At 63.3% G+C, this 57671-nt stretch carries 45 protein-coding genes (2 of these 45 only partly in view); 10 read left to right on the top strand and 35 right to left on the bottom strand.

Annotated elements, in window-relative coordinates; translation table 11 throughout:
* The 3 genes in view from GKKCFE_RS09830 to GKKCFE_RS09820 are tightly spaced (at most 35 nt apart) and all read right to left on the bottom strand, a layout consistent with a single transcriptional unit that may run on beyond the window.
* Positions 1-400, bottom strand: partial view of an alpha-ketoacid dehydrogenase subunit beta gene (locus GKKCFE_RS09830; protein ID WP_047228964.1) — the start only. It extends 617 nt beyond the left edge of the window; 400 of the gene's 1017 nt are visible here — the first part of the coding sequence; its start codon is at positions 398-400; the stop codon falls past the left edge of the window.
* Between the two features lie 35 nt (positions 401-435).
* Positions 436-1413 carry a thiamine pyrophosphate-dependent dehydrogenase E1 component subunit alpha gene (locus tag GKKCFE_RS09825; RefSeq protein ID WP_047228963.1) on the bottom strand — a complete coding sequence of 326 codons (978 nt, stop codon included), beginning with the start codon at positions 1411-1413 and terminating at the stop codon, positions 436-438.
* Between the two features lie 2 nt (positions 1414-1415).
* On the bottom strand, positions 1416-2489 hold the full coding sequence (locus tag GKKCFE_RS09820; RefSeq protein WP_139050474.1) for an ATP-NAD kinase family protein: 1074 nt from the start codon (positions 2487-2489) through the stop codon (positions 1416-1418).
* A 361-nt stretch (positions 2490-2850) separates the two neighbouring features.
* Here GKKCFE_RS09820 and GKKCFE_RS09815 point away from each other — a divergent pair, with 361 nt between their 5' ends.
* On the top strand, positions 2851-4731 hold the full coding sequence (locus GKKCFE_RS09815) for a sigma-54-dependent Fis family transcriptional regulator (RefSeq protein WP_445577791.1): 1881 nt from the start codon (positions 2851-2853) through the stop codon (positions 4729-4731).
* Positions 4732-4739: 8 nt separating this feature from the next.
* Here GKKCFE_RS09815 and GKKCFE_RS09810 read toward each other — a convergent pair whose 3' ends face one another.
* The 3 genes from GKKCFE_RS09810 to GKKCFE_RS09800 form a co-directional block, all read right to left on the bottom strand.
* A complete protein-coding gene (locus GKKCFE_RS09810; protein WP_047229012.1) occupies positions 4740-5069 on the bottom strand; it encodes a hypothetical protein in 330 nt (109 codons plus the stop codon).
* 227 nt (positions 5070-5296) lie between these two features.
* Positions 5297-6508, bottom strand: coding sequence for a cytochrome c biogenesis protein DipZ (locus GKKCFE_RS09805; protein ID WP_047228960.1), 1212 nt, complete (start codon positions 6506-6508; stop codon positions 5297-5299).
* Positions 6509-6685: 177 nt separating this feature from the next.
* Positions 6686-6949, bottom strand: coding sequence for a DUF2790 domain-containing protein (locus GKKCFE_RS09800; RefSeq protein ID WP_047228959.1), 264 nt, complete (start codon positions 6947-6949; stop codon positions 6686-6688).
* Between the two features lie 232 nt (positions 6950-7181).
* On the opposite strand from GKKCFE_RS09800, the gene GKKCFE_RS09795 reads away from it, so the two are divergent.
* The 4 genes from GKKCFE_RS09795 to GKKCFE_RS09780 all read left to right on the top strand — a co-directional run bounded on the left by GKKCFE_RS09795 (position 7182) and on the right by GKKCFE_RS09780 (position 10693).
* Positions 7182-7922, top strand: coding sequence for a response regulator (locus GKKCFE_RS09795; protein ID WP_003202589.1), 741 nt, complete (start codon positions 7182-7184; stop codon positions 7920-7922).
* The gene (locus tag GKKCFE_RS09790) at positions 7919-9229 is read left to right on the top strand and encodes an ATP-binding protein (RefSeq protein ID WP_417696882.1); all 1311 of its coding nucleotides are present in this window, start codon (positions 7919-7921) and stop codon (positions 9227-9229) included. Before GKKCFE_RS09795 ends, GKKCFE_RS09790 begins: the two co-directional genes overlap by 4 nt.
* A gap of 285 nt (positions 9230-9514) precedes the next feature.
* Positions 9515-10180, top strand: a complete 666-nt coding sequence (locus tag GKKCFE_RS09785; protein ID WP_274091099.1) for a ferric reductase-like transmembrane domain-containing protein — start codon at positions 9515-9517, stop codon at positions 10178-10180.
* Positions 10181-10198: 18 nt separating this feature from the next.
* Positions 10199-10693, top strand: coding sequence for an HvfX family Cu-binding RiPP maturation protein (locus GKKCFE_RS09780; protein WP_047228956.1), 495 nt, complete (start codon positions 10199-10201; stop codon positions 10691-10693).
* A 119-nt stretch (positions 10694-10812) separates the two neighbouring features.
* Here the strand turns inward: GKKCFE_RS09780 and GKKCFE_RS09775 are convergent, their stop codons facing one another.
* The 3 genes from GKKCFE_RS09775 to GKKCFE_RS09765 all read right to left on the bottom strand — a co-directional run bounded on the left by GKKCFE_RS09775 (position 10813) and on the right by GKKCFE_RS09765 (position 13003).
* Positions 10813-11574: an HvfC family RiPP maturation protein gene (locus GKKCFE_RS09775; RefSeq protein ID WP_445577790.1), complete on the bottom strand. Its 762-nt coding sequence runs from the start codon at positions 11572-11574 to the stop codon at positions 10813-10815.
* Positions 11567-12454, bottom strand: a complete 888-nt coding sequence (locus GKKCFE_RS09770; protein ID WP_288913393.1) for an HvfB family MNIO-type RiPP peptide maturase — start codon at positions 12452-12454, stop codon at positions 11567-11569. Before GKKCFE_RS09770 ends, GKKCFE_RS09775 begins: the two co-directional genes overlap by 8 nt.
* Positions 12455-12616: 162 nt before the next feature.
* A complete protein-coding gene (locus tag GKKCFE_RS09765) occupies positions 12617-13003 on the bottom strand; it encodes an EF-hand domain-containing protein (protein ID WP_047228954.1) in 387 nt (128 codons plus the stop codon).
* A gap of 402 nt (positions 13004-13405) precedes the next feature.
* On the opposite strand from GKKCFE_RS09765, the gene GKKCFE_RS09760 reads away from it, so the two are divergent.
* Positions 13406-15979, top strand: coding sequence for a bifunctional diguanylate cyclase/phosphodiesterase (locus GKKCFE_RS09760; RefSeq protein WP_445577789.1), 2574 nt, complete (start codon positions 13406-13408; stop codon positions 15977-15979).
* On the opposite strand, the gene GKKCFE_RS09755 is transcribed toward GKKCFE_RS09760, so the two are convergent.
* From GKKCFE_RS09755 to gspG, 19 genes are all read right to left on the bottom strand, one after another.
* Positions 15974-16972 (bottom strand): LysR family transcriptional regulator, encoded by a 999-nt coding sequence (locus GKKCFE_RS09755; protein WP_139050482.1) that lies wholly within the window; start codon positions 16970-16972, stop codon positions 15974-15976. The genes GKKCFE_RS09760 and GKKCFE_RS09755 overlap by 6 nt on opposite strands.
* Before the next feature lie 216 nt (positions 16973-17188).
* Entirely contained in the window at positions 17189-18133 is a 945-nt protein-coding gene (locus GKKCFE_RS09750) for a peptidylprolyl isomerase (RefSeq protein ID WP_076385214.1), read from the bottom strand.
* On the bottom strand, positions 18130-18609 hold the full coding sequence (locus tag GKKCFE_RS09745) for a YbjN domain-containing protein (RefSeq protein ID WP_076385216.1): 480 nt from the start codon (positions 18607-18609) through the stop codon (positions 18130-18132). The genes GKKCFE_RS09750 and GKKCFE_RS09745 overlap by 4 nt, the downstream gene beginning before the upstream one ends.
* Positions 18610-18630: 21 nt before the next feature.
* A complete protein-coding gene (locus GKKCFE_RS09740; protein ID WP_107321678.1) occupies positions 18631-19278 on the bottom strand; it encodes a DNA repair protein in 648 nt (215 codons plus the stop codon).
* Between the two features lie 15 nt (positions 19279-19293).
* Positions 19294-20985, bottom strand: a complete 1692-nt coding sequence (locus GKKCFE_RS09735; RefSeq protein ID WP_445577788.1) for a putative porin — start codon at positions 20983-20985, stop codon at positions 19294-19296.
* A 39-nt stretch (positions 20986-21024) separates the two neighbouring features.
* Positions 21025-21729: an energy transducer TonB family protein gene (locus GKKCFE_RS09730; RefSeq protein WP_047228947.1), complete on the bottom strand. Its 705-nt coding sequence runs from the start codon at positions 21727-21729 to the stop codon at positions 21025-21027.
* Positions 21730-21731: 2 nt separating this feature from the next.
* Positions 21732-22157 carry an ExbD/TolR family protein gene (locus tag GKKCFE_RS09725; RefSeq protein WP_092455456.1) on the bottom strand — a complete coding sequence of 142 codons (426 nt, stop codon included), beginning with the start codon at positions 22155-22157 and terminating at the stop codon, positions 21732-21734.
* Between the two features lie 11 nt (positions 22158-22168).
* A complete protein-coding gene (locus GKKCFE_RS09720) occupies positions 22169-24004 on the bottom strand; it encodes a DUF2341 domain-containing protein (RefSeq protein ID WP_445577787.1) in 1836 nt (611 codons plus the stop codon).
* Between the two features lie 17 nt (positions 24005-24021).
* Positions 24022-25581 carry a ShlB/FhaC/HecB family hemolysin secretion/activation protein gene (locus GKKCFE_RS09715; protein ID WP_373685085.1) on the bottom strand — a complete coding sequence of 520 codons (1560 nt, stop codon included), beginning with the start codon at positions 25579-25581 and terminating at the stop codon, positions 24022-24024.
* Positions 25582-25652: 71 nt separating this feature from the next.
* Positions 25653-26255 carry a transposase gene (locus GKKCFE_RS09710; RefSeq protein ID WP_047228943.1) on the bottom strand — a complete coding sequence of 201 codons (603 nt, stop codon included), beginning with the start codon at positions 26253-26255 and terminating at the stop codon, positions 25653-25655.
* Positions 26256-26622: 367 nt separating this feature from the next.
* Positions 26623-39258 carry a filamentous haemagglutinin family protein gene (locus GKKCFE_RS09705; protein WP_445577786.1) on the bottom strand — a complete coding sequence of 4212 codons (12636 nt, stop codon included), beginning with the start codon at positions 39256-39258 and terminating at the stop codon, positions 26623-26625.
* A 210-nt stretch (positions 39259-39468) separates the two neighbouring features.
* Entirely contained in the window at positions 39469-40650 is a 1182-nt protein-coding gene (locus GKKCFE_RS09700) for a substrate-binding domain-containing protein (protein ID WP_139050488.1), read from the bottom strand.
* A 550-nt stretch (positions 40651-41200) separates the two neighbouring features.
* Positions 41201-42412 carry a type II secretion system inner membrane protein GspF gene (gene gspF, locus GKKCFE_RS09695; protein ID WP_107321673.1) on the bottom strand — a complete coding sequence of 404 codons (1212 nt, stop codon included), beginning with the start codon at positions 42410-42412 and terminating at the stop codon, positions 41201-41203.
* Complete coding sequence (gene gspE, locus GKKCFE_RS09690; RefSeq protein ID WP_139050490.1) at positions 42412-43830, bottom strand: type II secretion system ATPase GspE; 1419 nt, start codon at positions 43828-43830, stop codon at positions 42412-42414. Before gspE ends, gspF begins: the two co-directional genes overlap by 1 nt.
* A gap of 184 nt (positions 43831-44014) precedes the next feature.
* Entirely contained in the window at positions 44015-46369 is a 2355-nt protein-coding gene (gspD, locus tag GKKCFE_RS09685) for a type II secretion system secretin GspD (RefSeq protein WP_445577785.1), read from the bottom strand.
* A complete protein-coding gene (gene gspM / locus GKKCFE_RS09680; RefSeq protein ID WP_076385236.1) occupies positions 46366-46938 on the bottom strand; it encodes a type II secretion system protein GspM in 573 nt (190 codons plus the stop codon). Before gspM ends, gspD begins: the two co-directional genes overlap by 4 nt.
* A complete protein-coding gene (gspL, locus tag GKKCFE_RS09675) occupies positions 46931-48112 on the bottom strand; it encodes a type II secretion system protein GspL (protein WP_445577784.1) in 1182 nt (393 codons plus the stop codon). Before gspL ends, gspM begins: the two co-directional genes overlap by 8 nt.
* A complete protein-coding gene (gene gspK / locus GKKCFE_RS09670) occupies positions 48109-49095 on the bottom strand; it encodes a type II secretion system minor pseudopilin GspK (protein WP_445577783.1) in 987 nt (328 codons plus the stop codon). Before gspK ends, gspL begins: the two co-directional genes overlap by 4 nt.
* An 8-nt stretch (positions 49096-49103) precedes the next feature.
* Complete coding sequence (gene gspG, locus GKKCFE_RS09665; RefSeq protein WP_076385242.1) at positions 49104-49553, bottom strand: type II secretion system major pseudopilin GspG; 450 nt, start codon at positions 49551-49553, stop codon at positions 49104-49106.
* Between the two features lie 149 nt (positions 49554-49702).
* On the opposite strand from gspG, the gene gspI reads away from it, so the two are divergent.
* The gene (gene gspI / locus GKKCFE_RS09660; protein WP_047228932.1) at positions 49703-50077 is read left to right on the top strand and encodes a type II secretion system minor pseudopilin GspI; all 375 of its coding nucleotides are present in this window, start codon (positions 49703-49705) and stop codon (positions 50075-50077) included.
* Between the two features lie 64 nt (positions 50078-50141).
* Here the strand turns inward: gspI and GKKCFE_RS09655 are convergent, their stop codons facing one another.
* Positions 50142-50573: a type II secretion system protein N gene (locus GKKCFE_RS09655; RefSeq protein WP_445577782.1), complete on the bottom strand. Its 432-nt coding sequence runs from the start codon at positions 50571-50573 to the stop codon at positions 50142-50144.
* Between the two features lie 115 nt (positions 50574-50688).
* On the opposite strand from GKKCFE_RS09655, the gene gspH reads away from it, so the two are divergent.
* Together gspH and GKKCFE_RS09645 are read left to right on the top strand one after the other, a co-directional pair.
* On the top strand, positions 50689-51141 hold the full coding sequence (gspH, locus tag GKKCFE_RS09650) for a type II secretion system minor pseudopilin GspH (RefSeq protein ID WP_139050495.1): 453 nt from the start codon (positions 50689-50691) through the stop codon (positions 51139-51141).
* Complete coding sequence (locus GKKCFE_RS09645) at positions 51138-51749, top strand: type II secretion system protein GspJ (protein ID WP_139050496.1); 612 nt, start codon at positions 51138-51140, stop codon at positions 51747-51749. The genes gspH and GKKCFE_RS09645 overlap by 4 nt, the downstream gene beginning before the upstream one ends.
* A 60-nt stretch (positions 51750-51809) precedes the next feature.
* Here the strand turns inward: GKKCFE_RS09645 and GKKCFE_RS09640 are convergent, their stop codons facing one another.
* The 3 genes from GKKCFE_RS09640 to GKKCFE_RS09630 are packed head-to-tail and all read right to left on the bottom strand — an operon-like array spanning position 51810 to position 53963.
* On the bottom strand, positions 51810-52751 hold the full coding sequence (locus GKKCFE_RS09640) for a FecR family protein (RefSeq protein WP_445578034.1): 942 nt from the start codon (positions 52749-52751) through the stop codon (positions 51810-51812).
* 37 nt (positions 52752-52788) lie between these two features.
* Positions 52789-53334: a sigma-70 family RNA polymerase sigma factor gene (locus GKKCFE_RS09635; protein ID WP_047228928.1), complete on the bottom strand. Its 546-nt coding sequence runs from the start codon at positions 53332-53334 to the stop codon at positions 52789-52791.
* On the bottom strand, positions 53331-53963 hold the full coding sequence (locus GKKCFE_RS09630; protein WP_139050497.1) for a TonB C-terminal domain-containing protein: 633 nt from the start codon (positions 53961-53963) through the stop codon (positions 53331-53333). Before GKKCFE_RS09630 ends, GKKCFE_RS09635 begins: the two co-directional genes overlap by 4 nt.
* Before the next feature lie 204 nt (positions 53964-54167).
* Between GKKCFE_RS09630 and GKKCFE_RS09625 the strand changes: the two genes are divergently transcribed.
* Complete coding sequence (locus tag GKKCFE_RS09625) at positions 54168-54509, top strand: hypothetical protein (protein ID WP_047228926.1); 342 nt, start codon at positions 54168-54170, stop codon at positions 54507-54509.
* Positions 54510-54587: 78 nt separating this feature from the next.
* Here the strand turns inward: GKKCFE_RS09625 and GKKCFE_RS09620 are convergent, their stop codons facing one another.
* The 3 genes in view from GKKCFE_RS09620 to GKKCFE_RS09610 are tightly spaced (at most 2 nt apart) and all read right to left on the bottom strand, a layout consistent with a single transcriptional unit that may run on beyond the window.
* On the bottom strand, positions 54588-55937 hold the full coding sequence (locus GKKCFE_RS09620) for a TolC family outer membrane protein (RefSeq protein ID WP_139050498.1): 1350 nt from the start codon (positions 55935-55937) through the stop codon (positions 54588-54590).
* A gap of 2 nt (positions 55938-55939) precedes the next feature.
* Positions 55940-57310: an HlyD family type I secretion periplasmic adaptor subunit gene (locus tag GKKCFE_RS09615; RefSeq protein WP_047228924.1), complete on the bottom strand. Its 1371-nt coding sequence runs from the start codon at positions 57308-57310 to the stop codon at positions 55940-55942.
* On the bottom strand, positions 57303-57671 hold the 3' end of the coding sequence (locus GKKCFE_RS09610) for a type I secretion system permease/ATPase (protein WP_076385254.1). 1353 nt of this gene lie beyond the right edge of the window; the window shows 369 of its 1722 coding nt (coding positions 1354-1722); the start codon falls outside the window, past its right edge; the stop codon is at positions 57303-57305. Before GKKCFE_RS09610 ends, GKKCFE_RS09615 begins: the two co-directional genes overlap by 8 nt.

Genomic DNA, 57671 nt, shown 5'->3' with positions numbered 1-57671 from the left:
GCAAGCCGGCGCCGACCATGGTGCGGATCACCAGCGGCGTGGAGGCCTTGCCGCCGAACATGTAGCGAAACTTCGCCGCCTGGTTGAGGATCTGGTCCAGGCAGCACCCGGCGAAGTCGACGAACATCAGTTCGCACACCGGGCGCACACCACAGGTCGCCGCCCCGACCGCCGCGCCGACGTAACCGATTTCCGACAGCGGCGTATCCAGCACACGCCCGGGAAACTGGTCGTAAAGCCCCTTGGTGACACCGAGCACACCGCCCCAGGCGTCGTTTTCACCGGGCGCGCCGGCACCACCGGCGACGTCCTCGCCCATGATGAAGACGCTGGAATCGCGGCGCATTTCCTGGGCCAGGGCTTCGTTGATTGCCTGCTGATAGCTGATTTTTCTCGCCATGATGGGATTCTCTGTTCTTGTTTTATGAAGAGCGTTCAGGGATAGGAGACGTAGACGTCGGTCAGCAGGTCCGCCGCGGTGGGCTTGGGATCGGACTTGGCTTTGTACACGGCGTTTTCGATCAGCAACTCGATCTCCTTGTCGATCTGGTCCAACTGCTCGACGGTGAGCAATCCGGCCCGCGTGGTGCGCTCGCGAAACTGCATCAGGCAATCCTGGTTCTCGCGAAAATGCTTGACCTCGTCGGGTGCCCGATAAGTCTGGGCATCGCCCTCGAAGTGGCCGTAGTAACGGGTCAGCTTGACCTCGATCAGCGAAGGCCCCTCCCCGGCACGGGCGCGTTCGACGGCGGCCCCGGCGGCTTCATGCACGGCAAAGAAGTCAAAGCCATCTACAGTCACCCCGGGCATGCCGAAACCGGCGGCGCGGTCGGCAATGTGATCGCAGGCCACCGACCAATTGGACGCGGTGGCTTCGGCGTAGCCATTGTTTTCAGCGATGAACAGGCACGGCAGGTTCCACACCGAGGCCATGTTCATGGCTTCGAATACCGCGCCTTCGTTGGAGCCACCATCACCGAAAAACACCACGGCGACGCTGTCGGTGCCCTTGAGCCGGGCGGCCAGCGCGGCGCCCACCACCAGGGGCGCGCCCGCCCCGACAATGCCATTGGCGCCGAGCATGCCTTTCTCGAAATCGGCAATGTGCATGGAGCCGCCCTTGCCTTGGCAGACGCCGGTCTTCTTGCCGTAGATCTCGGCCATCATCCCGTACACGTCCACGCCCTTGGCGATGCAATGACCGTGGCCTCGGTGGTTGGAGGCGATGCAATCGTCATCGCCCAAATGGGCCATGACGCCGGCGGCCGACGCCTCTTCGCCGGCATACAGGTGGACGAAACCGGGAATCTCGCCAGTGGCGAACTCCACGTGCAGGCGCTCTTCGAAAGCGCGGATGGTGCGCATCACCTGATAGGCGTGCAGCAGTTGATCGTGGGTGAGCGGTGTCGACATTTTTATTCTCCTGGGGTGTCTTCTTGAAGATTCAGAGGGTGTTGCGGGTGTTCGCGGCCGATGGCCAGCAAACGCTGTTGCGCGGCGTAGGCCAGCACCGCGTTGACATCGATGCTCAGCGGGCCGCCGGCATCGAGGGTGACCGTGGGCCGGTCCTGCGCGTTGAATTCGATTTCCCGTTCGCCGTCCAGGGCCAGGGTGCCTCTGGAGAGCGACAGGCCATGGGCGATGCCAGGCTCCAGGGGCCCGGCGGCGAGCACGCCACAGCCTTGCAACAGACCAGGGGCCAGCGGCACCAGCAACGCTTCGGGCGATTGCGGGTCCAGGCGCATCCAGGCACCACCCGCTGCCTGGCGTGACACCGGGAACCACAAGCCGCACAGCGCGGACAGGCCGATGGATTGCGGCTCGGCGAAGGTCACGAACACCTCGGCCAGGTCCTGCGCCCGACTGATGGCCCGGGCGCCGACAAAGCGCAGCGGCGACACGGCGACGTCCACCAGGGCGACTTCGCGCAAACCGCGTCCGGCATCGCAGACCAACAGGCGTTTGTTGCGACGCAGGCCGATCTGCGCAGGTATCCGGCCGCTGGCGTACAACCCACCAGCCAATCCGGCACTGGTGGCTTCGCGCAGTTCGGGGAAGGCGTTATTGGTGCCCGTGGAGAGGGTCAGCAGAGGGATATCACCGACTTCGGCGGCCACGGCCTTGTGGGTGCCGTCGCCGCCCAGCACGGCGATCAGGCTCACCTCGCGTTCTGCCATCAGGCGCGCAGCCTGACGCGTATCTTCGACGGTCTGGCGCAGCGTCAGGTCGAGAAATTCCAGGGCCGGCCAATGGCTGCTGCGCGCCTGGCGGCTGTGGCTGTTCTTCAGCACGGCGGCGGCAATGCCGGTCATGTCGGTCGGCATCAGGACCTGCTCGATACCGGTGGCACCAAAGGCGGCCAGCAGCCGCTGGATCACCGAAACCTTGTCGGTGCTGGAAAACAACCCGGCGTTGGCGGTCAGGCGTCGCACATCGCGCCCCGACGCCGGGTTGGCAATGATGCCCACGGTCAGTGGACGGCGACTCATGGCGCCACCGGCAGTTGAGTAGATGGACGACCTGGGCAGCAAAACCCTCGGTGCAGAGACATGGGACACCTCATTTTTTATTATTGGCAGTCCGAACGGGTCGGCTGCAGACGCTAGAGCAAGGGCGGTGCCAGATACCGATAGAACCGGCGAAAGGCCCGGAACAGAGCCCTCGCAGCGCCTCCTCCGAGGGAATCCACCCACGCGCTGTGAGACGCGACATGTCAGCCTGCACGAGGTTCTGGCGAGACCGTGAGACGTGGCGTCTCACACTTGCCGGTGCGGCTCGCCGAGCTTGTCTGCGCACAACGAACGGCGCTTAATGAGCGCACAACGATAAGAAGCTGAAACGGAGGCCCGTATGCTTTCCGCTCACTCCCGGGCGCATGTGGATTGCGTCAGCCGCGTACTGAAAAACGCGGCGCAACTGCCACAGCTGCCCGTCCCGGACCTGATCCTCGACTCCTGGCGTCGCTCCATGGAGCAACATCATCTGGACCCCGGTTCACTGCAGGGCCCGCGCATCCTGTCCCAGGACGTGCTCAAGCAATGCCGCGAGCGCTCGGAACTGTTCCTTAATATCGCCAGCGAAGAAGTCGCCCGGCTGCATGGTCGGGTGCGGGATGCCGACTACTGCGTGCTGCTGACCGATGCCCAGGGCCAGACCATCGATTACCGGGTGGAAACCACCATTCGCAATGACTGCCGCAAGGCCGGGCTGTACTTGGGCACCTGCTGGTCGGAGGGGGAAGAAGGCACCTGCGGCGTGGCGGCGGTGCTCACGGCCAAAGCCCCGGTGACGGTGCACAAGCGCGATCATTTCCGGGCGGCGTTCATCGGCCTGACCTGCTCCGCCGCGCCGGTTTTCGACCCGCAAGGGCAGTTGCTCGGGGTTCTGGATGTCTCGGCGGTGCGTTCACCGGATGATCGACGCTCACAGCACCTGATCCGGCAGATGGTGGTCCAGAGCGCTCGGGAAATCGAACAGGCGTTTTTCATGAGCAGCGCCCAGGGCTACTGGGTACTGCGGGCCCATCGCAACGCCGGCTACGTCGACAGCCAGCCGGACTTGCTGTTCGCCTGGGACGACGACGGTTGCCTGCAAGCCCTGAACCCCGCAGCTCGCCAGTACCTGCTGCAACACTACGGCCAACTGCCGCAGCACATCAGCCAGGTGTTCGACCAGCAACTGCTGCACCGAGCCCGCGACGAGCGTCTGTATCCGCTGTCCAGCCCCGGCATCGAGTCGCCTTTGCATGGTCGCTTGAGCGCGCCGCGACAGCGGGCCAATCCACGCCCCCGGGTTGCCATGACCCCGGTGGAACTGGATCCTCGACTGGCCGACAGCCTGCGTCTGGCGGTACGGGTCAAGGATCGCAACTTGCCGGTGCTGATCCAAGGCGAAACCGGCTCTGGCAAGGAGGTATTTGCCCGCCAACTGCATCAGGCCAGCCAGCGCCGTGACCGGCCGTTCGTGGCATTGAACTGCGCGGCGATTCCCGAAAGCCTGATCGAAAGCGAGTTGTTCGGCTACGTTGCCGGGGCCTTCACCGGGGCCTCGGCGAAAGGTATGCAGGGCCTGCTGCAACAAGCCGATGGCGGCACACTGTTTCTGGATGAAATCGGTGACATGCCGCTGGCTTTGCAGACGCGCCTGCTACGGGTATTGGCCGAAGGTGAAGTGGCGCCACTGGGGGCGTCACGGCGCAGGGCCGTGGACATTCAGGTGATCTGCGCCACCCACCGCGACCTGGAGACATTGGTCGCCGCCGGCGGGTTTCGCGAGGATCTGTACTTTCGCCTCGGCGGCGCCCGCTTCCAACTGCCGCCGCTGCGTGAGCGCAGTGACCGGCTGGCGTTGATCAACCGCATCCTTGAGGAGGAATCGGCGCAGTGCGGGGGGATGGCGCAATTGAGCGGCGCAGCCCTGGAATGCCTGCTTGGTTATCACTGGCCGGGCAATATCCGTCAGTTGCGTCATGTGCTGCGCTACGCCTGCGCGGTGAGCGAGGCGAGTGTGATCCAGCTCAGTCACCTGCCCGAGTCATTGCACTGCACACAAGCGCCTGTGGACGCACCACAACCCAGCGCCAGCCCGGAGCGTCAGATGCTGCTCGATGCGCTGGTGCGGCATCGCTGGAAGCCCACCGCCGCTGCACGGGCGCTGGGCATTTCCCGAGCGACCCTGTATCGAAGGGTTCACCTGCATGGCATCGAAATGCCCGGCAGAAGCCCGGCGTGAACCAACGCTTATCTTCGCGCCAGCGCATGCCGCACGCACTGTTCATAGTAGGTCTGCTTGATAGCCGCGGGCTTGAGACGTGAAGCGCTGTTATAGGTCTGTTCGGTGATGCCCAGGGCGGTCATGCGCATCCACGGCCGGGGAAACTTGCGCACCTGCAACCTTTTGCGCGCGCCGTACAAGGTGATCCCGGAAAGCTTCGACGCCTGGGCGCCGGCGGCAATGTCCGAACCCCAGCGGCACACCGACTGCTGGTTTTTCGTCAGGGCCTTTGCCTGAGCCTCAAGCGAAACGGCGACCAGGAGACACGTCACCACGACCCACATAGAAATCCGCATAGGTTTGTCGCCCAACTTTCTGAAATAAAAGAAGTTTGACAACCTTGGAAAGAGCAAGGGGCCAGCACGGCTACGCAATTTTTTGTAGAGAGGGATTTATCTGTAGGAGCAAGGCTTGCCCGCGATAGCCGCACCGCGGTCGAACAACTGAACCGCGTTATCGTTCATCGCGGGCAAGCCTTGCTCCCACAGATCCCTTCGCCACAAGCAAGCTCCCTTGCCACGGGTTACTGGCTGGCCTTGGCTTCCTCCAACAATTGCTCAATCACCCGTTCCTGCTCGGCATACCGCCCTTCGCCAAAGTGGCTGTAGCGCACCTGACCCTTGGCATCGATGAAGTAGTGGGCTGGCCAGTACTGATTGTTGAAGGCGCGCCAGATTGCATATTGGTTATCGATGGCCACCGGGTAGTTGATCCCCAACTTGCGTACCTGCTCGCGCACGTTGTCGATGATTTTCTCGTAGCCGTACTCAGGTGTGTGCACGCCGATCACCACCAGCCCCTCCTTCTCGTACTTGCGCGCCCAATCGTTCACATAGGGCAGCGTGCGCTGGCAGTTGATGCAGTCATAAGTCCAGAAATCCACCAGCACCACCTTGCCCCGCAGTGACTCGCTGCTCAAGGGTGGCGAGTTCAACCATTGCACGGCGCCCTCCAGGGACGGCATCTCGCCCTGAGGCTGAAGCGATTCCAGCGGGGCCGCGCTCGCCTTTTCGACCAGGTAATCGATGGCCTTGGGCACATTCTTCAGTACCCCCTGCTCCAGGGTCGCAGCCCCTTGGGAGGAGGTACTGGCCAACAGGCGATCATCGGCACCCGTGCCAATCGCCACGGCTGCCAGCAATACCACGACACCGGTACCCCGGCGCAGCCAGGTGGTGATCGGCAACGACAGCTTGAGGCGGTCGGCCAATCCGCGCCCGGCCAGGATCAGCACACCCAGCGACAAGGCACTGCCCAGCCCGTAAGCGAGCAGCAGCAGACTGGTTTCAGCGCTCGCGCCTTGCAACATGGCCCCGGTCAGAATCACCCCGAGTATCGGCCCGGCACACGGCGCCCAGAGCAGCCCGGTGGCGACCCCGATCAGCACCGAGCCCACAGGCCCGGCCATCCGTCCGGCGCCGTTATCGATACGGTTGCCCAGGCTCACCAGCGGCCGTGCCAGCCATATACCGACGCGGCTGAACATCAGCGACAAGGCGAACAGCACCATCACCCACAGAGCGATTTGCCGGCCAACGCTGCTGGCTCGCACCACCCACTCGCTGCTGACCACCGCCAGACTCGAAACCAGGGCAAACGTCAGCACCATGCCGGCCAGCGTCAGCAGTACCGAGCCCCGCGAGCGATTGGCCCGGGCAAACAGAAACGGCACCACCGGAAGGATGCAGGGACTGAGGATCGTCAGGATCCCGCCCAGAAAAGCGATCAAAAGCATGGCAACACCTCAACGGTAGGTAGATAAACTGAACACACCAAATCGGGCGGCGCCTCTGTGGAGCGAAGCTTGCTCGCGATAAACGATGACGCGGTATTGCCAGGAATCGAGGCGCCTGCATCGCGAGCAAGCTTTGCTCCCACAGATTTACTGCCACAGGTTGGCTGCCACGGCGAGTCAGTTCTGGTTGCTGCAGTTGTCAGCCAGCTTGCGATAGTCCAGCGCCTGCTTGTGGCCCGCTGAGTCGAGGTAGGTCATGCGGGCATTCACCACGCCGCAGGCCGGGGTCGGATCTTCGCTGAGGGACAGGACCTTCTGGATATCCAGGTGGGTGCCATAGGCGTAGGTCTGAGCCTGGACGTGACTCTCGGCCCGGGCCGACAAGGTGCAGATGTTCAGCGCGGCGAAAAGGCAGGCAGCGTAGACGGCTTTGGTGTTCATGGCGGTATCCTCGATGCATTCAATGGGTGTGTTTTTCGGCCGGGGCGTGTTGTGCCGCCTCGATGGATGCCATTGAATGCCCGTGAGGTATCGCGTCTGTATCGGGCAACGCGGCTTTTTGAATCCCTGTGTATCCGCCGCGCGCCAGATACACTGCAATACAAACCGCCGCGAGCCGGGCTGGCCGGCGCCTGTAGACTGATCACAACGAAACGCCAAGGGGCAGAACACCATGGATCACGTCGATCATGTGTTGATCGTGGATGACGATCGCGAAATCAGAGAACTGGTGGGCAACTACCTGAAAAAGAACGGCCTGCGTACCACCGTGGTTGCCGATGGCCGGCAGATGCGTGCCTTTCTGGAAACGACCCCGGTGGACCTGATCGTGCTGGACATCATGATGCCGGGCGATGATGGCCTGGTGCTGTGCCGGGAGCTGCGCGCCGGCAAACACAAGGCCACACCGGTGCTGATGCTCACCGCCCGCAACGATGAAACCGACCGCATCATCGGCCTGGAAATGGGCGCCGACGATTACCTGGTCAAACCCTTCGCCGCCCGGGAGTTGCTGGCGCGGATCAATGCCGTGCTACGGCGTACCCGCATGCTGCCGCCCAACCTGGTGGTCACCGAAAGCGGTCGCCTGCTGGCGTTCGGCCGCTGGCGCCTGGACACCACTGCACGGCACCTGCTGGACACTGACGGCACCATGGTCGCCTTGAGCGGCGCCGAATATCGCCTGTTGCGGGTGTTCCTCGACCACCCGCAGCGGGTGCTCAATCGCGATCAGTTGCTGAACCTGACTCAGGGCCGGGACGCCGATCTGTTCGATCGCTCCATCGATCTGCTGGTCAGCCGCCTGCGTCAACGGTTGCTGGATGATGCCCGGGAGCCGGCCTACATCAAGACCGTGCGCAGCGAAGGCTATGTGTTCTCGTTGCCGGTGGAGATCCTTGAGGCGTCGGTATGACCCTGCCGCTGCGCTGGCCGCGCACCCTCGCCTCGCGCTTGTCGCTGATCTTCCTGATCGGCCTGATCCTGGCCCAGGGCCTGTCGTTCGGCGCCCAGTATTACGAACGCTACCAGAGTGCCAAGACCACCATGCTCGGCAACCTGGAAACCGACGTCTCGACCTCGGTCGCCATTCTCGACCGCCTGCCGGCTGCCGAGCGCCAGGCCTGGCTGCCGAAACTCGCCCGACGCAACTATGGCTACCTGCTCGATGAAGGTCAGCCAGGCCAGCGAATGCTTCCTGACAACGCCCCGGTGTCGGTGACTTCAATCCAGGAGGCGATCGGTCAGGCCTACGCCCTGACGTTCACCGACATTCCCGGACCCAAGCAGCACTACCAGGCGCACCTGCGCCTGGCCGACGGCAGCCCGCTGACCATCGACGTGCGCCCGGCGATGATGCCCCTCTCCCCCTGGCTCCCGGTGGTGTTGCTGGGGCAACTGGCGCTGTTGATCGGCTGCACCTGGCTGGCCGTGCGCATCGCCGTCGGCCCGCTGACCCGACTGGCCCAGGCGGTGGAAACCCTGGACCCGAATGCCCACAGCGTCCGCCTCGACGAAAAAGGCCCGACCGAAGTGGTGCATGCCGCCAAGGCGTTCAATGCCATGCAGGACCGTATCGCCGCCTACCTCAAGGAGCGCATGCAGTTGCTGGCGGCGATTTCCCATGACTTGCAAACCCCCATCACGCGCATGAAGCTGCGCGCCGAGTTCATGGACGACGGCATCGAAAAGGACAAGCTGTGGAGCGACCTGAGCGAAATGGAGCACTTGGTGCGCGAAGGTGTGGCCTATGCCCGCAGCATCCATGGCGCCACCGAAGCCAGCTGTCGCATCAACCTGGATGCGTTTCTCGACAGCCTGGTGTTCGACTATCAGGACATCGGCCAGGACGTGCAGCTATCCGGGAAAAACGCCGCGGTCATCGACACCCGGCCCCATGCCCTGCGCCGGGTGCTGGTCAATCTGGTGGACAACGCCTTGAAGTTCGGCGGTGCGGCGCAGATCCAGGTGCAGCGCACTGACAACGGACAACTGGCGATTCAAGTGCTGGACCGTGGCCCCGGCATCAATGAGCAGGAGCTGGCCGAGGTGCTCAAACCGTTCTACCGGGTGGAAAGCTCGCGCAACCGGGAAACCGGTGGTACCGGGTTAGGGCTGGCCATCGCCCAGCAACTGGCGATCGCCATGGGCGGTTCGCTGACCTTGAGCAATCGTGACGGCGGCGGGTTGTGTGCCGAGTTGCGGCTCAGCCGGGAAATTTAACCCCGATCCACCTGTGGGAGCGAGCCTGCTCGCGATGGCGTCGGTATAGCCGACATCTGTGCAAGCTGCACCACTGCTATCGCGAGCAGGCTCGCTCCCACAAAGGTTCAGCCCCAGGCTTTAATGTACTCGGGCTTTGTATGCCAATGTGTCCGCCACAGGCACGGTTACACAGGCTTGCAAACGCCCGAATTCCAGACACACCCCACTTACACCCGTTTGAAAAACTCCCTCGTGTTCCCGGTCGCTATTCACGACCGGGCCCCACACCCAAGGAGCCTTCTCATGCCTGCTTCCACGTTTCGTTTCCAGGGCTGGTCGCTGTTCAGCCTGCTTGCCGCCCTGGTGCTGTTGATGACCGCACTGACCCTGGCGCTCAACCCGGACCTGACCGAGGGCGTGCGCAGCGCCATCCGCGCCACAGCCCGCTCATCCTTCGCCTTGTTTCTGCTGGCCTTTACCGCCTCGGCGTTCGCCGTGCTGGTGCCGTCGCCCCTGAGCCGGTCCCTGGTCCGCGAGCGACGTTTCATCGGTTTGGCCTTCGCGTTTTCCCATCTGGTGCACGCCGTGCTGATCTACAGCTATGGGCAGCTCAACCCCGAGTTCTGGCCGGGTCGCACCACCGTTGGCAATATCCCCGGCTCCGTCGGATACGTATTCATCCTGCTGCTGGCCCTGACCTCCTTCAAAAGCACCGCGCGCCTGATTGGCGGCAAAGCCTGGAAACGCCTGCACGTCAGCGGCATGTGGGTGTTGGTGGCGATCTTTGCCTACTCCAACTTCAAGCGCATTCCCATGAGTGCCTGGTACGTGCTGCCCTTCGGCCTGACCTGCGCCGCCATCGCGATTCGTCTGGTGGGCAAGCTCGCCCAAGCCAACGCGCGCCGAAGGAGTTCATCGCCGTTGGGCCGCGCAGCCGCCCCTCTGGTTGCCACTGACAGCTCGAATTGAGCCCCTGGGAGATCGATCATGTCTGCAGATGTTTTGAAAGGCCTGCGCACAACACTCGATCAGACCGGAACGTGGCTCGGGCCATTGGGCCTGCGCCTGTTCCTGGCCTGGGAGTTTTTCGAATCCGGTTGGGAGAAATGGCAGGGCGACAACTGGTTTGCCCAAATCCAGGCCGCGTTCCCCTTCCCCTTCAACCACTTGCCGGCCAGTTGGAACTGGGAACTGTCGATGTGGGCCGAACTGCTCTGCGCCCTCGCCCTGCTGATGGGCCTGGGCACTCGCCTTTCGGCGCTGGTGTTGATGGTCGTCACGGTCGTCGCCACCGCCGCCGTGCATTGGCCGGCGGATTGGTCAACCTTGAGTGAACTGGCCCAGGGGTACGCCATCACCAACAAAGGCCACGGCAACTTCAAACTGCCGTTGATCTATCTGGTGGCGTTGTTGCCGCTGCTGTTGCAGGGGGCCGGGAAGTTGAGTGTCGATGCGCTGCTCACTCGGGGATACCGCCGATAACATCGCCTGATACATATCCCTGTGGGAGCGAGCTTGCTCGCGATAGCGGTATTCCAGCCAACCTCGATGTGACTGGTCCACCGCTATCGCGAGCAAGCTCGCTCCCACAGGATTTGCATTTAACCGCCGGATTGCGCCTGCACCCCGACCACCCCTTCCCGGTGCATCTGGCGCAACAACATCACCGCGTTGTCCATGAATTCATTTGAATCCACCCCCGCCTCCCGCGCCAGCGCAAACAACTGGTCGCGCCCAGCCAACCCGGGAAACTGCTCGATACGCTGCAACAGCCGCAAGGCCAACGGACTGAGCTCGGAAAAGCGCACCGCAAACCCAGGCGTTCGCCGCACCAGCAGCAGTGTCGGTTGCGGCGGTGGCGTCGTGGGTTGGTAGCCCGGCGCCAAGCGATGCACCGGCCAAAGGTACGCCAGCGGCCAGGCCAAAGGTGAAACACGCAAAGGCTGATCGAGCAATGCTGCCTCGTCACTGGCCGGCAGCGACTCGGCTTGCGCTTGCAGCAGCGCCATTTCGACCCACTCGTAGTGAGCCAGCTCGGCCATGAACGCCGGTTCCTCAGGCGACTGCCGGGCCGCGAGATAGCCCACGAACTCCCCGGCAATGTCTGCGAACCGGGGGGCGAGGCAACGATGCTCACGCAAGAAACGGCGTACGCAGGCCCGCCACGCCCCCTGCCCCAGCACGCTCACCAGTACCGGGAATGTGCCGCTGAGCAACGCACGCATGTTTTCGAAAATCAGGTCCCGATACACCTGCGCCCGAGCCACGTCCATGCCCGGCGGAATCGGGCAGTGATCAGGATCGCGCAGGTAGCGGGTCAACGCCTGTTGCTGTTGCTGCAGTGTCTGCATGATTTCAGCCATGGGCCACCGCCTGCCCCGGCTCGGCCTGATCCTGCAATCGGCGAATAGTCTGCAGTTCGGCGGCCAGCACGGCGTAGGGCGGGAAATTGAAGTCCCGCTCGAGCAAGGTCGGCTGGACGCCGAAACGCGCGTAGGCCTGGGCCAGCAAGGCCCAGACCAGCGGTTTGACCGGCGCGCCATGACTGTCGATTTTCAAGGTATCGGACTCGTCGTAGTGCCCGGCCACGTGCATGCCCACCACCCGCTCAGGCGCAAGGCCAGCCAGGAATGCCTGGGGATCGAAGCCATGATTGACCGAGTTGACGTAGACATTGTTGACGTCCAGCAGCAGGTCGCAATCGGCTTCGTGCAATACCGCGCGGGTGAATTCCAGCTCCGTCATGTCTTGCTGCGGGGCGGCGTAATAGGAAACGTTCTCCACGGCCAGGCGGCGCCCCAGTACGTCCTGGGCCTGCCGAATCCGTGCCGCTACGTGATGCACCGCTTCCTCGGTAAAGGGCAACGGCAGCAAGTCATACAAGTGCCCTTCATCGCCGCAGTAACTCAGGTGCTCGCTGTACATCGGTACATTGAAGCGCTCCAGGAAGTCGCGCACCTGCGCCAGAAACGCCAGGTCCAGCGGCGCCGGTCCGCCCAAAGACAGCGACAGGCCATGACACGACAACGGATAGCGTTCGGCCAGCCCATGCAAAGCGGCGCCGTGAGCGCCGCCAATGCCGATCCAGTTCTCCGGGGCCACTTCGAGAAAGTCGAAATCCCCAGCGGGCGCCTCGCGCAGTTCATCGAGCAAGGCGCGGCGCAGACCCAGGCCTACTGAGGGTTTGGTAATTGAGGGGGTGACCTGTACGGCGGGGCCTTTCAGGCCGGAATGTTGAGGCATGGCACATCTCCTTGGGGTAAGAGATGGGAAGCCATGAAGGGCGATTGCCAATCAGTCTGTAAAAACCAAACCCTGTGGCCAGGGAGCGGCTCCCTGGCCACAGTTGTTCGCTCGACAGGGCATCACTGGCGCCTGCCCCGTCAGGCTTCCCACCGGTGAAAGTCAGGACTCGATAGCCGCCCCGCACTTGCCCTCGCCGCATTTGCCTTCGGCGCTCTTGGCCTGGCCCGCCAGGTATTTCTCGGCCTCAGGCAACGAGATGCCGCCATCATGGTTGGCGTCGATCTTGTCGTATTCAGCCGCGCGCTCCGGCGCCGCCGCAATGAACTCCTCGCGTGAAACCTTGCCGTCGTGGTTGGTATCGGTCTTGGCGAATTTATCTTCGCCGCACTTGCCCTCAGCGGGTTTCTTCACCGTATCGGCCGCCGCCAGGGTGTAGCCCTGGGCCAGATCGTTCATGGTCAGGGCCGAGGCTGCGGTGGAAAGGCCAAGGCCGCCGACCAGGGCCAGACCGAGTGCAAGAGACGAACTGCTGGAGAAGTTGAGCATGGGGTGTTCCTCGAAAGATCAAATACGCCAGTCACCAGCACCGGGGATCGGTGTCGGCTGGCAGGCGTAGTTAACCGTCGATGTGTATCCGGGCTGTGTCGCCAGCCGAGGTGAAAACAAGCAAATGTATCCAGGCCGCCCTGCTACACACTGGGATACACGCCCATGCACGCGCGGCCGGCCGATCCGAACGAGCGCGGCATCGTTGTGCAGACCGCCAAACAGCTGCCGGGGAATCGCCAGGACAAGGAATGAGCCAGGCCTCTGCGACGACCGTTTTGCCTGAAGGCCAATAGCCAAGCGCCTCTGCGCCGTGTCAACTGTCGGAACGGTTAAGTTAATTGAGCCGACAGCCGATACAGGGACGTGCGGGATATTTCGCGTTTAGCTGATGGCTTGTTTATGACTGAAGATGCTGGCAACGACTCCACCGTTTCGCCCCCAGGCCTGCCCAGCCAGAGCTTCACCCGTCGCACCTTCCCGGCCATCATGCTTTTGCTGTTCGTCATGTCAGCACTGGCTATCGCACTGTTGCTCAGCATTACCGGGGCCCAGGATAGGCGCGCCCGTGAGCAGAGCCTGTTTTTCGCCCAGCGCGCCATCGACGGTATCCGCGCCGGCATCGGGCGGGACCTGAGTGACTATTCCAAGTGGAGCGACGCCTACCGGCATCTGCATGTCGAAATGGACAAAGACTGGGCCTATGACCAGGAAAACGTCGGCAGCAGCGTTTTCGGGCTCTACGGCTACCAGGCGGTGTTTGTCATTTCCCCGACCGGCAAAACCGTCTATTCGGTGATCAATGGCGATATGAGTGAGGTCGACGCCGACACGTGGCTGGCCGGTGACCTGCAAGGGCTGGCGAAGAAAGCCAGCGACCCGCAGAACCGCGATGAAGTCATCGTCGAGCTGCTGCATCACGACGGCGCACCTGCGTTCGTCGCCGCCTCGGCCATCACCGTCGGCACCGACGACAGCGTGCCCGAAATCCCGGGGCCGCCCAGTTTGCTGCTGTTCGTGAAAGTCCTTGATGCCGCCTCTTTGCAAAACCTGGCGCGAGACTTTGCCCTGCCAGATGCCCACATCACCCATGCGCCGGAGCAGATGGGTACGGCCCGGATATCCCTTGACGGCCAGACCGGCGAGGCTTTGGCGTGGCGTCCGGAGACCCCCGGCAACGACCTGCGCAAGGCCCTGCTGCCCTTGCTGGTCCTGGCGCTGCTGGTGTTGGCCATCCTCGCGCTGGCGGTGCTGCGCCATGCCCTGGTCATGCTTCGCGCCCAGGAACGTCAATACGCCAGCCTGTTGGCCCACCGCAAGGCACTGGAACGTAGCGAAGAACGTTTTCGGGATATTGCCGAAGTGTCCTCCGACTGGTTATGGGAAGTGGATTCGACCGGGACGCTGACCTACCTGTCGGAACGTTTTGAACAAGTGACCGGCTTCAACCCCACACAATGGCTGGGCAAGCCCCTGCATCGGTTGCTCCATCCCCACGGTGGCTCGATTTCGATTGCCCAATGGCTGCTCGGCGGGGCCAACAGCGATTCGTCGGCCCCGTTGTTATGCGAGTACACCGCGCGCAATCAGCGTATCCGCACGTGCAAACTTTCGGTCCGCGCCATCGAAGCCGGCACCTTGGGCTTTCGGGGCACCGCCACCGACATTACCGAGGAGCTGCGGGCGCTGGCCCAGATCAAGCACCTCTCGCTGCACGACCCGCTGACCGGGCTGGCCAATCGAAACCGCTTGTTCGATTGCCTCAGCGAACACCTGGACCCGGCCGACGGGGCACCGCTGGCGGTGCTGAACCTGGACATGGACCGGTTCAAGCCGGTCAACGATTCCCTGGGGCATGCCGTGGGCGACAAGGTGCTGCGGGAAGTGGCCCATATCCTTCAGCAGAACGTGCGCAGTTCTGACCTGGTGGCCCGTCTGGGTGGTGATGAGTTTGTCATCGTCATGCCCGATCCCGGCAGTCCCCGGGACCTGGAACAACTCTGTGAGCGCCTGATCGACTGCATGCAGCGCCCCATGCACCTGGACGGCAACACCTTGTACCTGGGCGTGAGCATCGGTGTGGCCTGGTCGCAACCCGGTGACAAGCGCGCCACTGAATTGTTGCGTCACGCGGACATCGCTTTGTATGCGGCCAAGGCGGCGGGCCGCAATACCTGGCGGGTCTATGAGGAGGCCATGGGCAACATGGCCCGCGACCGTCGGCGCTATGAGCAGCAACTGCGCGACGCCATGCAACGCGAACAACTGGAGCTGCGTTACTTGCCTCGCTTCGATGTGTGCGCCGAACAACTGCACGGCTTCGAGGCCCAGACTTTCTGGCACCATCCCGAGAAAGGTGAACTGGGTGGAGCGGACTTCATCCCGATCGCCGAAGCGTCTGGCCAACTGGAAGAGCTGGGGACCTGGATGTTGATCAACGTCTGCGAAGAAGCAGTGACCTGGCCCACCGCTGTCAACGTTTCGGTCGCGGTTTCGCCCAAGTGGTTCAGCAGCAGCTTCTTGCTCAATCAGGTGCGAACGGCCCTTGAGACAAGTGGCCTGGTCCCCCAGCGCCTGACCCTGGAAGTGGCCGAAGGGGTTCTGCTGATCGACCACAAAGCGGTCGCCAGTACCCTTCATGCGCTCAAGGACCTGGGCGTGCGCATCAATATCGACAAGTTCGGCACCAGCATCGCCTCCCTTCGCGAAGTACTGAACCAACCGTTCGATGGCATACGCTTTGATCGCAACATCCTGTCGCAGCTGGGCCTGGAACATGATCGCGAAGGCGTGCTGGCGATGATCCGACTCAGCCGCAGCGTAGGTCTCATGGTCACCGCCGAAGGCATCGAAAACGCCCGGCAATTCAGCCAATTGCGCAGCGTGGCCTGCGACCACGTACAAGGCCCCTACTTCGGCTCGGCCCTGGCCCGCTCGGAAATGGCCTCGTTCTTTACAACACCCCGGTGGTTATAGGGCATCGTTCTGGATGACTTGAAACCACTCTTTGCGCTCATCCAGCGTGTGCCGAATCAATTCGACAAGCATCTGCACTTGCGGCATGTCCAGGGCGTGACTGCCCACGGCCATCCATAACTGACGCTGCATCGGGTGTTCGAATACCCTCGGCAACGCGATCAGGCCACGGTCCAAGCGACTCATGTACTGAGGCAACAGACCGATGCAGGCGCTGCAACGAATCATTTCCAGCATCAACGCGTAGGATTGCACCTGCACCACGCCCGCGCGGCGTTGCTCCATCAGAGCGTTCCACGGCGCGAAGCTGTCCACCTGACCGTCTGGCTGCCATTGCACAAGCATGTAGTCGCTCAGGTCGTCCAGGCACTCGGGGCGGGTAGCCGGGCGTGAGTAGCGCTTGGCGATGTGTGGCACATAGTCCAGCCGTGCCAGTCGTTCGGGTGATTGCGTGGGAAAACTCGGCCCCGATCCCAACGCGTGCGAATCACTCAACCACAGCACCAGGTCGGCACTGATGGCTTGCAGCGCCAGCTCACTGTCCAGGGTGATAATCTGCAACCGCACACTGGCGTTGCGCCGCAGCAAAGAGATCAGGTCACGGCCCAGGATGTCGTGCAGAATCGACTCGGCCACGGCCAGGCGGACCCGTGGTTGATCATTGTGCGGCACTGAGCTTTCGTGGACCTGTGCAATCAATCGCGCCTGCAGCTGCCGGCCCTCGCGACTGAGGGTCAAGGCGCTGCCCTGGAAACTGAACAACGAGCGTTGCAGCGTCGCCTCCAGCTGCGCCAACTGCTTGCGCAGCCAGGTCGCTTTGACGTTCAGGCTGCGAGCCGCCTGCATGAAACAGCCGCAACGGGCACTGACCAGAAAACACTGCGCCACCTGAGGCGAAATGCCGGATGCCTGGACCAGCCAGGGCTCAGCGATGCGCGACGGTGAGCGATACTCGGTGACAGCCTGGCGTCCTGCGGGCTCGATGAATGACATAGGTGACTCCCTGTCGGTTGTACGGGATAAGCGTTGATGCACATTCCAGCCAAGCACACCTCCCGTGGCGAGGGAGCTTGCTCCCGCTGGGCTGCGCAGCAGCCCCAATGAGGTTGCCGCGGTCCTCCAGCGGGAATCTGGATATAGCTTTTTGGGGCCGCTTCGCAGCCCAGCGGGAGCAAGCTCCCTCGCCACAAAAGCTCGGTGCGGGCTTGGTTAACGCGCCTCCTCCAGCACCTTGCTCAACTGCGCGCCATCAATGCTCAGGGTCGCGGTGTCAAGCATGCCGTCCAGGTAAGCCTTGGCAATCTGTTCCTGGCGCTGGGCACGCAAGGCCTGGGTCAGGCGCTCGCGTACTTCCTCCAGGGTTGCTTCCCGGGGCGGCTGTTGTTCAGTGAGTTTGATCACATGGAAGCCCGCCGCGCTCTGCACCGGGTCCGATACGGCGCCGAGCTTCAAACGCGCCACAGCCTCACGCACTGGCGGCACCAATTGCTGCAACGGTTGCAGGCCACTGTCGCCACCGCGCTCGGCACTGGTGCGATCCTGGGAAAACCGGGTCGCCAGGGCGGCGAACTCTGCGGGCGACGCCTGGGCTTTCTGGCTCAACTCGACGGCTCTGCGGCGCGTCGCCTCCATTGTTTGCGGCTCGGTCGCGGCCAGGAATATCTGGCTGACCCGGTACAGCGCCGGCACTGCCCAGTTGGCTTTCCCTGCCTCGTAAGCCTGCTGCAATTCCTCCTCACTGGGATACTCGGCCGGCACCTGACTAACCGACTGCAAGTAATCACGAAACACGATCTGCTCGGCCGCCGCCCGGGTCTGGCGTTCCACCTCCGGGCGCTGACGCCAGCCCTGGGCATCGGCCTGTTCCAGCACGGCTTTTTCCGCCAGCCGCGTACGGATCCAACCCTCCAGGACCGCTCGGTTACCGAGCATCTGCTGACGAACTTCCGGCGCCAGCGCTGACAGCAACACTTTGAGCTCTTGCGGGCTGACTTGCTGGTTGCCCAAGCGGGCCAGACTCGGCGAATCGGCCGAGGCAACGCTGACGGTCTGCACCGCCGCTACCGGATCGCTGCCCGGCCTCAGGCCAAGCACAACAGCCACGGCGACCAGGCCCAACGCGGCGGCGCTGATAACAAAGGTCGGTTTTTTCACGATGCGGTGGCCTCCTCCAACGGCGGCTCGGCGGGTTCAACCTGGGGCTGCATCCGTGCCGCGTTCTGGCTGTACTCGCGCAGATAAACGATGAATTCCTGCAACAGGCGATCCCACAACTCCAGGTTGCTGCGCAAGTGATCTGCGCTGACACCTGCGGCGACCACGACATCCATTTCCATCACCAGGAACTCGCCCTGCACCGACAACCTTGCAAAACGCCGCGAAGCGTTCCATAGCTCGGCCAGACCGGCCGGCAACTCACCCTGTACCCGCAAGGCGCAACTGAAGGTGAAGTCCAGATACTGATCAGGCGCGGCCGACAGGTTGCCGAAGCGCACCGCATAACCGATGCCCTGGCTGGCGCTAAGCAGTTGCACGATGCCGTTCTGTTCCGTTTCGTTGACCCGGTACCCGGCGGCTTGCAACAGCTCGGTCAGGGACGTTGGGCTGACGTGTTCAATCAATGAAGTCATGGTCGACTCTTCCTTGCGCTATCAATGGGTGATCGAGGCCTGGGGCGCATCGAAACGGTTCTTGTAGAGGTCATCGCCAAAGCCCTGGGCCAGCTCTTCGAAACGCACCCGAGTCTTGGCGGCGAAGGGCTGGCGGATTTTCATGACGTCGGTGACGTCAATGGTTTCGTAGGCGTGGAGCAGCGTCTTGGCGACTTCGTACATCTGCTGATTCTTGACCGAACATTGCTGCACTTGTGTGTCACGCTCACTCAGTTGAGCTTCCAGCCGAGCACGTTCGGCTTCCTTGCCACGGGCCAGGACCAGCAATTCGTCATAGGCTTTCTTGAACTTGCCGATCTGGTCGTTGCTGGCCGCCACCTGGGCCTGGGCCTGGCTGCGCAGGCTCTGCTCGTGCCCGGCCAATTGCTCGTTCAGGGCCTGGGCCTTGCTCAACTGCGCGGTCAATTGCTTGATCTGCTCCTGGGCTTGCCGGGCCTGGTCTTGCGCCGCCTGCCGGGCGGCGCTGGCCTGGGCCTGTTCACTCTGCAAGGTTTGCAACTGCGCGGTGGTGCTGCGCAATTGCGCCCGCAGGCGTTCTTCCATTCCTTCGCCGCGGGCCGTGCCGCTTAACAGCAGGCCCAGCACCAGCAACGCTACCGGACAATGGTTCATGGCTCGCCTTTTCATGAGGCCTCCCTGCGCTTAGAAGCGCGTGTTGATTTCAAGCTGCAAGACATCGATGTCATACGGCGCGCCGTACACCGCTTCGGAACTCAGCCAGCGACCGGTGGCGAAGACGTTGCTTGCCAGACCGTAGTTGCCGCCCAGGAAGTAACCTTTGGCATTGGTGCCACCCAGGTGAAACGACGAATCGTTGAAACCGTCTGGCAAGGCATCCGGCTGGATGTACTTGTAGCCGGCGAACAGGTTCCAGTCGCCCTGGCGCTTGAGTTCCAGTGAGTTGCCCAAGGTGAACTGGAGCATCCAGGCGTTGGCGCCGCTTTCCACCTCACCGTTTTCGTCCAGGTTATTGGCGAACTGCCCTTCGGAGCGCTTGCGCATCTCGCCTTCGTCGTAGCCCAGGTTATGCACGTAGTTGGCCTGGCTGCGCAGTTTCAGGTCTTGCGGCAGATCGGTGTCCCACTGCAGATTCAGGTCCAGCAGGTTGAACTCCGAGGCCAGGCCGACATACTGCGGCTGTGGCGTGGTGGACGGGTTGAGAGGATTGGGCGTGATGTCCCGCAGCAGGAACACCGTGTTGCCCTTCTGCATGAACGCCACGCGCGAGCCATCGCTGTCGCAACCCGGGTCACCGGCCCACGGCTCGCACGGCGAGGAGCGCTGGCCTTCGATATCGTCGAAGCGGTAATAGGCCAGCGCGCCCTTGACGCGGTTGCTGTCGTTGATCGCCCAATTGGCCCCCAGCTGCGCCCCGTACAACCACTTGTTGTCGCTCTCCTCTTTGTCAGAACCGTTGCTGGTGCTGGTGTCGTTGGTGTACTCCACTGGGAACGCACCGACGGTGCCGAACAGGCCCCAGTCCTGATTGAGCTTGCGGTTGAAAATCGCCGCCACGCCATCGAAGTTCAGGTCACCGGAATACAACAGGTCGGTGGCGTAAAACGGATTGGCGATTCGCCCGCCGGTCAGGGTCAATTCGTCCGAGGGTTTCCAGGTCAGGTAACCCTGGTCGAGCCAGATGTCCTTCTTGCCGAAACCGCCACCCAGGGTCTGGGTGGTGGACACCGGGTTGTTGTCCGAGCCGGTACCAATGCGAATGCCGGCGGTCCATTGCGGAGCGATCACCGCCTTCATGCCCAGGCGTGCGCGCAGGCGGAACAGGTTTTCCCGGTCTTCGCGCGTATTGAGCAACGGCGGCAGACTGGAGCTGCTGTTGGGGTTGACGTCGTACGGTCCTCGGTCATTGAGCCGAGCGAAGTCGACGATTTCGTTGCTGTTGGTACCCGAGTAGTAGCGCGACTCATCGCGCAGACGAATGTCGCCATCAAAACTGATCCGCGAGACCCAATCCGGAAAGGTGTTGGGCTGGGCCCAGTTTTCCTGCTTGGCGGTGGCCATCACTTCAGCCTTGACCTGATCGCGAATCTGCTCGCGCACGATGTTTGGCACGTATTGCACCCGCACATCCCCCGGTGCACCTGTCGGCGCTGCGGCAACCGCCGTGGCCGCCTGGCGGGCCTGCACGGCTTCCCGTTCGGCCTGGGCGATCAAGCCATCGGCCTGGTCCTGTTTCAAGACGCCCTGCTGTACCAGCAGGCGGATCAGATTGATCGTGGCGTTTTCCGACGGCGCCGGGGCGGCCGCCGCGTGCCCGGCCAGGCTCAATACAACCAGGCCGATTGCCCAAGACAATCGATTCACATTGGAAATCATCTGCACACAACTCCTGTTGGCAAACTTTCAAATATTCGGTTAACCCGGACGCCGTCCCTGCAAGGACAGGCGCACGGGCAAAGTCAGGGAGGCCGGTGGCCGTTCACTCAGAGGGGGAGCGGTGCGCAAGGCGGTGATGACTTGTTCATCCACTTGCCCGTTGCCGCTGGACTTGACCAGCTCGACCCGGGTGATCTCGCCCACGGCGCTCAGCCAGACGTCGGCCTGCAGTGAGAAGGCCAGGCTGCGCAGTTCGGGGTTTTCCCGAAGCAGGCGCTGGAAGGTGAACGCCAGGAACTGGCTGTAGGTGCCGTTACCCAGCCGTCCACCTCCAGCCCCGGCCATGCCACCGCCCTTGCCCGCACCGATGTTGAACGCGTCGTTGCCGGCCTGGGCATCACCGTCCATTTGCATGGGGTTCTCCAGGTCATCCACCGGTGACGGCGGCGCTTCTTCTTCGGGCTTGATCTCTTCGGGCTCCGGGGTCGGTTCTGGCTCGAGCACTTTCTCCTCGACCTGGGGCTCCGGCTCCTTGGGTTTTTCCGGCGGCGGCGGGGGCGGCGGTGGCAGCGGAATAATGGTTGGCACCTTCGGCGCTTCACGGCGCACGCCACTCATGTCATTGGCCCATTGCCACAGCAGCCAGGCCGCCACGCCACCCAGCACCAAGGCGGCGGCCCACTTGAGCAGGCGCAGCGGCGCGTTCTTCACCGGGGGCGGGTTGATGGGAAGTTTGGCGGTCATGGTCAGCCCTGGCTCGGTTTGCCGGTCACGAGACCGACCTGTGACAATTCCAGGCGCCGCAACAGATCCAGCACTTCGATGACTTTCTGGTACTGCACCGTGGCGTCGCCGCGCACGATCACCGGAAAGTCCGGGCTCTGGGCCTTTTCGATACGCAGACGCTCCTCCAGCTCGCCCAGGGTCACCGGATAGGCATCAAGGAACACCTGCCCGCCGTCATTCACCGAAATGGCCTTGGTCTTGGCTTCGGACAGCGACACCGAGGCGCTGGCCTTGGGCAGGTTGATCTGAATACCCGACACCTGTGCCGTAGCGGTGAGGATGAACATCACCAACACCACCATGAGCACGTCCACCAACGGAGTGACGTTGATGCTGTCCACCGCGGCGTCATCGTCGTCATCGTGTGAAGCGTTTACGCTAGCCATGACTGCGCTCCTCAGGCCGGTACGGGCGATTGAACGTGATGGTCACGGCGATGCGCCGCTTCACCGGACTGACCTTCGCCGTGCATCTCCGCCAGGCGCGTGATGAACTCGTCGACGAACACCCGCATGTCGGCACTGACTTCCTTGTTGCGGGTGATCAGCCGGTTGTAGCCAAACAGCGCAGGGATCGCGACGAACAAGCCCATGGCAGTGGCGAGCAAGGCCGCGGCCATGCCCGGGGCAATGGCGTTGATGTTCACGTCACCGGCCATGGCCGTGCCGAGGAACACCACCATGATCCCCAGCACCGTGCCGAGCAGGCCGATGTACGGCCCGCCGGCGATGGCGTTGGAGAGGGTCGAGAGTTTCGAGCTCAGTTGCTGGTTTTCCCGGGTGCGCACACCGTCCATGGAGCAGCGGATCGCTTCGATGGTGGCGGCCGACACCGACGAGGTATCGGCGCCCTGCTCGCGACGGGTGCGGATCTCCTTGACCGCCACCAGGTACAAGCGCCACAGGGACGAATGTTGCAGGCGCTGGGCGAGGTCTTGGTCGTCGGCGAACATTTCCAGGCGCGTGCCGATCGTGGCGAACTGCTCACGGAAGGCTTCGTTGGCGGCACTGAGGCGGCTGACCATGCGGTTCTTGCGGATCATGATGACCCACGACTGGAACATCATCAGCACCAGCACCGCGATGATCACCCAGGCGTCCAGCGGCACGGCGTTGAGCAGGAAACCCAGGCTGCCGAAACCGAAGCCGGACTGCTCTTCATCGACCCCGTAGGCCACCAGTTTTGATTCGGCGCCCTGGGCATTGGCATCAGCCAACAGCAGCGGCGCCGCACGGGCGACCTTGGACAGCCGCACCTCGTCCATGGCCCCGCTGAACGGCACGAAAGTCCCGGTGGGAAGATCAGTTGAAGGGTCGGAGGCAAGCCCCGTAGAAAGATCGGCCCCCAGGGCGATCGGCGAATTGAACGCCGGCATTGCCACCGCCAGGCTCGCGGTTTCACGACCGTTGACGTACAGCACAACCCGGTCGCCCGAGGCGGTCAACGCCAGGTGTTGCCATTGACCGGGGTTCAACGGTTGAGTCGAGACAGCACGCTGACCGTCAATGTCCAGGAATGGCACACCCTGGTTCACCCCCACCAACAGGCTGGCGGCGGCCTCACGGCGGGCCAGGATCACCTGCTCACCGCTGGCCTGATCCTGGCGCAGCCAGGCGCTGAATGTGAACGCCGCGCCGGCGCTGTGCTGCAATGAAGGGCTGGCCGGCAACAGCAGCGGCTGACCGTTGAATTGCAAGGCACGACCGATCACGCCATCGATGCTGGTGCCAGCGGCACCCTGGGCATTGTTGCCATACGCCGTGGCGTCCCGGGGCGGTACACCGGCGGCGCCGTCGAAGTGGTAAAGGGCGGTGTAATCCGGGTCGAAGGTCAACTGACCGCTGCCGGTGGCCGGCGCCTTCTGGTTGCCGTAGTACATCCACAGATCCTGACGCTGGCCACCCTCCACGCTCGGTACATCGATCCAGATCAAGGCCATCCCCATCAACGGGTCGAAGCTTTCGATCTGGTGATTGAGCACGGTCTTGTCATCGGCACTGACAAAGCGCAGGTCCGAGCCATCATCCTTGACACCGTCGAAGGTGAAATTGCCGGTGTGCAGGCGTACCAGCAATGCGGTGCGGCCCAGGGCCTGGCTGATCGCCGCGCCTTGGGGCGTGGTGTCCACGGAAATCTGTTTGCGGTAGTGCCAGTCGTCCTGCCACCAAGCATTGGCCGTGGCTGGAAGCACCAGCCCCAGGCAGATAAACAGGGATAACAATAAGCGTTGCATGGACATGACTCCTAGGTTCAAAACGTCGCTTGCAGGTTGAAATGCAGGCGCGATTCCTGTTTCGAGGTGTTCGGCCCTTCGAGCAGCGGGTAGCCCCAATCGAGGCTGCCGGACAGCCATTTGCTCAGGCTCGCGCGAGTGCCGAGGCCGACACTGGCCAGGCTGTAATCCGCGTCCTGATCGGGCAGTTCGTCGCGCAAGTACAACTGCGCGCCTTCGGCGAAGGCGTAGAACCGCCACTCCTGGACATAACTGCCGAGGAACTTGGCAATGGAAGGTGTACGCAACTCCTGGGACAGCAGGTAGCCGTCATCCCCGGTACGCTCGGCGGCCAGATAACCGCGAACCGATGTCGCGCCACCGGCAGAGAATTGTTCGTTGGAAACCAGCGGCCCGGACGCCAGCTGGAACGCGGCTTTGGACGCAGTCTGCCAGTCGTTGGCGAAGGTGAAGGTGTAATTGCCGTCTCCCTTGAGCACGGCAAAACTGGGGCTGGCACGGTAGCGCTTGTAGTCGAAGTCTTCGTCGGAACTGCCGTAGCCCAACAGGCTGCGGGTGCCCGCCACCAGGCTCAGGCCAAGGCCCAACTGGCTGTTTTCGCTGTAGCGAAAGCCGTTGTAGGCGAAGGTGAACGGCGCGTACTTGAGCGGCACTTTGTCGCTGGCGCCGCCCAGATTCAGCTCTTCCTCAAAGTCTTTGAAATCCACGCCAACGGAAAACGTATTGGCCCAAGCGGCGCTGGACGCCAAGGTGTAGATCGCCGAGACACCGTACGAATGGCCCCTGCCCAAGACGTTGCTGCCGCCGATGGTCGCCACGTTGCTGTCGGACTGGTAGCCGGAGAACTGCACACTCCAGTGCTCGTCCAGCGGTGCGGTATAGGAGCCCGACCAGACCTTGGCGTTTTCGGTGTCCTGGGGCGCGGTGAAGAAGGTCAGCGAGAGGCTGTGACCCAATTGCCAAAGGTTGTTGTAGCCCAGGCTGGCGACGCTGCGCAGCTTCTCGGTGTCGGCGCTGTAATCGTTATTGAGCCCCAGGCTGGCTTGCCACGGGTTCTGATCCTCGACCTGCAAGTCCACATCCATGGTGCCGGGCCGCTGGCCCTCGCGTACCAACGGCATGACCTGGCGCCCCGGGGTCTTGTTCAACTGCGCCAACTCGGTCTGGACCTGGGCGAAATCGGGCACCTCGCCTTCCTTGAGCGCTGGCACGTCCTCGCGGATCTCCACGGGCGAATAATGCTTGGCACCCACCACACGGACTCGGCCGACCTTGGTCTCGCTGACCTGCAGGTAGACGATGCCGTCTTCGACTTTCTGCTCCGGCAACTCGACGAACACCGATTGATAACCGCGCGCCTGATAGGCCTTCTGCAGCGCCTCCCGGGCCCCCTCGATATCGCTCAAGGCCTTTTGCGGGCCGAGGAACGGGTACACCGCCTCCTCGATGGCCCGGGCATCGAGCACGGTGTTGCCACGCACGAAATACTCGTTCACGTCCACCAGGCGGGCCGGGGCCGATTCGGCCTCCTGCTGCGCTTGCGCGGCGAACGCCGACGGCCCCCCGACCGTCAACACCAACCAGCCCCACAGCGCTGGCCGCGATTTGAAGAAATGCTCCACACCACCCCCTGAATTCAAAGTACCGCTCAATTGCTTGCAGTCGATGTCGTGGCGTGCCGCGCCAGCCAGGTGTGCAACAGCGCGAAATTCAAGGAGAACTCCGGCATTTGCAGCAAGGCACCGCAGAACACTTCACCGATTATTTTCTGGATGAGCCTCACCGCCCGCGCATCGCCCAGCAGCGTGGCGAGGTCTTTGCTCAAAACGTCGAAGCGCCAGACCTTCTGGTTCAGGTCCAGGCCGACGAACCAACGGAACAGCAGGTTGTAATTGAGTTGTTCGTAGAGTTGCTGCTCGCTGGGCACCGAATAGAGCAGTTGCAGTAAAAGGATGTGCATGACGGTCTGCGGTGCGATCAGCATCTCGGCGCTTGCGGTGAGGCCTTGCAGCACGTCGCGGTGGTCGTCCAGCAGGTCGTCGATTTGCGGACGCAGCAACACCAGTGAATGGCCTTGCGGGATGTAGCTGGACACTTCCTTGAGTGCGCCCTGCCAGTCATCCTGGGAAACGATCCAGACCCACGGTGCGCCGTAGCGATACACCGAGACCGGCTGCTTGCGCGCCGCCTCGACGATCTTCGACAACCGCTGGTCAAGCTCCTGCATGCCCACTTTCGAATAACGTTCCATAGTTCCCATCGCCTCACTCCCGGCTGCCTGCCCCGGTTCCAAACGACCTTGCAGGTCCCCTCGAACACGTCACACAGGCTTGACGGGAATGGCGATGTGCTACCGAACTTTTGTCATGAAAGCTTCATTTGGATGGACGTCGATGGGAACTTGAGCGCGGGTCCCGTGGCGAGGGAGCTTGCTTCCGCTGGGCTGCGCAGCGGCCCCAAAAAGGCTGCTGGGGAGTATCTGACACACCGCGGTGATTGGCTTGGGGCTGCTGCGCAGCCCAGCGGGAGCAAGCTCCCTCGCCACGGGTACTGGGTGTCCAGCAACCCTGTGGGAGCGAGCCTGCTCGCGATGCCGGCGACTCGGTGCCAGCCGATCGCTACAAGCTCAACCGCCCCCGCTCTTCCTCGGTCAAGCGCTGCCGGGTCTGTTCATCCAGGGGGCCGGCGCCCAGCACTTGCACCGGGCTGGCCGGGTCGTAGGCCCGTGGCGCGTCGCGGCTGGCACCGTCGCGGGACGGGGCCAGTTGCTCGGAGCCGAAGCTCACCACCTGCACGGTGAACACCGACGCCTGGTTTTGTCGCGCCGCGTTCTGCTGCTGGCGCGCCACGTCTTCCGCCGCTTGTGTCGCCGAGGACGCCGCCGAACTGGCCGAGGTGATGGCCCCGGTGTTAACCGTGGCCGCCAGTGGCACACCGGAGGATTTGCCCTGGGTCTGGATGTTGGCCGCGTTCACCACGGTCAATGCCGCGATGTTGACGTTGCCCGACACCCGGATCCCCGCCTCGCCCGCATCGATGGTGCCCAATGGCGCGATCAGGTCGATGTCGCCCGGCGCCACTTCGGCAATCGGGTTGAGCGTGGCGATACCGGCGCCGGTGCTCGGCACCGACGGCGACAGGGTCACGTTGCCCCAGGTGTCGTACAAGCGCTTGGGCGGTGTGTAGACCACGGTGGTCTTCGAACCGCGACCGGCGTTGATGTCGCCCTGGGCCGACCAGCCGAGAATCGAACCGCCAAAGGTGGTCATGATCCGGCTCTGCCCTAGCAGAATGCTGTTCTGCGCATACAACTGGATATCGCCCTCGCCCTGGGTAATGACCCCGGCGGTGGACGGTGGTGCGTTGCCTTCGATGCCGAACGTCTGCCCGCCGCCCGGCGTGAGCATCTGGATGCTGCCGCCAAAATCGGTGTGCACCCCCGCCCCGCCGAACATCGTGATATCGCCCTTGTAGGTGATCGCGTTACCCGCCACATCCTTGCTTGGGAACAACAAGTCGATAGCCTCCCGCCCGCGCAGGTAGCTGCCCTGGCGCACGCCGCCCACTTCGTTGTACTCACGACCACCGGCCTTGAGCTCGGCGAAGTACACGTCGCGGGCAAACACCCGCTGCTGCTCGGCCGGTAGCGCCGCGAAGTAGCTGCGGGCCTGCTCGGTGTCGCCGCTGAAGCCAAAGCGTTTCTCCAGCCAGTCCACCAGTTCCGCCTCGTAGGTCTTGGCAACTTTACCGTCCTGATTTGCCAAGGGCACACCGGCCAAAGCCTGGTTCGCCGGGTCCAGGTACGCCTTGACGAAGCGTTCGTAATCCGCCCCGTTGAGGCCCGCGCCGGCTTGCAGCACCAGGCTCGCGCCGGGGCGCGAATCCCCCGGCACCACAGCGCCGATACTGTTGATGCTGACCTTGTCGTCCATCAGCAGATTGCGCCCGGCGGTGATCTCCAGCAGGCCGGGGCCGGCGACGTTGAAGTTACTGTAAAGGATGTCGCGACCGGCCGAGACAATGGAGATGTCGGTGGGGTTGTTGTGGATGAAGAGGTTGCCGTTGCTGGTGTAATTACCCGTGTTGGGGTCGTTGGGGTTCGCATTCAGAGACCCGCCCAGCGGTATCCCGCTGCTGACAATGTCCCGCCCAGCCATCATCCGTACAGGGCCGGCGCCTTCGTATGCGATTCGCCCCGGCCATCTGCCTGTGGAGGCTGAGGTCATCGACCGTCCAGTGGCGACTGCCAGCAAGTCACCTTCAAGCGCATAGAAGCGAGCAGGGTCGACATTGAGGGCCCATTCGCTGGAAGCGCTGCTGGTGTCAAAGGCAAACAGCGGCAATATGTTCGCACTAGGGCGAGCGGGGTTGCCATCGGCTGAGAGATTGCTGGCCTTTATGACGAAACCATCGACGATACCGACAAAGGCTGGTCGCAGCGGCGTGGCCAGGGCCGCAGACGAAGCACCGGAACGGCTGACCGACATATCGCCACCGTAGATAGAATCACCGGCCATGAATTGCAACTCACTGTTGATGCCGGGAGCAAGCAACAGGGCTGGACGATTGTCGCCTTTATAGCCTGTGTCATACAGTTGCGAGGACTTCCCGTAATAAAGACTGCCACTGGCTGCCACAGCTCTCAGGATGGACGGATAGACGACCGCCAGATCCGTTGCGGTACTGAAGGTAAAAGGCGTCAGGTTACCTCCCGACGACCACAAGTCGACCGCAGTATTGGCCGTCCACAGCGTGAACCAACTCAGGCCCGATCCATTGGTGTTACCGTCCTTGAAGCGTGAGGCACTCATCATCGGCGCCCGACCCGGGTCGGCGACCTCCGTCACCACAAGGTCGCCTGAAGTCGTCAGATCGAAGGTAGCATCGCCCGGCATGAGGGTCAGGCCGCCGGTCGCAAACCCTCGTGTGGATTTGAAGGAGTCGTAGGCCCGCGTTTCTCCAGGGGACTGTACTGAGGCCGCGTTGCCGTATTGAAGGTCGATTCGACCGATGGCACCGCTGTCGATCTGCGCGTGGCCTCGCAGGTTGATGACCGCACCGTTCAGATGCCCGTCGGCGAACACGCTATCGGGATTCAACGCCCCACCCACACGCAAATTGAGATCGCCACCGCCGGTCAATTGCAGGCTGCCATCAGCGCCCACACGTCCGGTGCTGCCGACCGCCAGCAGCAGCCCCTGGCTACGAGCGTTGATGTTTGAATTGAAGTCGCTACCGGCGAGTCGGTTCAACACGCCCGCGTCACCCTTCACCTGTACATCCAGATCACCGCCGCCCAAGGTCCCGAATCCGGTGAAAGCGGCCATTTGATCAGCGCCACCCGACACCGTCGACGCGGTATAGCTACCGAAGTTGATCCACCAAGCGGTCGGCTGGCTGTTCGCTGAATCACCATTGCCCTGGCGCCAAAGCCAATTGCCCACAGTGGCCGAATCCTGGCCCATGTCGGTAGGGTTCGGTCGCCCGTTAGAGTTGACAGGCGCGGTCAGATTACCACTGAGGTCACCGCCGACCTTAAGCAACAGGTTACCGCCCGCGTCCGGATACCAGGCGCGATAGAGACTTTCAGTGCCGCCATCGACCAGCCTTTCATTGTTGCCATCCTCGTCGTTGAGCACCGTGTCGTTGCCGCCCAAGGCCTTGGGCTGGTTGTAGGGATCGCCTGGGAACGTCGGCGCCGACGAGGTGCCGGCGGTATAGATCCCGAACAACGAATCCATGCGCAGGCTGCCACCGCTCAGCAGTTCCAGGTCGCCGGTGCCGGTACGGAGGACACTTGGACGGACACTGCCGGCAACCGGATTGTATTCCCCGTCAGCGGGTGTACAAATTTCCGGTACTGCGTCGCAAAACGACTGGACTGAATCGAATTTGAAAAATTGCGCCGCGGCCTGGCTGATCAGCTCACCGGCCTTGACCTCGAAGCCTGAATTTGCCAGCTGTTCCTCTGCTGACTTGGTCCATTTGTAAGAAGCCTGGAGCGTGCAATTGCCACCAAAATCAGCACAAAAAGCTTCGGCCGATTCGTAACCGAAAATATCGCGAAAGATGGTTTCGTCGACAGGCTGGCCCAGTTCGACCGTGATCCCGTTGTTCAACATGTCCTCTACGCCCGCCTCGGTCCATATGAGGCTGCCCTTTCCGGGTACGAGCACACCGAACATGCCGTAGTGGCTGTCGGCGAGACGCAAGTCGCCATGGACCGGTTCAGGCTGGACGATCCGGCTGTCCGCAGCCGTCGTGTCGGCCCCGGCCACCAATCTCAACGACCAGGATTGAGAACCCTCGGCGAGCATGGGGGCGATGGCCCACATGCGGCCATCGCTGCCCGCAATCTCTGGACGCAACTGCACCGATTCGACGCCATCCGGTAACTTCACGTCGGTGCCGGACGGAAGCAGCGAACCGCGGTTCAAGACCAGGCTGCCTTCGAGCTTGAGGATATTGGTCTGCGCATTGCCCGCGTTTGCCACGTTCGGCAGCGCAACGCCCTTGGGCCAGGTGAAGCCACGCAGTGCGGTGGCGCCGCTCAACACGCTGCCGGCACCCAACTGCGAGCCAGCCTGCAGGGTCTGGGCCTGGCTCAGCAAGGTACCTGCGGCAAACAACAGGTTGCCGGACGCATCGTGCACCGCAGCTGCCAACACCATGCCGGCCGGCAGTTGCAACGGTTGGTCAAGGACTGCGGCCACTGGCAGTCGAGTACCCGCCGCCAGGGTCACGCCCTTGATCGGCAAGTCGTAGTTCAAGGTGGTTCCCGCCGGGAACGCCGTGCCGTCGGCCAGGGTCACGCCGGCACCGGGCACAACGATGTCGCCACCGGTGAAGTCGATGCCAGGCAGCAGCACCCAGCCTTTGTCGTCTTGGATAGGGGGCGGTGGAGCAAATCCGTCGTTGATGCTGCCGTAGATGCTCAGGTCGCCACCGGCGCGCAGGGTCAGCGCACCGGCCTCGCCGGAACCGTACACGTCGGTTTTCTGCGTGTGCGGGTTCACACTGGCGTAGCGATAACCGGACAAGTCCAAGTCGCCCTGCACCACCAGATCACCGTCGGCGGTGGCGCTGACGATCTCCACACCGGGCCGCAGGTGAAAGGCATCGGCATAACGAGCGTTATTGAGCCCGGCGAGCTTGCGTTGCATCAGGTCGCTGTTGTTCAGCGCCGCCTTGATGAAGGCAGTGCTGTCCCTATCTTTGCCATCCAGGTACGCCTGGTCGATCACCTGATAAGGACGACCGCTGGCCGCCGGATCGCTGCCAAAGGTTGCATCGTTGTACTGCCACATACCGTTGACCGCGATGGACCGGGCGCCCTGGATATCCAGACCACCGCGTGCATCAATGGCAATGTCGCCCTGGGTCGGATCCGAGCCGGCACGGCGTGCATTGAGTTCCAACGTGCCACGGACACGACCGTCGTGCTGCCCGGCAGGCGCCGCAGTGCCATGGCGCAAATCGATGCGAGCACCGTCGGCCAGCGTCAGCACACCGGCGCGGGAAGTCAGGTCGACGATGGCGCGGTTCGGTGAGTCGATGATCTTGCCGTGACTGTCCACGCGAAGACGGTTACCGTGAGCGTCAAGCACCGCATTACTGCCCAGGGTCAGGGAACGCCCGGCCGCGAGCCGGATGCTGCCGACCCGCTCACCACTAGCGTCCACCTTACCGTTGACCAACAGGCTGCCATTGTCCAAGGAAACGCTAATGGACGAGGCTTTGAGTTCATTGCCGATCACCAGGTCGCCTTGCTTGAGCTGGAAGCTGCGAGAGCCGAATACCTGCCCGTCGTTCAACCGTTGGTTCAACGCCGCGAACTGTTCACTGAGGTTGCCGCTGCCGCCCAGGCGCTGGGCCTGAATCTCCACGCCGCCGGCCAGGTACGGCATGGCGGTGCCACCGGCGTCATATTCGCCTGTGCTGCTGCCGAGAATCCGCCCCTGCAAATCAACGATCCCGGCCGCCTCGTCCAGAGCCACCGCACTGAGCCGACCGGCCTGGTTGTTGCGGGCCGAGAGGTCGATGCTTGAACCATCAGCCTGGCGGATGTTGCCGTTGCGGCTTTGCAGGATCACCTCGCCTCCGGCGCTGTAGCGTGTCACATCGTTGAAGGTGACGGTGCGGCCCGCCACGTCGATCAGTGCCCCATCGGCCAGGGTCAGGTCATCCGTTGCGCTCAGGGTCAGCTTGCCGCTGGGCAGCATCACCGCGCTGGCAAGGTTTAGGCTCGCGCCTTTGATGGACAACTCGCCCCCAAGCCCGGAGACAGTGCCCGGCTTAGCGCTTGTACCCGCTACGTTGACCGCGCCGCCTGCGGTGATGCGGTTGACCGAGCCGGCTTCACCGGTCAGCAACGGGGTGAGGATATTCAGGTTGCCGCCGCTGTAGGCGTAGCCCGTTTTCGCGTCATAGGCGCCCTGGCGTTGATACACCGCCAGGCTGCCTTTGTGGTTGGCGGTCAGGCGTTCGCTGGCGCTAAGGTTGACGTTGGCGAAGCCCAGTGCAAGACGGTCCAGGGTAGTGATCGAGCTCGGTTGGGCGAAATCGCCATAGCCGAATTCGATGCGCTGAGCCTGGATGTCCAGGCGACCGGCACCGGTGCCGGCCCCACCGGCAATCACCGAACCCGGCGCGCCAACGGCGCCGTTCCAGATCAGGTTGGCGGTGCGGATGGTCGCCACGTCGTTGACGCTGCCGGCGCCATAAATGGCCGGGGTGCTGAGCATCAGGTTATTCAGGCGCGACTTGCCTGTTGTCGGGTCATAGGTGTCCAGGCTGACGGTGCCGTAGAAATTCAGCGCCTGACTGGCCGACAGTTCGAGGGTTTCCAGGGCCGGAGCACCGTATTCGGTGTCCCCGCGCAACAGGCGATCGAGCACGGTCTGGCTCAGGGTCAGACCGGCTGGCAGGACCTGGCGCGTCGCCGCGTTGCTCAGGGCCTGGGCGGTACCGACGTTGATGTTACTCAGGGCCAGGGTCAGGTGACGGGTGCCGTAACGCACCTGGTCGCCCAACTCCAGGCTGCTGCCGGAGGCAGCAACGATGCTGCCTTCGGAGTGGATCCGGGTCACGCCGCTGCACGGCGTCAGGCTACATCCGCCAATGTTGACCGTGCCGCTGGTGCCTGACACAGGGGCCAATACATTGAGCAAGCCATTGGAGGCGGCCAGCAAGCTGTAGTTTTGGAACGTCACATTGAGGTTATAGATAAAACCATCACGGGCATCATAAGCGGCCTTGCCCCGTCCAATGGTGTTGATGGCGGCGCCTTGTTCCACCAAGAGCTCGCCGCCGTCGGCCAGGAGGAATACCTCAGGCGCCGACAGGGTCGCACCTTCACGCAGCGCGACACTGCGGGACACGCGTTGCGGCGTGATGTAGTTACCGCCCTGGCCATAGAGCACTGAAAACTGGCCGCCGATCACTTGACGTGAGGCATTTAGAGCATTGAGGCTTTCGGCATTGAGGGTCACACCTTCGAAGCCAGCCGTAGCCCCCCGTCCTTCGGCAACCACTTCGAGCGCAGTGCCATTGCTGGCAACCACCGCGACGGTGCCGCCGAACCCCCCGGTCTGAGGCGCGAACTTGCCGATCCCCTTGAAAGAGAAGGCCTGATCTGCGGCGCCCTTGGCCAGGTTCAACTTCAACGTCTTGGCATCTACCGGCAACAAAGCCCTGGGAACGCCCAAACGCGCGGCGTCGGCCACGGCGAACTGGGCGTAGCTGGTTTCGTTGTATTGCGAGTAGCGACGCAGCACATCGCCCGAGGTCAGGATGACTTGGCTGGACAAACTGTTGCGCTGCCCGGTATTGGCCACCGACAGCACGCCGGCAGTGGTCCAGGAACCGTTGCGCATCTGTTGCGCGCCCGTTGTGACACCTTGCCCCGCCAAGCCATTGACCTCGACTCGGAACGCCCCCGGCAACAAGGCGTAGGTGGATGGCATCAGGGTGTAGGTGCCGGCAACCAGCCCGGGCACACCGGCACCGATGGTGATCTGCTGACCTACCCTCGGATCGACCGCGCCACCTTCGGCGGCGACCGGCGCGTATTGGCTCTGATTGCCCGGCACGATGGCGTAGACCGGGTTGCTGGACAGGCCCGGCAAGGTGAAACCGCCATTGGCGCCGATTTGTACCAGCGGGTTGAAACGCGCATCGGTGGAACCGCCGCGGCCGGAGATGAAACCAGCGCCGAGCAATTCACCGCCACCCGAAAGGTCGAGCACCGAGCCTTCCTGGCCCTCCACAGACTTGCCGCCGAGAATCACGCCGATGTTGAGGTCGCCGTTGTTGGAGGGCACCGCTCCTTGCCCTAGCAACACAACCTTCTTTCCAGCGTACTGATAGCTCTGCCCATCGACAGTGCCACCATAAGGCAGCACCAACCCCAGGCCGCTGACCGAGGTCAGGCTGCCCGGCAACAAGTCTACTCGAGCCGATACACCCGCCAAGCTGTTGTTTGTACCGATTTCAAGCAACCCCAAAGGTGCACGGACAACACCACCTTGTTCGATCTTGGCGCTACCCAGTTGCAAGCGACCGAACACCGAATAAGGCACTTGAGGTGCTACCTGTGTGGTGCGTCCGATGACCAGGCTACGCGCCGGATCATAGAGAATCATGCCGCTACCGGGTTCAGTGCCCCAGCCATATCCTGCCAATATCCGTGCGCCGACCCCGGTCGCGGGATACAACTGCGCCGCTTGCAAGATCATGTCCGAAGGGGTCAGCAATTGGGTAGTGAAGCCTTCAGGCATACCGCCGCCAGAGAACCCGGCCAGGAATCGTAAATCACCCCGACTGCTTAGCTGGACCCGGTCGAAACCGGCGCGCTCCAGCTCGACGGTAGTACCGTCGGCCTGCCTCAGCGTGCCTTTGCCGCTAAATATCACACTGCCCTGTACATCCAGCAGGTCTGCGTTAACGGAAAACACTGTCTTGTTTGCCAACAGCGACACACCGCCGCCCTCGACTGCGGGCCGAGTATACCCGTCCATATTCGGTCGCGCGGCCGCAGGCCCGGACAGCAGCACATGGGAGGCATTGAGTTGGACCCGGGTATTGGCTGGCGCATTTGCACTCGGCCCAAAGCTGCGGGCATACAGACTCAGGCTTTGGCCGAGAGACAGTGACACGTCGCCATCGGCGCTCAACAGGCCATTGCTCAACAAGGCAAGGCTGTGGAAGCCGCCCGACTGCACCTGATCCACGCCTAAGCGACCGTGACCGTAGACCAGTGAATCCGCCGAGGTTTCGGCTGAGTCGCCCAGTAGGGTCGCCTGGGCGTTTTGCCCCAGCACCAGCTCACGCACTTGCAAGACCCGATCACTGACCGCATCGTTGCGGTAATAGGGCGTTTCCAGGGCTACTGACAAACTGCCGCCTGCCGCCCCTGCGCCACCCGAACGAGCGCTGAAGTCGCCGTCCAGGTACAAACCATTGGCCGATGCCAGGGAAATACTGCCTCCATTACTCGCCACCGACGTGCGTCCCTGGCCGGGGATATCCAGCACCGCCTGGCTGCCATCCGCTTGCAGACGTGCGCCGTCACGCACCACCACAAACAGTTCGGATGCGGAAGCAGAACCTTTCGCGGCATCGATCTGGCCGCCGATGACAATCTGGCCGCCGTCGCGCACCAGGCCGTAGGTCTGGCCGCGCATATCCTGGGCAGTCACGGCGCGACTGGAGACGTCGATCAGCGCCTGTTCGCCGAGCCAAATGGAACGACCGTGGCCCTGGGCATTGACCCCTTCGCCGTCCGCACCAGTGACGCTCAACTCGGTGAGACTGACCCGCCCACCCCACGCATTAAGGGTGCCGTTGGCAGTCAGTTGACCAATGCTGCGCACATCGATGCCCTGCCCCGGATCGACGCTGATCACGCTACCCTTGCCCAGATTCAACACCGTGCTCGCCATGTCGGCGGCGCTGGAGTTCGCGGTACCGGCAGTGAGGCTCAGGCTCGCGCCGCGACGCTGGGTGAGGACGCCTTTGATCGCATCTTCCTGGTACAGCTGCGGCGTCCAGCGCTGCAAAGCGTCCGCCGGCTCTGCGCCACTGCCCGTACTCAACGCCTGCTCGCCGAAACGGTACACCGGCATCGTCACATCGACCCGGGTCCCGTCGGCCACCGTCAGGCCTTCGTTGCCGGTGATGTCATAGGCCGAGAAGCCCTTGTCGAAGAAATCGCCGCCCAGTTGCAGGGTGCCGGGCTCGAGGGGCGCGCTGCTGTTGCCGATCAGCACTTTATTGGCCGCCAGCTTCAAGGTCCCGCCACCGCTCACCCCGGTGCCGCGCAGTTCACCGTCCAGGTTCAAGTCACCGCTGCTTGACGACGTATTGATAGCCGCCGTCAGGGTCAGGTCCCCGCCCTTAGCGCCGCGGGTCTTGCCATCGGCCATGACCGCGGCGCCGGAGCTGACGTCGATCAGGCTGCCCTGGCGTACATCGATATTGTCGCTGCGCACGACCACGGCACCGCCGTTGATAAACGGCAGGTTCTGACGGTCGTTGCCGTCAAGCAACAGATTGCTCCAGCGGCCAGCGGCGTTCAACGTCACGCCCTCGCCCAATGTGACCTCGGCACGCTGACCGGTGGCAGGCGAAAGCACGACATCGCCCATCTGGAAATTATCGGTTCTGATCTGTTTAAGCACGTTACCCAAGGCAATGCGACCGCTGCGGGCCGTCAGGTTGGCGTTCACTTCCACCTTCGGCGCATAAAGCGTGATGTCGCCGCCGTCGGCCATCTTGAGCGCACCATCGACCTTGATGCCGTCAAGCGCCGCCACCTTGACCGCACCGAGCTGGAACCCATTGATCAGTTCGTTATCCAGCACCAGCTTGCCTTGCCGATCAGTGCCAACCACCGAGGTCAGGTCCAGCCCCGCAGCAATTTTCTCGGTCACCTTGCCGACGGTGACCTGATCAAGCGTGGGGTTCAAGGCGCTGTTGATCACACCGCTGGTCTTGTCATAGATCGGCGTGTAGCTGCCCACCCACAATTGCGCCCGTCGGGCCACGGCGTTTTGCGATTGCTGGTAGCCGTCGAGATTGAGATTGGGGGCCTGGGTCTGGCGTTCGCCCTGGTAGACCTCACCAACGATCTGGCCTTCCAGCACCGCGTTGCGGGTCGACACCACCAGCTTGCCGGCATCGCGGCCAACGGTGTAGCCGGCTTCGAAGCGCTCGCGCGGGGCGATCAACGGGTTGTAGTAGTAATCAGTCTGGCCCCAACGCTGGCTGTGGTCTTCGTAGCCCTTGTAAATCCCGGTGTAGAGGATGTCCCCCGGCGCCTTGGACAAGTCATACAAACGCCCATTGGGGCCCTTGAGCCAGGACTGGCGCAAGTAGCCGCTCTGCACATCCAGGGTGCCGCCAGACAGGTTCAGTTGCGCCGTCTGCTGAGTCACCACGTCGTTGCCGGTGAACGTCAGGGTGCCACCTTGAGCAGCCCATTCACCGGCGCTGTGGCCTCGGGTCCCCAAATAACCGCCGACTTCCAACAGCCCACCCGCCGTGTACCAGCGATCAGTGGCATAACCGTTGGTGCCCGCCGGCACGTAGATCAAATCACGCACGTCCACCCAGACATCGTTGTTGGTCAGCTTGCCGCCCCCGCGGTTGACCGGTGCGTCACGCTGTTCGTTGCCCTGCACGTTGACCTTGATGGAATTGGATTCCATTGCCACCTTGACGCCGATGGCGCCGGACACGTCGATCACCGCACCATCGCGCACCAGACTGCGACCGGCGGCGCTGACCGCGACCTGACCGCCGGTGGCCAGGGTGATGGAGCCGTTCTGGAAGTCGACGCTGCCGCCACTGACGATCTCGACCCGCGACTGGTCGGTGCGGTCGACCACACTGCTGAGGTTGTTGAACCGACCGGTGATCAGGTTGTTCGGCGTACCGTCCAGGCCGGCGGGTCCGGCATCGCGCTGGCTGTCCAGGGCGCTGCCGCCCGCGGCGTCAAGCAGCACCGCCGTGGCACTGCCCTGTCCCAGGGTGACGCTGCCGGTGCTGTCGCTGAAGGCGTTGAGCAGGTGCACGGTGCCGCGGGTGTCCACCGAACTGCTGGCCACGGCCACGCCGTTCTGCTGCACATTGTGCCCGGTAAGGGTGATGTCGCCGGTGCTGGCCTGGATCAGGCCGCTGTTGATCACCGTGCCGGCGCTGCTGCCCGGCTTGAGGGACGTCGCGACCTCGTTGCCACGGGTGGTGGAACGCGGGTTGCCGCTGGTGCCCTGACCCCGGCGAATATAAAAACTGTCGCCCGCTGCCAGGGTGGTCTGGCCCTTGGCGGTGATGATGGAACCGGCGTTCTCCACTTCGCTACCCAGCAGCAAGGCATAGCCGCCCCCGGCGGTGGAGGTGGCGGCGCGGTGGGTCTCGATCCGCGCACCGCGCTGCACTTCGATCTTGCCGGCGGCGTCAGTGAAGGTCGGCTGGGTGCCAGTGGCATCGACGTACAAGCCGCGCTTGTCGAATTGCTCATCGCTGATGTTGGCCGCCACCGCCGCCAGGTTACGCACGTTGACCTGGCTGCTGCCGCTGAAAATGATGCCGTTGCGGTTGACCAGCATAACCGTGCCATTGCCCTTGATCTGGCCCTGGATCTGGCTCGGTCGCGCCTGGGGATCGTTGACCCGGTTGAGCACGGCCCAGTCCGACTGCTGCTGGAAATCCACCGTGGTGTTGCGGCCGACGTTGAAGGTTTCCCAGTTGAGAATCGCCTTGTCGGCGGTCTGCTCGATCTTCACCGTGGTCTTGCCACCGGCCTGGGTCTGCTGCGGTCCCTTGGCGTTGAGCCAGCCCTGGGTCAGGCTGTTATCGACCTTGAGCCCGCCCTCGCCCAAACCGTCGGGCACGGTCTGCACCTGCCCGAACGCGGCTTGCCGCCCCGCGGCCTGGGCCGCCTGCTGGGCCGCGATGGCGGCCACAGTATTGTTGAGGTTGGTCAACGAACGCTGCAACTGCGCATTGGCCCGTTGCTGTTGCGCTAAGGGTGGCGGCATGCCTGGCTGCGCCGTCGCGGGCCGCCCCGCGCCACCGGCCTGAGACGCGCCCTTGGCGGCAAACCAGGCCGAACTGAACGCCGTCGCCGCGTGGGCATTGCCGGCAACCATCAGCAGGGCAATGGCCTGGGCCAGCGGCTTGAGCCGCAACATCGACAACTCGCCATCGCGACGTGGAGCATTCAGGTTCGTCTGGGGTTTGCTGCGCAGCATCCTACTCATCCTTTCGGTTTGCTCTAAGGGGCACAACGCAGTGCTATCAAGCTGCCAGCGTTGGTTATAGGGGTTAGGCGGTTACAGCCGCTCGGGACCGAACGGATGTCATGAAAATTTCATGTGGCTGTGTTGTACGGTTGATACGCAAAAAATCAGCAACGACTTACGTCGTTGCTGATTCATACTTCGTGTTGCTCAGGCGTGGCGTTACAGCGGACGACCGATGCCGTTGCAGACGTTGGTGTTGCCGATGCTTTGAGCGCTGGAAGTGGTCAGGAAGCTGCCACGAATGGCATTTTTCCAGGTCGTTGGCAGCGGCACGAAGCGGTTGGCGGTGATAGCCGCGTCGTTGTTGTTGGCAGCGACAGCGCCGTAGTGACGGGTGAAGAAATCACGTACCTGGGTGCTCTGCGCGGCGTTGGCGTAGCACTGGCTGAAGATCACGTTGGTGAAGCCCAGGATTGGATAGCCGCTGGTTGGGTAAGCCACGACACTTGGGTCGTTCGGGTTGGTGGTAGCGGCGAACACCGGTACCCAGGCATTCGGGTTGGCACGGTTGGCAGCAGCAGGCACGGCAACAGCTGCAATCGCGGCCGACACGTTGGCTGGAGCAGGGGAAACACCGGCGACGCGGGCAACCTTGGTGGCGTCGTCCAGACCTGCCAGAGTAGTTGCCGCGTAATCCGGGCTCATGTAGGTGATACGGCCTTGGGCTGCGTTGAGCGCAGTCATGACGTTCGCACTGCCGGAGGCGAAAACGGCGCCGGCCGGTACGCCACCGCTGTAGCTGTTAGCGAAGTTGGTGGTGATGGCAAAGGTGCCGGTTTCAGCGCACTTGGCGTTCAAGAAGCGAGTGAACAATTCTGTGGTGCCACTGAGGTCGCTGCGGTAAACCACAGTGATCGCACCAGTACGGCCAGAACCGGTGATCTGGCTCCAGTCAGTCAGACGACCAGAGAACACGCCGCACAGCTGGTTGACGCTCAGATCGACGTTGGCAGTGCCGGTCTTGTTGAACGGAATGGCAACCGAAGTGGCGACCGAAGGCGCCTGGATCAATGGACCCCAGGCGGTGCCGTGGTTGGTGACGTAGGCGTCCAACTCAGCCTGGGTGAGCTTCGAATCGCTACCGGCCCAGTGCACGTTCTTCGGTGGGTTGCTAGTGTCACCCGGCTTGATCTTGGTGTAGTCGTTGGTCAGGAAAGCAGACTTGCCGTTACCGCTGCCCACACCGAGGTAAGGGGCGAAGCCGGCAGTCAATACACCGGGGGTCTGGTACAGCGGCTGAGGCAAGGTAGCGCCACCACCGTTGACATCAGCCATGGCGGCCTGAGCGGCGCAGAGGCCGGCGAGGGTCAGGGATACCGCGAGAACGTTGCGCTTAAACATGAAGAATCTCCTTTCATCGTGTTCGTACGTAGGTTGGGTGACGCGTGCTTGCCGTCATGGCGCTCGGTCCTGTGCCGATGGCGATGGGGTGAGGCCATGGGTTAGAAACTCGCAGTTTCCGGTGACAGATAAAGGAAAAAACCTCGGGAGCTGGAGGCTGTTTTTTGGGGTTTTTCCTCGGGTGTTCGAGGGCTCAGGGTTGGGGTTTCAAACGGGTTTTGTGACGGTGCTGCGCAGGGTGGGCGTGGAGATGGCGACGGGTGGTTGTCTGACGATGGAAGATGACAGAACGAGGAACCCGAGTTTGGCGTTGGCGAGGGTCGGGAGGTGTTGCGGCGTTGCAAAAATAAATGCTTGCTCTATGTGGCGAGGCAGCTCTTGTGGCGAGGGAGCTTGCTCCCGCTGGGTTGGGAAGCGACCCCAAAAGGTCGAACGCGATCCGCCTGATACACCGAGGTGGCAGGGTTTGGGGCTGCTGCGCAACCCAGCGGGAGCAAGCTCCCTCGCCACAGGGGCCGTGCTAGCCACAAGGTGGGTATTCACCAGCAGTTTATTGAACCAACTGATTGATCTCGATAATCGGCAACAACACCGCCATGACGATCACCAGCACCACGCCGCCCATGATCACGATCATCAGCGGTTCCAGCAGCGCGGTCATGCCCATGGCCCGGCGTTCGATGTCGCGCGACAGGGTTTGCGCGGCGCGTTCGAGCATCGGCGGCAGGCAGCCGGTTTTTTCGCCGCTGGCGATCAGGTGGATCAGCACCGGCGGGAAGACTTTTTCCACCCGCAACGCCGCCGCCAGGTTGACCCCTTCGCGGACCTTGGCCGTGGCATCGCTGACGCTCAGGCTCAGGCGATCATTGGAGAGCGTCTGGCGCGCCGCCTCCAGGGCTCGCAGCAAGGGCACCCCGGCGCCGCCGAGAATCGCCAGGGTCGAGGCAAAACGCGCGGTGTTGAGGCCCAGCACGAAACGCCCGATCAGCGGCAGGCGCAGGATGCGACTGTGCCAGTTCAACCGCGCTTGCGGGTTGCGCAAATACAGCCGCCACCCCCAGAACCCACCGGCCAGAATGCCAAAACACAACCAGCCCCAGGCGCGGATGAAATCGCTGGCGGTCAGCATCGCCAAGGTCAACCCTGGCAGGTCCTGACGGGCCTGGGAGAACGCGCTGACCACCTGCGGCACCACGTAGCTGAGCAGGAAAATCACGATGGCGATCGACACCAGCCCCACTACGCCCGGATAGATGAACGCCGTGAGAATCTTGCCCCGCAGGTTGTTGCGCTCCTCGATGTAGTCCGCCAGCCGCTCCATCACCTGGGCGAGGTCGCCGGACTCTTCACCGGCGGCGATCAGTGCCCGGTAGATGTCCGGAAAGTCCCGGGGTCGCGCCGCCAGGGCTTCGGCCAGGCGCATGCCGCTGCGCACATCGGCGCGCACTGCGCTGAGGGTCTGAGCGATGTGTTTGCGCTCGGCCTGTTCCACCGTGGCGCTCAATGCGGCCTCCAATGGCAGGCTGGCTCCCAGCAGGCTCGCCAGTTGCCGGGTGGCCCAGGCCAGGTCGTTGTCCGAGAGTTTGGCGCTGAACAGGCCGCCGCCATGGGCTTGCGTTGTGTTGCGCTCGACCTGCACCTGCAACGCCGTCAGCCCGCGACTGCGCAGCAGGTTGAAGGCGCCACTCTGGCTGTCGGCTTCCAGATGCCCGACCTCGATTTTGCCGTTGGCGTCGGCGGCTTCATAACGGTAGCGATTCATCAGGCGTCCCGTGTCACGCGCAGGATTTCTTCAGGGGCGGTGGCGCCACTGCGGACCCAGCGCTCACCGTCCTCGCGCATGCTGAACATCCCGGCCTGGCGGGCGGCGGCGCGCAGTGCCTGCTCCCCTGCCCCTTGGTGAATGAGCGTGCGGATATCATCGTCGATGCAGAACAATTCATGGATGCCGGTGCGACCGCTGTAACCGGTCTGGTTACAGCTCGGGCAGCCCACCGGGCGCCAGGTGCCGGGGGTTGCCGGGTCAGCTTGTTTGCACTGCGGGCAGAGCCTGCGCACCAGACGCTGGGCGAGCACGCCGAGCATCGACGAGGCCAGCAGGAACGGCTCGACGCCCATGTCGATCAGGCGGTTGATGGCCGACACAGAGTCGTTGGTGTGCAGCGTCGCCAGCACCAGGTGACCGGTGAGGGACGCCTGCACGGCAATTTGTGCGGTTTCCAGGTCGCGGATTTCGCCGATCATGATGATGTCCGGGTCCTGGCGCAGAATCGCTCGCAGGGCTAGGGCGAAGGTCATGTCGATCTTGGCGTTGACCTGAATCTGGCTGATGCCCGGCAGGTCGTATTCCACCGGGTCTTCGACGGTGAGGATGTTGCTGGTGCTGGCGTCGAGCCGAGCCAGGGCGGCGTAGAGGCTGGTGGTCTTGCCGCTGCCGGTGGGGCCGGTGACCAGCACAATGCCGTGGGGCTGGCGGATCAGGTGATCGAGTTTGCCCAGCACGTCCGGGTCCATGCCCAGGGTTTCCAGTTGCAGGCGCCCGGCCTGTTTATCCAGCAGGCGCATCACCACCCGTTCGCCATGGCCGGTGGGCACCGTCGAAACCCGGATGTCAATCGGGCGCCCGGCCACGCGCAGGGCAATGCGGCCGTCCTGGGGCAGGCGTTTTTCGGCGATGTCGAGTTGGGCCATGATCTTGATCCGCGACACCAGCGCGCCGTGCAGGGCCTTGCGTGGCGAAACCACGTCGCGCAGGGTCCCGTCGACCCGGTAGCGCACCACCGAATGGCTTTCGTAGGGCTCGATGTGAATGTCGCTGGCCTCGTCCCGGGCGGCCTGGGTCAGCAAGGCGTTGATCATGCGGATCACCGGCGCGCCGTCCTGGGTGTCCAGCAGGTCGGTGATCTCGGGAATGTCCTGCATCAGTCGGTCGAGGTCCACCTCGTTCTCTGCCGCGCCCACCACGGCGGCGGCGCTGCCGGTGTCGGCGTAGGCACTGTTGAGCAACCCGTCGAGCTCCTCGTCACGCACCCGCTCCAGCCGCACCTCGCCGAACTGGCGGCGTACTTCACTGATGGACCAGCCTGGCGTGGAGGGACAGACCATCAACACCGCGCCTTCATCCGACTCACGCAGCACCAGGCGCTGGGCCTTGGCCCAGGCGTATGGGAGGGTGTTCATGCTGACACCTCAGACCCAAGAAACACACATGTCCCCTGTGGGAGCGAGCTTGCTCGCGATAGCGGTGGGTCAGTTGCAATGATGTTGAGCGAACTGCCGTCATCGCGAGCAAGCTCGCTCCCACAGTGTCTTGGGGTGGCCTCAGTATTGTGCATACCGCGAACTCCCACAGGTTGGGTGTTCATCAGCGGATGCCTCCTTCGATCGGAACCGCCTTGATCACCGCCCTGGGCGTTTGCAGCCCGGCGGGGGTGGCCTGCGGAATGGCCTTGGCCGAGGCCGGCAGTTGCGGGGCTTGCATGTCCGGCATCGCCCAGCTGCGCTCCGGTTGCAGCAGGCCCTGGGCGCGGCGCATGAAGTCGTAGCGGTTGAGGGTGATGCCGCGCCCCGCCGCCGTGTCGCGGATGATGTAGGGGCGCAGGAACACCATCAGGTTGGTCTTGGTGATCTGCCGCCGCTCGTTGCGAAACAGCGCACCGATACCGGGGATGGTCGACAGCCACGGCACCGCGTCATTGCTCTGGCTGTAGCCATCCTGCAGCAACCCACCGAGGACCATGATCTGCCCGTCGTCCAACAGGATGCTGGTGTCGATGGCGCGCTTGTTGGTGACAATCCCCGTGGTGCTCGAAGCGCGGTTGTCGACGCTGCTGACTTCCTGATAGATGTCGAGCTTGACCGTCCCGCCTTCGGAAATCTGCGGGCGGACGTTGAGCTTCAGACCCACCTCTTCACGGGTCACGGTCTGGAACGGGTTGTTGCTGGTGCCACCGCCGCCAGTGACGTAACTGCCGCTGACAAACGGAATGGTCTGGCCGACGAAAATGCTCGCCGCTTCGTTGTCCAGGGTCAGCAGGTTCGGCGTCGACAACACGTTGGTGCCGCCCTTGCTCTTCAACGCCCGGGCCAGGACCTTGAGGTCGAGGATCTTGCCGATGCCGGGAATGTCCACCGTGCCGTTGACCAGGCCCAGGTTCAAGCCCTGGGGCAACACGTCGATGCTGGTCTTGCCGTTGAGGTTGAGCCCGGTGCCGCCGAGGTTGACGCCGCCGATCACGCCGCTGCCGCCCAGGTTGCCGGTCTGCCATTGCACGCCGAACTCGCTGGCATCGTCCTCGCCAACCTCGACGATCAGGCTCTCGATCACCACTTGGGCGCGACGCTGGTCGAGCAGGTCGATGACCTCCCGCAGGTTGCGGTACAGCGGGTCCGGCGCGGAAATCAACAGGGTATTGGTGGTGGCGTCGGCCTGGATGGTCACGCCGCCGGCACTGAAGGCTGTGCTCTGATCGTCCTGCGGCGAAGCCGAGCTTTGTCCGCTACTGCCTTGGGCATAACCATTGTCAGAGGTCGAAGCGCTACCGCCCGTGGTCCCGCTGGTGCTGGCGCCATCGCCGCTGCTCTGGCCGTTAGTGCTGGCGCCCATGCTGCTGAGCACCGAGCGCGAGTTATCACTGCCCTCGCCTTCGCTTTCCCCGGTGAGCAAGCCGCGCAGGGATTGGGCCAGTTTGCCGGCCTGGGCATTGCGCAGGTACACCACGTGCAGGTTGCTCGGGTTGTTCTGGGCGTTGTCGAGCTTGTAGATCAGGTTACGTGCCAGCTCCGTGCGCTCGGGGCTGCCGGCGCGGATGATGATGGCGTTGGAGCGCGGGTCGCCGATCACGTTGATCTTCTGGGTCTGGTCTCCGCCCTGGGTTTCCAGCAACTCGGAGACCATCTGCGCGATGTCCACGGCGATGCCGTTGTGTATCGGCACCACATCGGTGTCGATGGCGCTGGGGGTATCGATGCCTTCGATGAGCTGCGCCACCCGCGACAGGTTCTCGGCGTAATCGGTGATGACGATGGTGTTGTTGCCGGGGTAGGCATTGATCGGGTTGTTCGGCGACACGATCGGGCGTAACACCGGGATCAGGTTCACCGCGTTTTCGTATTGCAGGCGAAAGGTGCGGGTCAACATGCCGTTGCCGGCCGGTTTGTCGGCGCTGTAGATCGGCCCGCCCAGCAACTTGGCGTCGGCCTCAGGCACCACCTGGGCCACGCCGCCGACGTCCACCACGCTAAAGCCCTGCATCCGCAGCGCGGCCAGCAGCATGTCATAGGCCTGGTGCGCCGGCACCTGACCTTCGGACACCAGCGTCAGGTTGCCCTTGACCCGAGGGTCCACCAGAAACTGTTGGCCGGTGGAACGGGACAAGGCCCGCACCACCGCCTGAATGTCGGCCTCGACAAAGTTCAGGGTCACCAGTTGGTCACCCAGCGGGCTGCGTGCCGGCGTACTGCTGCGGGGCTCGCGGGCGCGGGCGGTGAGATCGACCGGGTGTCGCACCGGCGGTTTCTGTTCACGCATGGACTGGGCCCGCTGACGGTCCAGCAGCGCATCGCCGCTGCGCTGAGTACTGCCCAGCGGAATGCCCAGTTCACTGTCCACCAGCAACGGTGGCTGCGACGCTGGCGGTGTGCTGTTGCAGGCGCTCAATGCCAGCAACAGAAACGGCACGCTCTTGCGCCAATGACGCGGGTATCGGGACCCCTTCATGAAGCTTCCTTAGCGCCTTGCGCCTGATCCATGCGAACGGTTCCGGACAGGGTGCCGGCGGTGTTTTCAGTGTTTTCGATGTTGTCGGCGTTGTCGGTGTTGGCCGGGGCCGTGCGCCGCAAACGGGCTTCAAGCACTTGCAGGGAAAATTGCCGTGGACTGCTCAACAGCCAGCCCATCACCTCATCGGCCGGCGCGTCGTTGAAAGTGAGTTGCCAAGCCGCGTCCACGGCCTGCAACTGGTAGTGCTCGCTCAAGCCGCCGGCATCCAGGGCCTGGCGCAGAGCCGCTTCCAGAGGCTGGCCTGACGCCGGGCCGCCGACGTCCCGCAAGAGCACTTCGAGGGCCTGGGTCTGCGCGCGCAACTTCGGCGTTTCGACCTGCCAATACGCAAGGGTTTGGAGCGGTGGCTGGATCAACAGCAACCAGACCAGCAGCCCGCCGAGTACCAGCGCCGCCAGCGACACGGCGCGCTGCTCGCGCACCGCCAGGCCCTGCCAGGACGTCCGGCCACGCGCGCGCAGGGTTTGCCACTGCGCCCATAGCCGTGCCGGGAATGGCTTATTCATCGTCGGCTTCCGGGGGGTGTTCGGAGGTGTCCTGCGCGCCCTGTCCGGGCAAAGCAGCACGCAAGGTCCAGCCCTGGTCATTGGCCGCAACGTCGATGCCGGCCTCGGTCAGGGGGATTTTCCAGTCGTCTGCGGCGGATGCTTTTTGTGCCTCGGCCACGAGCGTCAGGCGTAACTCACCGTTTTCAAACACCAGTTCCTGCACGTTGCCGCTCATGAACGGCATGGCGCTGCCCGCCTGTTGCACCAGGCTGGCGAAGCGTTGCGCCGGGTCCGCCGCTGTGCCGCTTTGGCGCGCGGCGATTTGCTGTCGGGCTTGTTGCAAGGGGTTGAGAATCACCGACAGTTCGGGAAACGCCTGCTTTACCCGCTGGCTCATCTGCGCCTTGAGTCGTTGGCCCTGGGTGGCCTCACGGGTGGCGTAGAGATTGAGGCCGACCACCCACACCGCCAGCGCCACCGCGCAAAGCGTCGCCGCCCTGCCCCAACCGCCACGCTCGGCCGGGCCATGCGTCAGGCCAGCATGCAAGCCCCAGCCCGGCGCGGCACCAGTCCAGCGCTGGGGGGCGGGCAAGGTTTTGATCGAAACCTGCGGCGGCGAATCGCCCACCCACTGCAGCCCGGCCCCTGCCTCCAATAACCATTCATCCAACGCCTCGTCCAGCAGCGGCTGCACCACCGCGTGCTGCACGCTGTAACGCACCAGCAGGTGGCCGTCGTCGACGCAGGCCACCGGCCCGGACAACACTGGCAGGGCGTAGGCCGCCGGGTACAGCCCGTGCAAGTGCAGGCCGGCCTGGCGCAGCATCCGGCCCAGGGCATCGAGTGACTCTCGGTCGAGCCAGGCAATGTGCACCTGCCCGTCGGCACCGCGCGCGCTGTGAGCCACCTGCATGCGCTCGCTGGCACCGAGCATCAGCGCCTGGGCGGCGCAGTTCACCGCGGCGGTGATTTTCGCTGCCGGCAACTGCGGCAGTTCCAGACGGGTGAGCAAGCTGTCGCGCGGATGGAGAAAACATTCGACCCGCTGCTTCTTTGCACCCTGACCGAGGTCCCGGAGGTTGCTGTGCCCCTGGTCGCGGACCTGGCCCTGGCGATCGAGCCAGGCGAATGCCACCGGGCTGTCGAGGCTCAAGCTGCCCAGTGGCATCAACGCTATGCGCAAGCGAGTCATACGCCCACCCGTGACCAGATCACCTGAGGCATCCGGTCCTGGCTGCGTTGCAGCAAAGCATCCAGCACGACCCGCCGCTGCCCACTGCGCGCCTGACCCCGCAGGCGGAACCAGTCGCTGGTGATGCCGACCTTGACGGAGGTCATTTCCAGCTCAGGCATGCGCAGGCGATTGACGAAATCCCCACGGTTGATAAACCAGTGGCCACCGTCTCGCTCAGCGATCAGCGCCTGGGCCCGTTGCAGCGACAACCCCGGCACGTAAGCAGCCAGCACCGGGGCGCTGGCGGTGTTGCCGTTGAGCCAGGTATTGGCCGGCAGAATCGTCACATAAGGCGCCAGCGCTTCCAGCACCTGCGGGGTGACACCCTTGATGCTGCGCAAATCCTGCAACGTGCGCAGCATGGGGCGTGTCGGCGCCAACGGCGTACCGGAAGCATCCGGCGAGGTGCTGCGACCGCTGTCGAACGTACTGCTCACCGCGGCCTTGTCCGCCAACTCTGGGTTCAACAGGCGCGGGTACGCGGCAATCACCCGCGCGACGATGCGCGCACGTACCTTCGCGGCGATACCCAGTTGCTCGCACAACCGTTCGAAGGCGCGCACCTGTTCCTGATCCACACGTTCATTGGCGACCAGATTGCGCAGGTTGAATTTGCCTTGCTCATCTTCCAGTCGCCCTTCGAAGGGGATGTCAGCCAGGCTGGAACCGGCCATCACGAAAGGGTTGGCCCAAGCCTGACCGAAGCGCGTGAGCGGATCGCGCTGCCGCGCATCCCACAACAACTGGCGGCTCAATTGCAGGCCGCCCTGCAACCGCGCCGTGCCCTGGATACGCAACTGCTCGGCCTCCAGGCTACGGGTAAACAGGGTTTGGTGGGTGAGCATGCCCCCGGCGATGACCGCCACCACGGCGGCGATCAGCAAGGCACTGATGACCGCCATGCCCCGCTGCTTCGCCGCGAAGGGCGAATCCGTTCGCATCACGGCCCTTATAACTGCCAGGAGCCGATGTCGGCATTTACACCATCGCCGTCAGGCTGGCCGTCGGCCCCTAGGGAAAAGATATCGACTTCACCATTGGCGCCCGGGTTGAGGTAGTTGTAGGGACGGCCCCATGGATCGTTGGGCAGGCGCTCCAGGTAGGAACGCCATGTGCTGTTTTTTGCGTCAGCGGGCCGTTCCACCAGCACCTTGAGCCCCTGGTTCATGCTTGGGTAGCTGCCGTGGTCCAGGCGATAGAGTTTCAACGCCTGCATCAAACCGCCAATGTCCTGTTTCGCTGCCGTCGCCCGAGCCTGGTCCGGCCGGTCGAGGACCTTGGGCACCACCATCGCCGCCAGAATGCCAAGAATGACCACCACAACCATGATTTCGATCAGGGTGAAACCCTGCTGCCCACGAGGGCCTTGGAGACGGGCGTTGTAACGGGCGATCTGCATCTCGACGGTCCTTCGCTGGATTCAATTCGTGGCGCAGTGTTGCAAGAAAATATGTCAGTGATATTGAAAATGCTCAGGAGCTTACGTCGTCAATCGGTCAACAATGGCGGTTAAGCTCGGGGGCTGCCTCCGCCCATAGAGCTCGCGCGATGCCACGTCACGCCCCACAAGCCGGCTTCACCCTGATCGAAGTGCTGGTCGCCCTGGCGATCATCGCTGTGGCCATGTCGGCGGCGGTGCGCGTGGCTGCGGTGATGACCCAAAGCAATGGGCTGCTGCGAGACAAGTCCATCGCACTGCTGGCGGCCCGCAGCCAACTGGCGCAACTGCACTTGGAGGGGCGTTTTGTGCAGGGTTCAAAAGTCATTGAATGCGATCAGGGACGGTTGCTGCTGCGTTGCGAACAGAACCTGCGCCCGGCGGAAAATGGCCGCATGTTGCGGGTTGAACTGACCGTGTCGGATCGCAGCCACGAAGCACCGCCGTTAGCGCGGTTGGAGACGTTGGTCAGCCGGGAAAAATAGCGGCTATACACGGTCCCTTTTGTCGAGGGAGCTTGTTCCCTCGCCGCAAGGGTTCGTCGTGATCTCAAGGACGGGTGAGTGAGGGTAAAGCCACCGAATCCGGCAATCGGGCCAAGGCCAGCCGCGTTTGCTGATTGCCCCGCTCGATCACCACCGCGTGCGCCTCGATCGACACCAGCCGCACCCCATGAGCCACCCGCTCCCCAGCCAGGAAACTACGAGGTGGGCCGTCGTTGAGACTGAGGATCGCCACAGCCCCGCGAGCGCCGGCCAGCACACCGCTGACCTTGATATCCACCGGCGCCGGCTGGCTGGAGAACCATTGCCGTGCAGGGTTATCGGAACGCTCGGCCAATCGTTGCGGGGCAACATCCGGCGTGCGGGATTCAGCCGATGTCAGTAGCAGCGAAGACCAGGTCGCCACCCCGGCCAATGCCGCCAACAGACCGAGTGCCTGGAGGAGTTGCGCCGGGGAAACTCGGTCGATGAACACCATGGTCTGGTTCTCCTTTTTTATCCAGCCTCCAGCGTACGCCTCGATTCTCTCCGTTTTATTTCACATCCTTATCATCTTCACCGTGCAGGATGAATACCGACGCAAAGGAGCGCGCATGAACCTTGGCAAGCAACGCGGTTTCACCCTGATCGAATTGATGGTGGTACTGGTGATCATCGGCATCGCCAGTGCCGCGGTAGGTTTGAGCATCAAACCCGACCCGCTGAAGTTGCTGCGCCAGGACGCCGAGCGGCTGGCGCAACTGCTACAGCTCGCTCAAACCGAAGCCCGCGTCGACGGCCGGCCGATTAGCTGGCGCTGGGATGCCAAGGGGTTCGGTTTCAGCCGTCGGCAGGATCAAGGGCCAGGGCTGGATCGCTTCAAGGAGGATCCACAATTGCACCCACGCCGGTGGCAGAGCCCGTCCATGGAGGTTCATGTGGAGCCCAGGCAGCGGGTCGTGTTGAGCGCCGAGTGGATCGGCGCCCCGCTGAACATTCGTTTGTCGGACGGCCAGAGCAGCATAAACGTCCAGCGCAGCGCCGCTGGCAGGGTGCAGATTCAATGAACGGCCGGGAGACGGGCTTCACCCTGCTTGAAGTCATGGTGGCGATTCTGCTGATGGCGGTGGTCAGCCTGATTGCCTGGCGCGGACTGGACAGCGTCACCCGGGCCGACAGCCATTTGCAGGCCAGCACCGAACAGACCGAAGCCTTGCTGCGAGTGTTGAATCAGCTGGAACGCGACGTAGCATTACGCGCCAGCATCGAGTTGAGCGAACCGTTAAACCCTGGAGTCGATGACCAGCCCTGGACCGCGCCACCCGCCCTCACCGTACGCAGCACCGAAGGTCGGGGTTTTCGCCTGGATGTGATCCGGGTGGCCGCCGCTCAAGAAGGCACGCTGCAAAGGGTGCGCTGGTGGCTCGAGGGCGACACGCTTTACCGAGCCCAAGGCCAGGCCCGCAGCCGCTACCCATTGCCGGCACCCGGCGCGGGCGTGACGGTGCTCAGCGAAGTCAGCAACGCCGGACTGCGTTACTGGGACAGGGAAAAAGGTTGGCGCAAGCTCAGCGGCAATCGCCAGGAAAACCCGCTGGGCATCGAAATCAGCCTGACACGGCAGACGCCACAAGGAATGGAAAAGTATCGACAGGTGTTGGGGCCGCTGGAGTGAGAGCAAACCCAGTGTGGCCGCGAGCCTGCTCGCGATGAGGCTCATCCGGATAGCGCTGAATCAGCTCAGCACCACCACCCCGCCCGGCAACTCGGTGCATTTGGCGCCATAGGCATCGCGGATCAACAGCGCCACGCCAGCCAGTTGATCAAGACGGAACCGCGCCTGGACCTTGCGCTGGCCCAATTCGCGATTGAGTAACAGCAACATGCCAGGACGGTAGCGGTTGATTTCGTCGATGACGCTGGCCAGAGTCGCGTCGTTGAACACCAGCACCTGCTCGCGCCAGGCAGTGGCCGCCGACACATCTGCGTTCTTTGGAGTGCCCACCCGGCCGCTGTCGTAGGTCAGTTGCATGCCCGACTCCAGGTGAAAACTCTGGCCGCGCACCTGGACCTGCACCACACCTTCCAAACAGGTCGCGCAGACACTCTGGTCGATGTAGCGGATATTGAACCGAGCCCGAGCGGCGCTGATCCAGCCCGCGCCGGCCTGGACGCTGACCGTCGAAGCACTGCTTCCCAGCACTTCAACTTCGCCACCGAGCAACTCCAATCCTTCCCCTCCATCGGCCAACTGACGGCGGCTTAAGCGGGTTTGGGTATTCAGCTCAAGACTGACACCCTTGGCCAGTTCCACCCGGCGCTGTTCGCCAACCTCGGTGACGTAGTCGGCAGCGAGTCCGGAAACTCCACCGGGCACCGTGGCGCGGATCAACAGAAAAGCTGCCGACGCCGCGATCGCGCCGCCGAGCAACGCCCGTCGTCCGAAATGTCGCGGCGCCTGCAACGCCTCGGCAGCCGGTTGCAGCCCGTGCCACAGCGCCTTGGCTTGCTCGAACGCCTGAGCGTGTTCGGGGCTTTGCCCGCACCATTGGCGCAGGGCCCGGGCATCGGCCACGGTGGCGCGGCCCGAGGTCAGCAGGACCAACCAGTCTTGGGCCTCGCTGGCCAGTCGGGCCTGAGGCGTGGCATCAGGGGAAGCAATGCTGAAGATGTTCAAGCGCACACATACTCACGAATTGGTCTGGTCTCTACTCTCAAGACTGTTTTCCCGCGCCGGGACCGAACCGCTGAATCACTTTTCTTTCCAGGCGCAGGGCGCAATGCCCCAGCGCGGCCTTGATTTCCTTCTCTACCATGCGCGTGGAAATGCCGAAACGTTGGGATATTTCCAGGTGCGGCGCTTCCTCCAGACGCGCGGCAATGAAAATCCTGCGACGCCGCGCCGGCAGCTCATACAGGGCCTTGAGCAAGGTCTGCAACTCCTTCTGCCCCCCCACCACCCGGGCCGGATCCAGCGCTTCATCGGAAATCTGCAGCAAGTCCTCGATTTCGCTGCCGGTGAGCAGGCGAGCATCGGCCTGCCGACGGTCGGCGGCAATGTTCAGCGCCATGCGATAGAGATAGGCACTGGGCTGGGCGATGTCCGGCGTCTCGACCATGCGATCGACCCGCAAGTAGGTTTCATGCAGCACATCGTTGGCCAGTTCCTCGGAGCCCAGGCGCTTGCGCAGGCGCACCTTGAAATCCTCATAAGAGGTGAGGAACAACTTGACCAACGGGCTGCGACCAGAGTGTTTCATCGCCCCAAAACCCCTTCCCCTGCTGTGCACTCCATGCTTGTTCCTGATGAGTCGGGTAATAAAAGCAGGGTTACCGGTTGGCGCAATGAACTGGGCGCCGGGCGGTCGATCCTGAGGTTTTGCAAACTGTTGACCAAGGCCTTGTCACGCATCGGATCGCCCGTGGAACTGACCAGACGGCTATGCTGAACCACGCCGTCCCGGCCGATCCACACTTGCAGCACCGCCCGAAAACTTCCCGGGCGGGTGAGTGGTGAACGGCACAAGTTGCGCTGGATGACCGTTTGGATCGCCGCCGCATAGTTGCTGTCGCTCAAGCCCGGGGCCGCACCGGAAGGCAGCGGTACCTCGCGGACCCGCACCGGTTGCAACGTGAACGCATCCGCTCGGGCGTAATGCGCCGCGAGCCCGGTGCCGCGAAGCAACACATTGAGCCCTTGAGAAGCGGTGAACAGTCCCTGGACGCCCAGCGTATGGCGCTGGCTGGATAGTTGCTGATCCACCAGCACCGCCATACCCGTCGCCCGACTGAATTGCTCCAGCGCCGTGGTCAGTTCCTGCGGGGCGATGTCCAGCTCCACCAGGCTGTTCGCCTGGATCGGCGCGGCCAGCAACCACAACAACGCCATCAGCCCCCCCAAGGGTGACCTGGCCAATCCACGCCTGCGTCCGCCCCCGGCTCTGCCTTGCTGCACGACTGACGTATCCGTTGAAAACCGTCATCCTGAGGGCTGTTTATGAATGTCGTATGACAACTGATACAAATCCCTCGGACCCCACTAAACTCGTGCTCTGACAGCGAACCGCCTTCTGGGCGGGCCAGGAGGTCGACAATGAAACAGTGGATGAAAATGATGGCGGGCCTCGGCCTGCTCATGGCCCAGCCTTGGGCCCATGGCGAAGAGGTACCGGCGTGTATCGAGGTGACCGTGGGTGGCTACAGGACTGCGGACTACAACTGCCTGAGCCGGCAAATGGGCAATGATCCGCAGGCCGCGGCGGCCGCGCAACGCACGCAAGAGGCCTTGAATGTGCCCGTGAATAAACGCGCGCCGAACAGCATCGGCCTGGCGACCCCAGCGGCCACCAGCGTGCGCATGGGTAATACGTTTGGCACCTCGGTCAAGCCCCAGAGACCGCCGGTCCCGGCCAGCCCCTCGCCGCTGCCCAGATAACCCCTGTTTGTGGCCAGGGAACTTGCTCCCTGGCCGCAGGAGTGCGTTGCAACGTTAAAAGTGCAGCCCCTACGCACCTCAAAACAGGCTTTGCACCTGCTCCAGGACTGCGCGGTTCATCTGGCCGGTGTGGGTATGCAGGCTCACATAGCTTTGCAGCATGTCCAGCTTGGTGTTGAGCAGGTCCCGACGGGCCTGGAATAACCGTTGTTGCGCATCAAGGATGTCCACCGTTGAGCGCACACCGCCCTGGAAGCCTTTTTCCGTCGAAGCCAGTGCCCGCTGGTTGGACTCCACTGCGCGCTGCATCGCCTTGCTTTTGGCGAAGCCGGCCACCACGCCCAGGTAATCGGTTTCGATCGTCTCGGCCAACTGCTGGCGTTGCACGTCATAGTCCGACTGCGCACCGGCCAGTTGCGCCTGGGCCTTGGCCACCGACGCTCGCACCGCCCCACCGCGATACAACGGAATATCCAACTGCAGCCCCACGTAATAGGTGTCCTGGCGCGGGTCAAGTTCCTGGTACTGGCGGGTTTCCCGGCGAGTCAACTGAGTGGTCAGTGCCAAGGTCGGATAATGCCCGGCGCGCTGGCTGTCGGCCTGGGCCTCGGCCACTTTCACCGCCGCCAGCCGGGCCGCCAGCTCGGGGCTGGCCTCGCGGGCAATCGCCGTCCAGTACGGCAGATCCTGCTCGGGTGGGATCGGGCTGCCGGCGGCAAGCTCCTCGCGCATCGGCGCAATGTCATCGATGGGCACATTGGCACGACCGGACAACGCCCGCAGCGCGGCCACGCGACGAGCCTCGGCTTCGGCCTCCTGGGCCTCGACCAGATCAAGCCGCGCCTGGGCTTCATCGATATCGGTGATCGCGCCCTGGCCACCCTCGAAGAGTTTTTTGCTCTGGATGACCAACCCGTGGATGGCGGCTTTTTGCTGGGCGATCAACTTGATCTCGTTTTCCGCCCGGGCGACATCGAAGTAGCCCTTGGCAACCCGGTCGAACAGCGTCTGGCCGGCGACGTCGAAAAGCTGGCTGCCCAGTTGCCCTCGTGCCTTGCCTTCCTGATACGCCGCCCAGCGCGCCTTGTCGTAGAGCGCTTGCTGCGCCGCCAGGGTGACGTTGTTGGCCTGGTAATCGTTGCTGTTGACGTAGCCGCTGTCGTCACCGCCATCGGTCCGCCCACCGCGGCCATAACGCGAAGTCAGCGACACTTGCGGATAGAGGCCGCCACGGCCAATCGCTTCTTCCTGCCGCGAGGCATCATAAGCATGGGTGGCTGACTGCAAAGTCGGGTCGTTGAGGCGGGAGGCATCGTACGCCGCGGTCAGGCTCAGGCCACCGCCGGCGGCCCAGGCGACATTGAGCATCGCCCAACTGGAGCACAGGCTCAGCAGCACGCGAGCGCTGTAACGGCATCGGTCGATCATGCTCATTCCTCTTTGAAGGCTGCCAGCAAGCGTTCGCGCAACGGTTTCATCAGGTAATTCATGAAGGTGCGCTCCCCCGTGACCACCGTCACATCGGCCAGCATGCCCGGACGCACCCACAACCCGGCGGCCTGCAACGAGGCGACCGTGTCGGCGGGAATCTCGACCTTGGCGGAGAAGTACGGCAAGTGCGTCTGTTCATCGATCAACTGGTCGGCCGACACCGTACTTACGGTGCCGGTCACCGTCGGTGTATCCACCCGTTGCAGCGCGGTGAAATGCACATGCACCGGCAACCCCGGACGCAACTTGTTGGCCATCAACGGCTCGAAACGCGCGGTAATCGCCATTGGCGCATCCAGCGGTACCACCTGCATCAGGGTTTGTCCGGCCTGGGCCACGCCGCCGACGGTATGCAGGCTCACGTCCATGACCTGCCCGGCCACCGGCGCACGGATAGCACCGTTGTCGACTTCAAACTGCAAGGCACGCATCTGATCGGCATAACCGGCTGCCTCGGCAGAGACCTCGCTGAGCTGGGTTTCAGCATCGCGACGAAACTCCTGCTGCACCTGCAACGCCTTGAGCCTGCTTTCGTTGATGGCCTGGCGGGTCCGCCCGACATCACCCACGCCGGAAGCAATCTGGCCGGCCAATTGAGCGGCGTTGCGCTCGGCCTCGAAGAGTTTGTTGCGCGGAACATAACCTTCACGGGCCAGCTCGCGCAGGCCTTCGAGTTCCTGTTGCTGAAAGCGCATCTGCGCGTCGTAGTTACGCTTGACGCCTTCATAGCCCTGCAATTGCTGCTGCAGCGCCGCGACCTCGTGTTCGATGATCTGCAAACGGCTACCCAGCTCCGCGCGGCGGGTCAGAAACAACTGGTTTTGCAAGGCCATGGCGGCCTTGACCCGCGGCTCGTCGGCGCGCGCCAGCAATTCAGCCGGCCATTGGATCTCGGCGCTGCCCAGGCGCTCGGCAATCAACCGCGCTTCAATGCTGCGATCGTTGAGCAACTTGCCCAGGGTCACGTCCAGTTGCGACTGCGCTTGCACGGTATTGAGCTGCACCAGCAACTGCCCCTGGCTGACTCGATCGCCATCGCTGACCAGCAACTGGTCCACTACCCCGCCGACCAACGACTGCACCGCCTTGCGCTCGCCCGCCACCACCACGGTGCCACTGCCCACGACACCCTGGTCGAGGGGTGCCAGGAAGGCCCAGAGCAAAAAGCCGCCCAGCGTCAGGACCAGGAAGCCCACACCATACCGCGCAGCACCGCTGGCATCGGTACTGGCGCTGGGCAGGGTATTGGCGTCGAGCACGCTCAGTTGCTGCTCGCTGTGCGCCGATGCAGCCGGGGTCAGATCACGCATCTTCGCCCGCCTCCCTCACCGCAGCGGGCCTGGGCCCCGGCATCAATGCCTTGAGCACCCGGTCCCGTGGGCCGAAGGCTTGTTGGGCGCCGTCCTTGAGTACCAGGATGTGATCGACCACCGCCAGCACATTGGGTCGATGGGTGATCAGCACCACGGTACTGCCGGCGGCCTTGAGCGCATTGATCGCTTGTACCAGCGCCAGCTCACCTGCTTCATCGAGGTTGGAGTTGGGCTCGTCGAGCACAATCAGCGACGGGCGCCCGTAAAGTGCCCGGGCCAGGCCCAGGCGTTGCTTCTGCCCGCCAGACAAACCCAGCCCACCGGGGCCCAGTGGTGTGTCATAACCTTTGGGGAATCT

The organism is Pseudomonas sp. E141, from assembly GCF_052659885.1.
Note: the sequence above shows the minus strand (reverse complement) of the source record. Positions and strands in the feature narration are given on the sequence as shown.

Excerpts from the sequence above, each read along its gene's own strand:
- GKKCFE_RS09825 (WP_047228963.1), bottom strand. The coding sequence starts at position 1,413 with ATGTCGACACCGCTCACCCACGATCAACTGCTGCACGCCTATCAGGTG.
- GKKCFE_RS09820 (WP_139050474.1), bottom strand. The coding sequence starts at position 2,489 with ATGAGTCGCCGTCCACTGACCGTGGGCATCATTGCCAACCCGGCGTCG.
- GKKCFE_RS09815 (WP_445577791.1), top strand. The coding sequence starts at position 2,851 with ATGCTTTCCGCTCACTCCCGGGCGCATGTGGATTGCGTCAGCCGCGTA.
- GKKCFE_RS09810 (WP_047229012.1), bottom strand. The coding sequence starts at position 5,069 with ATGCGGATTTCTATGTGGGTCGTGGTGACGTGTCTCCTGGTCGCCGTT.
- GKKCFE_RS09805 (WP_047228960.1), bottom strand. The coding sequence starts at position 6,508 with ATGCTTTTGATCGCTTTTCTGGGCGGGATCCTGACGATCCTCAGTCCC.
- GKKCFE_RS09800 (WP_047228959.1), bottom strand. The coding sequence starts at position 6,949 with ATGAACACCAAAGCCGTCTACGCTGCCTGCCTTTTCGCCGCGCTGAAC.
- GKKCFE_RS09795 (WP_003202589.1), top strand. The coding sequence starts at position 7,182 with ATGGATCACGTCGATCATGTGTTGATCGTGGATGACGATCGCGAAATC.
- GKKCFE_RS09790 (WP_417696882.1), top strand. The coding sequence starts at position 7,919 with ATGACCCTGCCGCTGCGCTGGCCGCGCACCCTCGCCTCGCGCTTGTCG.
- GKKCFE_RS09785 (WP_274091099.1), top strand. The coding sequence starts at position 9,515 with ATGCCTGCTTCCACGTTTCGTTTCCAGGGCTGGTCGCTGTTCAGCCTG.
- GKKCFE_RS09780 (WP_047228956.1), top strand. The coding sequence starts at position 10,199 with ATGTCTGCAGATGTTTTGAAAGGCCTGCGCACAACACTCGATCAGACC.
- GKKCFE_RS09775 (WP_445577790.1), bottom strand. The coding sequence starts at position 11,574 with ATGGCTGAAATCATGCAGACACTGCAGCAACAGCAACAGGCGTTGACC.
- GKKCFE_RS09770 (WP_288913393.1), bottom strand. The coding sequence starts at position 12,454 with ATGCCTCAACATTCCGGCCTGAAAGGCCCCGCCGTACAGGTCACCCCC.
- GKKCFE_RS09765 (WP_047228954.1), bottom strand. The coding sequence starts at position 13,003 with ATGCTCAACTTCTCCAGCAGTTCGTCTCTTGCACTCGGTCTGGCCCTG.
- GKKCFE_RS09760 (WP_445577789.1), top strand. The coding sequence starts at position 13,406 with ATGACTGAAGATGCTGGCAACGACTCCACCGTTTCGCCCCCAGGCCTG.
- GKKCFE_RS09755 (WP_139050482.1), bottom strand. The coding sequence starts at position 16,972 with ATGTCATTCATCGAGCCCGCAGGACGCCAGGCTGTCACCGAGTATCGC.
- GKKCFE_RS09745 (WP_076385216.1), bottom strand. The coding sequence starts at position 18,609 with ATGACTTCATTGATTGAACACGTCAGCCCAACGTCCCTGACCGAGCTG.
- GKKCFE_RS09740 (WP_107321678.1), bottom strand. The coding sequence starts at position 19,278 with ATGAAAAGGCGAGCCATGAACCATTGTCCGGTAGCGTTGCTGGTGCTG.
- GKKCFE_RS09735 (WP_445577788.1), bottom strand. The coding sequence starts at position 20,985 with ATGATTTCCAATGTGAATCGATTGTCTTGGGCAATCGGCCTGGTTGTA.
- GKKCFE_RS09730 (WP_047228947.1), bottom strand. The coding sequence starts at position 21,729 with ATGACCGCCAAACTTCCCATCAACCCGCCCCCGGTGAAGAACGCGCCG.
- GKKCFE_RS09725 (WP_092455456.1), bottom strand. The coding sequence starts at position 22,157 with ATGGCTAGCGTAAACGCTTCACACGATGACGACGATGACGCCGCGGTG.
- GKKCFE_RS09720 (WP_445577787.1), bottom strand. The coding sequence starts at position 24,004 with ATGCAACGCTTATTGTTATCCCTGTTTATCTGCCTGGGGCTGGTGCTT.
- GKKCFE_RS09710 (WP_047228943.1), bottom strand. The coding sequence starts at position 26,255 with ATGGAACGTTATTCGAAAGTGGGCATGCAGGAGCTTGACCAGCGGTTG.
- GKKCFE_RS09705 (WP_445577786.1), bottom strand. The coding sequence starts at position 39,258 with ATGCTGCGCAGCAAACCCCAGACGAACCTGAATGCTCCACGTCGCGAT.
- GKKCFE_RS09700 (WP_139050488.1), bottom strand. The coding sequence starts at position 40,650 with ATGTTTAAGCGCAACGTTCTCGCGGTATCCCTGACCCTCGCCGGCCTC.
- gspF (WP_107321673.1), bottom strand. The coding sequence starts at position 42,412 with ATGAATCGCTACCGTTATGAAGCCGCCGACGCCAACGGCAAAATCGAG.
- gspE (WP_139050490.1), bottom strand. The coding sequence starts at position 43,830 with ATGAACACCCTCCCATACGCCTGGGCCAAGGCCCAGCGCCTGGTGCTG.
- gspD (WP_445577785.1), bottom strand. The coding sequence starts at position 46,369 with ATGAAGGGGTCCCGATACCCGCGTCATTGGCGCAAGAGCGTGCCGTTT.
- gspM (WP_076385236.1), bottom strand. The coding sequence starts at position 46,938 with ATGAATAAGCCATTCCCGGCACGGCTATGGGCGCAGTGGCAAACCCTG.
- gspL (WP_445577784.1), bottom strand. The coding sequence starts at position 48,112 with ATGACTCGCTTGCGCATAGCGTTGATGCCACTGGGCAGCTTGAGCCTC.
- gspK (WP_445577783.1), bottom strand. The coding sequence starts at position 49,095 with ATGCGAACGGATTCGCCCTTCGCGGCGAAGCAGCGGGGCATGGCGGTC.
- gspG (WP_076385242.1), bottom strand. The coding sequence starts at position 49,553 with ATGCAGATCGCCCGTTACAACGCCCGTCTCCAAGGCCCTCGTGGGCAG.
- gspI (WP_047228932.1), top strand. The coding sequence starts at position 49,703 with ATGCCACGTCACGCCCCACAAGCCGGCTTCACCCTGATCGAAGTGCTG.
- GKKCFE_RS09655 (WP_445577782.1), bottom strand. The coding sequence starts at position 50,573 with ATGGTGTTCATCGACCGAGTTTCCCCGGCGCAACTCCTCCAGGCACTC.
- gspH (WP_139050495.1), top strand. The coding sequence starts at position 50,689 with ATGAACCTTGGCAAGCAACGCGGTTTCACCCTGATCGAATTGATGGTG.
- GKKCFE_RS09645 (WP_139050496.1), top strand. The coding sequence starts at position 51,138 with ATGAACGGCCGGGAGACGGGCTTCACCCTGCTTGAAGTCATGGTGGCG.
- GKKCFE_RS09635 (WP_047228928.1), bottom strand. The coding sequence starts at position 53,334 with ATGAAACACTCTGGTCGCAGCCCGTTGGTCAAGTTGTTCCTCACCTCT.
- GKKCFE_RS09630 (WP_139050497.1), bottom strand. The coding sequence starts at position 53,963 with ATGGCGTTGTTGTGGTTGCTGGCCGCGCCGATCCAGGCGAACAGCCTG.
- GKKCFE_RS09625 (WP_047228926.1), top strand. The coding sequence starts at position 54,168 with ATGAAACAGTGGATGAAAATGATGGCGGGCCTCGGCCTGCTCATGGCC.
- GKKCFE_RS09620 (WP_139050498.1), bottom strand. The coding sequence starts at position 55,937 with ATGATCGACCGATGCCGTTACAGCGCTCGCGTGCTGCTGAGCCTGTGC.
- GKKCFE_RS09615 (WP_047228924.1), bottom strand. The coding sequence starts at position 57,310 with ATGCGTGATCTGACCCCGGCTGCATCGGCGCACAGCGAGCAGCAACTG.